This is a genomic window from Myxococcus xanthus (genome assembly GCF_013116825.1).
Taxonomy (GTDB): domain Bacteria; phylum Myxococcota; class Myxococcia; order Myxococcales; family Myxococcaceae; genus Myxococcus; species Myxococcus xanthus_B.
In genome coordinates this window covers 1-53,362 of record NZ_JABFNS010000054.1, presented here as the reverse complement: position 1 = coordinate 53,362, position 53,362 = coordinate 1, and the positions used below count along the sequence as shown (strand labels likewise).

General features: G+C 68.1%; 44 protein-coding genes, 3 tRNA genes and 1 pseudogene. 20 read left to right on the top strand and 28 right to left on the bottom strand.

The window, feature by feature from the left end; all coding sequences use genetic code 11:
- Together HNV26_RS37920 and HNV26_RS17770 are read right to left on the bottom strand one after the other, a co-directional pair.
- The coding region (locus HNV26_RS37920; RefSeq protein ID WP_216612452.1) for a hypothetical protein at window positions 1-273 on the bottom strand (273 nt) is incomplete at its 3' end.
- A gap of 71 nt (window positions 274-344) precedes the next feature.
- Entirely contained in the window at window positions 345-791 is a 447-nt protein-coding gene (locus HNV26_RS17770; RefSeq protein WP_141259139.1) for a hypothetical protein, read from the bottom strand.
- Window positions 792-900: 109 nt separating this feature from the next.
- Here HNV26_RS17770 and HNV26_RS17765 point away from each other — a divergent pair, with 109 nt between their 5' ends.
- The gene (locus HNV26_RS17765) at window positions 901-1,743 is read left to right on the top strand and encodes a helix-turn-helix transcriptional regulator (RefSeq protein WP_171442596.1); all 843 of its coding nucleotides are present in this window, start codon (window positions 901-903) and stop codon (window positions 1,741-1,743) included.
- Window positions 1,744-1,846: 103 nt separating this feature from the next.
- Here the strand turns inward: HNV26_RS17765 and HNV26_RS17760 are convergent, their stop codons facing one another.
- From HNV26_RS17760 to HNV26_RS17745, 4 genes are all read right to left on the bottom strand, one after another.
- Entirely contained in the window at window positions 1,847-2,044 is a 198-nt protein-coding gene (locus tag HNV26_RS17760; RefSeq protein ID WP_171442597.1) for a hypothetical protein, read from the bottom strand.
- A 1,062-nt stretch (window positions 2,045-3,106) separates the two neighbouring features.
- Window positions 3,107-4,444 carry a cytochrome B6 gene (locus HNV26_RS17755; protein WP_253816717.1) on the bottom strand — a complete coding sequence of 446 codons (1,338 nt, stop codon included), beginning with the start codon at window positions 4,442-4,444 and terminating at the stop codon, window positions 3,107-3,109.
- A 116-nt stretch (window positions 4,445-4,560) separates the two neighbouring features.
- Complete coding sequence (locus HNV26_RS38460) at window positions 4,561-4,902, bottom strand: hypothetical protein (RefSeq protein ID WP_366816894.1); 342 nt, start codon at window positions 4,900-4,902, stop codon at window positions 4,561-4,563.
- A 496-nt stretch (window positions 4,903-5,398) separates the two neighbouring features.
- Window positions 5,399-7,072, bottom strand: coding sequence for a hypothetical protein (locus tag HNV26_RS17745; RefSeq protein WP_171442599.1), 1,674 nt, complete (start codon window positions 7,070-7,072; stop codon window positions 5,399-5,401).
- A gap of 560 nt (window positions 7,073-7,632) precedes the next feature.
- Here HNV26_RS17745 and HNV26_RS17740 point away from each other — a divergent pair.
- Window positions 7,633-8,658, top strand: a complete 1,026-nt coding sequence (locus HNV26_RS17740; RefSeq protein WP_171442600.1) for a serine protease — start codon at window positions 7,633-7,635, stop codon at window positions 8,656-8,658.
- A 333-nt stretch (window positions 8,659-8,991) separates the two neighbouring features.
- Here HNV26_RS17740 and HNV26_RS17735 read toward each other — a convergent pair whose 3' ends face one another.
- Window positions 8,992-9,546 (bottom strand): hypothetical protein, encoded by a 555-nt coding sequence (locus tag HNV26_RS17735; RefSeq protein WP_253816716.1) that lies wholly within the window; start codon window positions 9,544-9,546, stop codon window positions 8,992-8,994.
- A 629-nt stretch (window positions 9,547-10,175) separates the two neighbouring features.
- Here HNV26_RS17735 and HNV26_RS17730 point away from each other — a divergent pair.
- Complete coding sequence (locus tag HNV26_RS17730; RefSeq protein WP_366816893.1) at window positions 10,176-11,213, top strand: hypothetical protein; 1,038 nt, start codon at window positions 10,176-10,178, stop codon at window positions 11,211-11,213.
- A gap of 60 nt (window positions 11,214-11,273) precedes the next feature.
- Here HNV26_RS17730 and HNV26_RS38995 read toward each other — a convergent pair whose 3' ends face one another.
- The 3 genes from HNV26_RS38995 to HNV26_RS17720 all read right to left on the bottom strand — a co-directional run bounded on the left by HNV26_RS38995 (window position 11,274) and on the right by HNV26_RS17720 (window position 13,782).
- Window positions 11,274-11,399: a hypothetical protein gene (locus tag HNV26_RS38995; RefSeq protein ID WP_301338482.1), complete on the bottom strand. Its 126-nt coding sequence runs from the start codon at window positions 11,397-11,399 to the stop codon at window positions 11,274-11,276.
- Window positions 11,400-11,701: 302 nt separating this feature from the next.
- The gene (locus HNV26_RS17725; RefSeq protein ID WP_140865355.1) at window positions 11,702-11,968 is read right to left on the bottom strand and encodes a hypothetical protein; all 267 of its coding nucleotides are present in this window, start codon (window positions 11,966-11,968) and stop codon (window positions 11,702-11,704) included.
- 680 nt (window positions 11,969-12,648) lie between these two features.
- Window positions 12,649-13,782: an NAD-dependent epimerase/dehydratase family protein gene (locus HNV26_RS17720; RefSeq protein WP_171442601.1), complete on the bottom strand. Its 1,134-nt coding sequence runs from the start codon at window positions 13,780-13,782 to the stop codon at window positions 12,649-12,651.
- Window positions 13,783-14,013: 231 nt separating this feature from the next.
- Between HNV26_RS17720 and HNV26_RS17715 the strand changes: the two genes are divergently transcribed.
- The gene (locus HNV26_RS17715; RefSeq protein WP_253816715.1) at window positions 14,014-14,226 is read left to right on the top strand and encodes a hypothetical protein; all 213 of its coding nucleotides are present in this window, start codon (window positions 14,014-14,016) and stop codon (window positions 14,224-14,226) included.
- 255 nt (window positions 14,227-14,481) lie between these two features.
- On the opposite strand, the pseudogene HNV26_RS17710 reads toward HNV26_RS17715, so the two are convergent.
- From HNV26_RS17710 to HNV26_RS17675, 8 genes and pseudogenes are all read right to left on the bottom strand, one after another.
- A pseudogene (locus tag HNV26_RS17710) lies at window positions 14,482-14,772 on the bottom strand (integrase core domain-containing protein); the annotation flags it as partial.
- Window positions 14,773-14,948: 176 nt separating this feature from the next.
- Window positions 14,949-15,025, bottom strand: a tRNA-Asp gene (locus HNV26_RS17705).
- An 89-nt stretch (window positions 15,026-15,114) separates the two neighbouring features.
- Window positions 15,115-15,191, bottom strand: a tRNA-Asp gene (locus HNV26_RS17700).
- A 15-nt stretch (window positions 15,192-15,206) separates the two neighbouring features.
- Window positions 15,207-15,278, bottom strand: a tRNA-Val gene (locus HNV26_RS17695).
- Window positions 15,279-15,424: 146 nt separating this feature from the next.
- Entirely contained in the window at window positions 15,425-18,319 is a 2,895-nt protein-coding gene (locus tag HNV26_RS17690; protein WP_253816714.1) for an IPT/TIG domain-containing protein, read from the bottom strand.
- Window positions 18,320-18,324: 5 nt separating this feature from the next.
- A complete protein-coding gene (locus tag HNV26_RS17685) occupies window positions 18,325-19,173 on the bottom strand; it encodes a sugar ABC transporter permease (RefSeq protein WP_171442603.1) in 849 nt (282 codons plus the stop codon).
- A complete protein-coding gene (locus HNV26_RS17680; protein WP_171442604.1) occupies window positions 19,170-21,350 on the bottom strand; it encodes an extracellular solute-binding protein in 2,181 nt (726 codons plus the stop codon). The genes HNV26_RS17685 and HNV26_RS17680 overlap by 4 nt, the downstream gene beginning before the upstream one ends.
- Entirely contained in the window at window positions 21,347-22,435 is a 1,089-nt protein-coding gene (locus HNV26_RS17675) for an ABC transporter ATP-binding protein (protein ID WP_171442627.1), read from the bottom strand. Before HNV26_RS17675 ends, HNV26_RS17680 begins: the two co-directional genes overlap by 4 nt.
- A gap of 254 nt (window positions 22,436-22,689) precedes the next feature.
- On the opposite strand from HNV26_RS17675, the gene HNV26_RS17670 reads away from it, so the two are divergent.
- From HNV26_RS17670 to HNV26_RS17635, 8 genes are all read left to right on the top strand, one after another.
- Window positions 22,690-25,116: a glycogen debranching protein gene (locus HNV26_RS17670; protein WP_253816713.1), complete on the top strand. Its 2,427-nt coding sequence runs from the start codon at window positions 22,690-22,692 to the stop codon at window positions 25,114-25,116.
- A 37-nt stretch (window positions 25,117-25,153) separates the two neighbouring features.
- Window positions 25,154-26,650 carry a hypothetical protein gene (locus tag HNV26_RS17665; RefSeq protein WP_216612450.1) on the top strand — a complete coding sequence of 499 codons (1,497 nt, stop codon included), beginning with the start codon at window positions 25,154-25,156 and terminating at the stop codon, window positions 26,648-26,650.
- Window positions 26,641-29,007: an alpha-amylase family glycosyl hydrolase gene (locus tag HNV26_RS17660; protein ID WP_171442607.1), complete on the top strand. Its 2,367-nt coding sequence runs from the start codon at window positions 26,641-26,643 to the stop codon at window positions 29,005-29,007. Before HNV26_RS17665 ends, HNV26_RS17660 begins: the two co-directional genes overlap by 10 nt.
- Before the next feature lie 53 nt (window positions 29,008-29,060).
- Entirely contained in the window at window positions 29,061-30,107 is a 1,047-nt protein-coding gene (gene hemE, locus HNV26_RS17655; protein ID WP_171442608.1) for a uroporphyrinogen decarboxylase, read from the top strand.
- 137 nt (window positions 30,108-30,244) lie between these two features.
- Complete coding sequence (gene fadI, locus HNV26_RS17650; RefSeq protein WP_171442609.1) at window positions 30,245-31,546, top strand: acetyl-CoA C-acyltransferase FadI; 1,302 nt, start codon at window positions 30,245-30,247, stop codon at window positions 31,544-31,546.
- Entirely contained in the window at window positions 31,546-33,786 is a 2,241-nt protein-coding gene (gene fadJ / locus HNV26_RS17645; protein WP_171442610.1) for a fatty acid oxidation complex subunit alpha FadJ, read from the top strand. Before fadI ends, fadJ begins: the two co-directional genes overlap by 1 nt.
- 91 nt (window positions 33,787-33,877) lie before the next feature.
- Window positions 33,878-35,011, top strand: a complete 1,134-nt coding sequence (locus HNV26_RS17640) for a mannosyltransferase family protein (RefSeq protein ID WP_140865329.1) — start codon at window positions 33,878-33,880, stop codon at window positions 35,009-35,011.
- Window positions 35,008-35,676 (top strand): class I SAM-dependent methyltransferase, encoded by a 669-nt coding sequence (locus HNV26_RS17635; RefSeq protein ID WP_171442611.1) that lies wholly within the window; start codon window positions 35,008-35,010, stop codon window positions 35,674-35,676. The genes HNV26_RS17640 and HNV26_RS17635 overlap by 4 nt, the downstream gene beginning before the upstream one ends.
- On the opposite strand, the gene HNV26_RS17630 is transcribed toward HNV26_RS17635, so the two are convergent.
- Together HNV26_RS17630 and HNV26_RS17625 are read right to left on the bottom strand one after the other, a co-directional pair.
- Window positions 35,649-36,497 carry a ChbG/HpnK family deacetylase gene (locus HNV26_RS17630; protein WP_171442612.1) on the bottom strand — a complete coding sequence of 283 codons (849 nt, stop codon included), beginning with the start codon at window positions 36,495-36,497 and terminating at the stop codon, window positions 35,649-35,651. The genes HNV26_RS17635 and HNV26_RS17630 overlap by 28 nt on opposite strands.
- 7 nt (window positions 36,498-36,504) lie before the next feature.
- Complete coding sequence (locus HNV26_RS17625) at window positions 36,505-37,296, bottom strand: glycosyltransferase family 2 protein (RefSeq protein ID WP_171442613.1); 792 nt, start codon at window positions 37,294-37,296, stop codon at window positions 36,505-36,507.
- A 104-nt stretch (window positions 37,297-37,400) separates the two neighbouring features.
- On the opposite strand from HNV26_RS17625, the gene HNV26_RS17620 reads away from it, so the two are divergent.
- The 5 genes from HNV26_RS17620 to HNV26_RS17600 all read left to right on the top strand — a co-directional run bounded on the left by HNV26_RS17620 (window position 37,401) and on the right by HNV26_RS17600 (window position 43,283).
- Complete coding sequence (locus HNV26_RS17620; protein ID WP_171442614.1) at window positions 37,401-38,363, top strand: GGDEF domain-containing protein; 963 nt, start codon at window positions 37,401-37,403, stop codon at window positions 38,361-38,363.
- A gap of 169 nt (window positions 38,364-38,532) precedes the next feature.
- Window positions 38,533-40,116, top strand: a complete 1,584-nt coding sequence (locus HNV26_RS17615; RefSeq protein ID WP_171442615.1) for an ATP-binding protein — start codon at window positions 38,533-38,535, stop codon at window positions 40,114-40,116.
- Window positions 40,113-41,570, top strand: a complete 1,458-nt coding sequence (locus HNV26_RS17610) for a sigma-54-dependent transcriptional regulator (RefSeq protein ID WP_011555329.1) — start codon at window positions 40,113-40,115, stop codon at window positions 41,568-41,570. The genes HNV26_RS17615 and HNV26_RS17610 overlap by 4 nt, the downstream gene beginning before the upstream one ends.
- 75 nt (window positions 41,571-41,645) lie before the next feature.
- Window positions 41,646-42,491: an NAD(+)/NADH kinase gene (locus HNV26_RS17605; protein WP_171442616.1), complete on the top strand. Its 846-nt coding sequence runs from the start codon at window positions 41,646-41,648 to the stop codon at window positions 42,489-42,491.
- Between the two features lie 15 nt (window positions 42,492-42,506).
- A complete protein-coding gene (locus HNV26_RS17600) occupies window positions 42,507-43,283 on the top strand; it encodes a YdcF family protein (protein WP_171442617.1) in 777 nt (258 codons plus the stop codon).
- 15 nt (window positions 43,284-43,298) lie between these two features.
- Here HNV26_RS17600 and HNV26_RS17595 read toward each other — a convergent pair whose 3' ends face one another.
- Together HNV26_RS17595 and HNV26_RS17590 are read right to left on the bottom strand one after the other, a co-directional pair.
- Entirely contained in the window at window positions 43,299-43,715 is a 417-nt protein-coding gene (locus HNV26_RS17595) for a 5'-nucleotidase C-terminal domain-containing protein (RefSeq protein WP_366816891.1), read from the bottom strand.
- Between the two features lie 99 nt (window positions 43,716-43,814).
- On the bottom strand, window positions 43,815-45,425 hold the full coding sequence (locus HNV26_RS17590) for a bifunctional metallophosphatase/5'-nucleotidase (RefSeq protein ID WP_171442618.1): 1,611 nt from the start codon (window positions 45,423-45,425) through the stop codon (window positions 43,815-43,817).
- 243 nt (window positions 45,426-45,668) lie between these two features.
- Between HNV26_RS17590 and HNV26_RS17585 the strand changes: the two genes are divergently transcribed.
- On the top strand, window positions 45,669-47,579 hold the full coding sequence (locus HNV26_RS17585) for an alpha-amylase family glycosyl hydrolase (RefSeq protein ID WP_171442619.1): 1,911 nt from the start codon (window positions 45,669-45,671) through the stop codon (window positions 47,577-47,579).
- 54 nt (window positions 47,580-47,633) lie between these two features.
- Here HNV26_RS17585 and HNV26_RS17580 read toward each other — a convergent pair whose 3' ends face one another.
- Genes HNV26_RS17580 through HNV26_RS17565 form a run of 4 tightly spaced genes read right to left on the bottom strand, consistent with a single transcriptional unit; the run spans window position 47,634 to window position 50,690 of the window.
- A complete protein-coding gene (locus HNV26_RS17580) occupies window positions 47,634-48,380 on the bottom strand; it encodes an MBL fold metallo-hydrolase (RefSeq protein ID WP_171442620.1) in 747 nt (248 codons plus the stop codon).
- Window positions 48,377-48,874: a pantetheine-phosphate adenylyltransferase gene (coaD, locus tag HNV26_RS17575; protein WP_090490011.1), complete on the bottom strand. Its 498-nt coding sequence runs from the start codon at window positions 48,872-48,874 to the stop codon at window positions 48,377-48,379. The genes HNV26_RS17580 and coaD overlap by 4 nt, the downstream gene beginning before the upstream one ends.
- Window positions 48,874-50,085 (bottom strand): MFS transporter, encoded by a 1,212-nt coding sequence (locus HNV26_RS17570; protein ID WP_171442621.1) that lies wholly within the window; start codon window positions 50,083-50,085, stop codon window positions 48,874-48,876. Before HNV26_RS17570 ends, coaD begins: the two co-directional genes overlap by 1 nt.
- Window positions 50,082-50,690 (bottom strand): TetR family transcriptional regulator, encoded by a 609-nt coding sequence (locus HNV26_RS17565; RefSeq protein ID WP_171442622.1) that lies wholly within the window; start codon window positions 50,688-50,690, stop codon window positions 50,082-50,084. Before HNV26_RS17565 ends, HNV26_RS17570 begins: the two co-directional genes overlap by 4 nt.
- Window positions 50,691-50,886: 196 nt before the next feature.
- Here HNV26_RS17565 and HNV26_RS17560 point away from each other — a divergent pair, with 196 nt between their 5' ends.
- Both HNV26_RS17560 and HNV26_RS38455 read left to right on the top strand, forming a co-directional pair.
- Complete coding sequence (locus HNV26_RS17560; protein ID WP_171442595.1) at window positions 50,887-51,081, top strand: hypothetical protein; 195 nt, start codon at window positions 50,887-50,889, stop codon at window positions 51,079-51,081.
- Window positions 51,082-51,090: 9 nt separating this feature from the next.
- Window positions 51,091-51,795 (top strand): hypothetical protein, encoded by a 705-nt coding sequence (locus tag HNV26_RS38455; protein ID WP_253816711.1) that lies wholly within the window; start codon window positions 51,091-51,093, stop codon window positions 51,793-51,795.
- Window positions 51,796-51,808: 13 nt separating this feature from the next.
- On the opposite strand, the gene HNV26_RS17550 is transcribed toward HNV26_RS38455, so the two are convergent.
- Together HNV26_RS17550 and HNV26_RS17545 are read right to left on the bottom strand one after the other, a co-directional pair.
- Window positions 51,809-52,639 (bottom strand): alpha/beta fold hydrolase, encoded by an 831-nt coding sequence (locus HNV26_RS17550; protein ID WP_171442623.1) that lies wholly within the window; start codon window positions 52,637-52,639, stop codon window positions 51,809-51,811.
- A 119-nt stretch (window positions 52,640-52,758) separates the two neighbouring features.
- Window positions 52,759-53,313 (bottom strand): adenine phosphoribosyltransferase, encoded by a 555-nt coding sequence (locus HNV26_RS17545; RefSeq protein ID WP_171442624.1) that lies wholly within the window; start codon window positions 53,311-53,313, stop codon window positions 52,759-52,761.
- Between the last annotated feature and the right edge of the window lie 49 nt (window positions 53,314-53,362).

The following is a 53,362-nucleotide window of genomic DNA, read 5'->3' as shown; positions in this document are numbered from 1 at the left end:
GGCGGAGGGAGCCGCTGGAGCGGCGGGGGCGTCCGGGCGTAGATTCGCGACCCGTGCCGCCTGCGCCGTCAGGTGTGCTTCGTGTGCCACTCGCGCGGAGGACTCGACGGAGGCTTCGAGCTCGCGCACCTGGGACCTCAATGCCCGCAACTCCGCCGCGTGCGCATCGGACTCACGTGCCGGAGTCGCGTTGTCGAGCGTGAGGCGAGACACCCCGTAGGACAGTGCTCCCGAAAGGATGACCGCGCAAAGCCACAGTCCATTTCGTGTCATGTCTTTGAATCAGGGCCCCCACGCGTACGCGGGGACCCTGCTCCATCCATCATGGATTCGTGCGGCGAGCGTTAGCCGTTGTACTCGACGGTGTTGATGGTCGCGCCCGGATCCACCAGACAGCCGACGTAGAGGAATCCCGCGACGGGAACATAGGCGTCGGTCAGGGTGATGATTTGTGCCGAGCCAAAGGCTGGGAGCCACTTGCGCGTCCCTCCCCAGATCAGGGTGGCCTCGCGATTCACCCCCACCGCCGCGCAGCCCACGTTGTTCGATGACGTGGCGCCAGAGGCGGTGACGTGCACCGTCTTGCTGCCTGCGGTGCTCAACGGCAGCGGGAGCTCATAGGACCGACGCGTCGAGCAGCTGTTGTACATGGTGCTGTTGGTCATCAAGAAGCAGGGACCATCGCCCCAGATGGCGGGCCTGCCGCTGCTCGCGGGGACGGAGCTGGCGAGCGCCGCCAGGGGAAGGGTGAACGCCGTCGCGAGGAGCGCCTGCTTGAGCTGCCTTTTCATGTGCCTCTCTCCTTCAGTGGGATGCTGCGGGCCCATCTGGGCAGAGTCGATGGAAACTTGAAATTCACTAAAACTAGGCAATTATCATTAGGTGGCGATAGGGGATTCGATGGCCGAAGGCAGACTCCGAAGCTCGCAGGTTCACGCCCTGGTTCGCCTGGTCCGTGCGTCGCGCGAGCAGCGGGAAGGACGAGGGGAGCGCGCCCGGCATCTGCTCACGGGCGTGTTCCGCATCCTGGGGGCCGAGGCGGGGGCCTGCGTCCTGGAGCACGACGTCAGACAGGGCGGACGTCGCGTCTTCACGGCCATGGTCCTGGAAGGATGGGAGGGCCGCGCGCGGCCCGCGCTCGATGCGCTCCGGACGATGGGGAGCGACGTCAACCCCGCCATCCGCTCGATGATGTCTCGTCCCGCGATGCCGGGCGACGTCGTCACCGCGCTGCGACAGGAGCTCGTGGGGGACCGGGCCTGGGAGGGCGCGCCGTACGTCGAGCGCTATCTGCGCCCGGCTGCGCTCGACGACTCGGTGTATTCGACTCTCTGGTCCACGCCGCCGGGCGTGGTGCAGTGCATTGGCGTCTACCGTGGACGAAGCGGGCGGCCCTTCGATGAGGCGGATCGCGAGCTGCTCCACCTGTTCCACACCGAGTGGGGAGCCCTGCTCGGCACGTCAAGGCCACCCGCGCCGGTGGGCCACGAGGCTCGACTGTCCCGGCGTGAGCGCCAGACGCTCGAGCTGGTCCTTGCGGGCCTGGGTGACAAACAAATCGCGGCCCGGCTCGGAATCAGCCGCTTCACGGTGAATCAGTACACGAAGTCCCTTTACCGGCGCTTCGCGGTCCATTCCCGAGCGGCGCTCATCGTGAGGTTGCTCGGTGAGGATGCGCGAGGCCTATGGGGTGAAGCGCGCGGCCTGGACCCGGGCCTCATGCGCGAGGCGCATGGCGGGTAGGGCGCGCCATGGCCGCTGTCCGCAGGCGGAATGCGAGGCGTGCGCCGAGCCCTCGCATCCCGCCGTCTGCGGCCGTGGTGGATGCTTCCACCCCAGGCGGGGCTCAGGACTGGTTCGCCATGCCCCGCGTCGTCTCCTCCGACGTCTTGCCGCTCACCAGCGCGCTGCTCGCGTTGAGGGCCAGCCCCATCAGCCCCAGCGCGGCGGCCTCTGTCTGGGCCGCGAGGGCCACACCCAGCCAGGTCATCACCCCCGTGCCCAACGCGAACGCCGCCACCACCGCCCCCGCTGCCTTCCTCATCCGCAGGCTCCCTGTCTGCTGGGCCCGTTGTGTGAACTCAATTGTCTTGCCTCCAACATGACTTCAATCCGCGTGCCGCGCACACACGGTGTGGAATGGGAAGCCACGTGCCCCGCCTCGGGAAAATGTCTTCCATCAACGCGTGACAGCGGAGTGAAAGCAGTCGTCAGGGCCTCGCCGGGTGTCGGTAATTCTTCCCGACCCACGTGACACCACAACCTGGGGCGTTTCGTAACCCACGGCGATCCATGGGTTTTCCCTTCCAGGGGGGCGTGGCACATCCGCTGCCATGGCAACCAGACCGATAGCCTGGCCCCGGCACGAGGGCCAGCCCAGGCCGCGTGGTGTTGAGGCTCAAGAGGCGCTAAGAGGTCCAGGCCCCTGCTACGCAGCTGATGGGAGCGCGGTCTGGGCAGGCGTGTACCCCAAGGGGGCTCAAGCGGCCTGTCCGCCGGACGGGAGCATCACTCGGGCCGCCCCGTCAGCGGCCCTCCTCGGCACCTCTGCACCCTCCCTCCCCCTTATGCGTTCAGAACCTCGCCGTGGTACGCCGTGCAGCCCTTGCCGTCCTGAAGGCTGACACCTCGTTCAAGGCCATCCTGCCCAGGCGCGTGCGGCAGGCTGGTCACGACGACACCTACCGCACCCACCTTCTGACCCTCGTCATTTCATAGCCCTATCGTGCGGGCTCCCTGCCTGCTTGGGGGAGCCCACGTGAATCAGTGACGCCGTGTCCTGTCCGTCGAGCTGGGCGGTGAGCGCGCTGACGCCCAGCTAGTAGAGGGCGTCGCTGTCAGCGAGGCTGATGGACATCTGGGCGTCATCGTGGGGGGGGCGCGGTCCGCGCCAAAGCCAGACACGGGGTGGGCGTGGTGTTCGTGAGCCACGACCTCTCCTCGGGAGCGTGCGGTGGGCTTCAAGGATGTGCCGCGCCCCTGACGAATGGGAGAGCGGGGATTCGTGCTGGATCGGCGGAGTCTCGCGGCGCCCTCCCGCCCAGCCGCGTGTGGCTCGGCGGAAGGGGGCCGCTCATGCGCCGGAGGCAGGCTTGCCGCGCGCGCGTCAGAGCGTGCGCATGAACGCGACCAGGTCCTTCTTCTCCTGCGTGGTGAGCCGGGTCTCCAGCACGAGGTTGAAGAACTCCACCGTGTCGTCCAGCGTCATGAGCCGCCCATCATGGAGGTAGGGCGGAGAGTCCTTGATGCCTCGCAGAGGGAACGTCTTGATGGGGCCATCGGCGCCCATCACCGCGCCGTTCACCAGCCGGGGCTTGTAGAAGCGCTCCGCCTGCAGGTTGTGCATCAGGTTGTCTGTGTAATACGGCGGGAGGTGGCACACGGAGCACTGCGCCTTGCCGAAGAAGAGCGTCTGTCCGCGCATCTCCTGCTGGGTGGCCTTCTTCGGGTCCAGCTTCCCGTCGAAGCGGAGCTTGGGGGCCGGCGGGAAATCGAGGAGGGCCTGGACCTCCGCCATGAAGTGTACCTGGCTGCCCCGCTCGAGGATGTTGACCCCTTTCTTCGTCGCGATGACCGGGTCGCCATCGAAGTACGCCCCGCGCTGCTCGAACTCGGTGAAGTCCTCCACGGTCTTCAGGGCCCGCTGTGAGCCGAACAGGCGCTGGATGTTCACCCCGCGGAGCGTCGGCGTATCGATGCGGTGGCGGAACTCCTGGGGCCGGATGTCGCCCACCAGGTGCGTGGCGCCATTGGAGTGGCCGTTGACGTGACAGTCGAAGCAGCTCACGCCCCGGCTGGGCAGCTCGGAGCGGCGGTCGGCGGTCTGATTGAACTGCTGCTGGGGAAAGGGCGTGACGAGCAGCCGGAGGCCTTCCAGTTGCTTCGGATTCAGGAGGCCGTTGAACAGCTCCTGGACGTTCATGATGGTCACCAGCTTCCCTTGCGAGACATCCCCCAGGTCCGGGCGCGTGGTGAGGAAGATGGGCGGCGGGAACTCCGGCAGCAGGTGGTCCGGCAGGTCGAAGTCGAGGTCGAACCGTGTGAGGTCCCTCCCTTCCTGCCGCTTGATTTCATCGATGTGGAACTTGGGGAAGACCATGCCGCCTTCCGGATGATTCGGGTGGGGCAATGGCATGAAGCCCGCGGGGAAGAGCCCCCTGTCTCGGATCGCCTCCGGGCTCATGGCGGCGAGGGACTCCCAGGTCACGCCCTGCGGGAGCTTCACCCGCACGCCTTCCTGGACGGCTTTCCCCCGGGACATGGTGACGCCCCGGGCCGGACGGTTTCCCAGGTCATAGCGGTGTTCGAGGAGCTGCTGGTGGCGCGCGGTGATTTTGGGCTTCTCCGCCTTCATCCGCGCCATGACGTCAGCGAAGGGCTCCGTCTGGTCCACGGGCATGTAGCTGGTGCTTCCCCGCCGCTGCACTTCCTGGGCGTGGGACATGCCTGTGTCCATCATGAAAAGGCCCATGACCGCGACAGCGATGTGTGGGATTCCCCCCTGCGGCTTCATGCAAGTCCTCCTTGGGGCTGACTTCACCCGGAATGGTGCTCTGCTGTTCAGGCAAGGTATTCAATTGCGGCGGGCGTTTGTCCGAACTGGGGGCGAACCGTTGGCCAGTTCATACGTTGGCGCTGGTCCACGCCTGCGCAGCCGGGGGCCGCACGCGCGCGAAGCGGCGGCGGTCTCCGTCTCCGTTCATGGCATCGGGGGCGTTCGGGGGGCCTTGTACTGCCTACCGGACAGGGGCCTCGTATCCCTGGGCCGGCGGTGTGCACGGCGCGCACACGGGAGGCACGTTGTGCCAGGCAGAAGCGAGAGGCGCTCAGTGCCTGGACCATCACGTGTCCGGCGCTCGTCAGGTGCGGGGTGTCGCCCTGTCGCAGCACGTGGTCCTTCACGTCCCCTTCGCAGGTGAGCCACAGCAGGCCCTCCTGACATGTGAACGTCAGGGGCCCTCCGCCCTGCGTGCGCACGCTCCCTCAAGCAGGTGCGCTGGAGGCGGGCGCGGGGCTTGAGGCAGCGGCCAGGAAGGAGCGGATGAAGAAGAGGACACCGCGAGTGGACTTTCGCAGAGTTGCTCAGGAGGACGTTCGACTTCGACATGTTCGCCTGCGCGAGGTGTGGAGGCAGGCTCAAGGGGCTTGGCGTACGTGAGGGGCCCGCGGGGTGTGGGCAATTCTGGGGCACCAGGGCTTGCCCACGGGAAGTGCGAGGTGGGCCCCGGCACGAGGGCCACCCCAGAACGCGTGGTGTTGAGGCTCAAGAGGCGCGAAGAGGACCAGGCCCCTGGTACGCACCTGAAGGGAGCGCGGTCTGGGCAGGCGTGTACCCCAAGGGGGCTCAAGCGGCCTGTCCACGGAATCGGGGCACGCCCACTCCCATCCAACAGGGAAACTACGGATTCGCCAGGACGGGCCAATCCGAGCCATAGGTGGGGCTATACGTCGTGACACCGCAGCGGGAAGCGTTATCCGCGCTCGAGGTGCTGAAGTCGTTCAGGAAGACGACCCGCAGCGAGTAGCCTGGGGCGGCGCCGAAGATGCCGCGAAGGCGCTGCGCATCCGTGGCCGTGTCATTCACACCGAAGCGCACGGACGCTCGGCCGGACTTGTTGTTCGCCTTGAACGTACAGCCCGGCGTGTACTGGTACGTCGACGTGGAGACGACCGTCGGCGACATGCGCGCCAGCAGGCGGGCGATGGGCAGGCCATTCCAAACGGGGTTGGTCGCACGGCTCAACGTCTGTGCATTCGGCCACGTGGTGGAGCCGTAGCGCGGAACGCCATTGGGGCCCGAGTAGAGCGTCGTCTGGGGCGTCACACCGGCGACGTAGTCATTCACGCCCAAGCCGCTCGCGAGCAGCGTCAGGTTTTCGCCCGAGGGGAAGAGCGTCGCGCTCCGGTTCATGTCGAACGCGTCGTACGGGACGTTGATCTTGATGGAGGGCGCCGGCAGCTTGAGATTGACGAGCAGTTCGTTGTTGCGCGTCGTCGAGCCATCGAGGAACAGCTGCACGTCTGTCGTCTCCGGCAGCGAATCGATGATGGAACTTTCGATGGTGGAAGTAATGCTGTTCGCCGCCTCGCTCTCGATGATGTCGTAGATGAGGGTGGGAATGAGGCCGAGAATGGGAACGACCTGAACCGCCTGACACAGGAGCGGCCAATCGAGGCTCGCCTGGGGCGCATTCACCCAGTGCACCGAAATGCCGGAGAAGTTCGCATTCAGCTTGAAGGTGCCATAGGCGCGAATCGTCGGGTCGCACCAATTGTTGATATCCGTTTTGAATTTGAACGAGAAGCCCACGCCATTCGAGGTGACGGAGATCTGGAGGCTATTCGGGTCGTAGCCGTAAATGCGGCGCGTGGAGCCGTCCGACGACGTGAGGACGGTCGAATTCGTAGCGCCATTGAACTTCGTGTAGAGCGCCTTGCCGAACATGTTCCACAGCTCGGCACGAGAGAAACCGATGGGGGCGGGGACGTAGCTCGCCTCGACGCTATCGACTTGCACCATCGGGAAGCTGTACGTCGCGGTGCCGCTGCCGGAGGTGCGCCCCACGGTGATGGTGACCTGGTTCGTGGAGCCATCTCCCAGATAGGGGAAGAATATCCACAAGTTGTAGCCGTAACGGCTGGGGTCCGCGGGTGGGTAAGAGGAGTCCTGGGCGGAATACCAATAGCCATCGGTATACGTCGGCGTCACGACGCGCGAGCCGACTTTGACCTCTTTGATGTAAGTGCACTTGTCAGTAACGAGCTCGAAGCGGAGGCCATTGGCGGAGACGTATTCGATGCCACCGCGGCTCATGCGGCCACTCTCGGGATTCCAATTCGCGGGTGCGCCGCCGCCGACATTGAGGGCCGCGGGGCTCATCAGCGTATTGCTGAAGATCTGCGGAGTGGTGCCCGCGTTGCCGCACGCATTCTGGACCGTCTCCCGGATGATGGTGAACGGGTCAGCTCGCGAGGAGAGCGACTCGGTTTCGTTTTCGGGGAGACCTTCCTGACCACAGCCAAAGGCGAGCGGCAGGAGCAGCAGGGCAGTGAAACGGCGCAATAAACGCATGGAGAACCTCGAGTGGAACGGAGTATCCCTGGCGCCGTGAGCAGACACGGGTCAGCGGTCCAGGACAGTCGCAGCGTGTCTACACTTCCGCCCGGCATGGGGCTTCCTCGCGGGCGCCAGATGCTTCCGCGTCCGCGCCAATCCAGACGTGTGCGTGTTCCGGGTAAGTCTTGGCCGTGCCCCGTCGCGATAGGAATCAGCTTCTCGTGAGACCTCCATGGCCACATACGTTCGTCTGCGTGAGGAGTGGAGGCAGGCTCAAGGGTCTTGGCGTACGTGAAGGGGGCCCCGGGGTGCGGGCAATTCAGGAGCACCTGGGCATGCCCACGGGAAGTGCGAGGTGGGCCCCGGCACGAGGGCCACCCCAGGCCGCGAGGACTCTCTCACGCTTCAACTGGTCCGAAAATCGGGGGGCAGACCAGCTCTTGCTGACCTGCTGGCCGGCTCTTCGGCCCGCGCAGCACGACGAATGGACGGCTGACGCGTCATCCCGTCTCTGCGAGAGCTCGCTGACGTGTCAACGGCGCGCCGTGAGTCGAATGCGCTCGGGATTCTTTTGGTTGAGTCATGGCATGTGGCTTGCTGTTGGCATGTGTCGTATGAGCAATGAGGGCGCATTGCGCTTCGTGAGTGGAGTGATTGTCGCGGTCAGCCTGTTGGGATGTGGTGGTCCGGAGCTGGAGAGGCAGGACGCCGAAGCGACGGGTCGCATGGACCAGGCGATTGTGGGAGGGGTCGAGGCACGTCCTGGGAGTCATCCGTGGATTGTCAGCCTGCAGCAATACAACAATCACTTCTGCGGTGGCTCTCTCATCAGGGTTGGCAACAAGGAGGAGAGCGATATCGTGGTCACGGCTGCCCATTGCGTCTACGACGGAACATCCGGATTGACTGTCGTCGCTGGGGCTCATGATTTCAATCGCCCGTCGTCCTCGCAGCAGGTTGTCGCCGCGAGAAAGACTGCCTACCATCCAGCGTACGACCCGGATACGATGGCGAACGATGTCGCGGTTGTCGTGCTCGACAAGCCCATCAAGTTCACCTCCATGGTGCAGCCTGTGTGTCTCCCGGAGGATTCGTTCTCGGTGAGCGGTGCTCCGTGCGGCAAGAGCAGTGTTGTCATGCGTCCCAACCTGATCGCGCAGTCCCCGTTGGCTGAAACGTCGCTCAACCCTGTGGGGCTCTCGTCGGTGGGTGCGGATGTCCCGGATGGCACGATGATGGTGACCGCAGGCTGGGGGCATACCAGAGAGGGGGAATACGATACATCCTCCATCTTGATGCAGGTGTGGGTTCCCGCCGTGAACGCTGAGACCCTGAAGACTGCGTACAAGAAAGCAGGCATGACCATCGATCCCTCTGTGATGCTCGGGGCTGGGTACATGTCAGGGGGGAAGGATAGTTGCCAGGGGGACAGCGGAGGGCCGTTGGTCGCTCAGGCCGGTGGCGGATACGTGCTCTACGGAATCACGAGCTTCGGCGTGGGCTGCGCGAGGGCGGGCTTGCCTGGTGTCTATGCCCGGGTCTCTGAGTTCCGTTCCTGGATCAATACGCAGGTCATCATCAACAGCCGCTCGCGGTACTGATGATGCGCTGTGGTTGGGCGGTTTCAGGGGGAGGCTGGTGTCCCGCGACCGCTCCCATTGTCAGGGGGCGCGCTCGGCGGGACGTGGGCCTCCACCCAGGCCACGATGTCTCCAATGACCTTCTCCGCGTCAGGGTCGTGCGTGAGGTCGTGGCGCTGGCCCTCGTAGATGAGGTAGTGCGATGGCCGCGCCGCTCAGGAGGGGCTGCGCGGCCTGTCCATCGGAGGGGAGCATTACTCGGCTGGCGCCACACCTGAGGCGCGAGGAGGGCGCGGAGCGCCCTCGCCGCTCCACCGGAGGGGGCATGGACCTCGGCCCCGCCGTTCGTTCAGCTCACGGAGGGCCCAGGCGCCCCATCCGGACCCGCCCATCACAAGGAGACAGGCTGCGCCCGCCGCCACATGAGTCCCACATGTTTCCACTGGTGTATGGATTTCCAATGTTGATGGTCATGCGGAGCGTCTGCGTGCCATTGCCGAAGACCACCGTGAACACGCTGTTCGCGAACGTCGCAACGCCCGGGAAGTTGGCGCGGTGCCAAGTGTACGAGGAGTTGACGCCACACTGAACCCCCGTGTCGACGACGCTCGTCGCTGACGCGAGCACAGCGCCTGCCATGCCATCACCGTAGCGGATGTGAGCGGCGGTCGAGCCGTTGCCCACCAGGAAGCACCCCTCCGCGAAGTTCGTGGTCACCGCGAAGGGAATGAGGAACGACTGTCCCCTCTGAAGCGCAGCAGTATCGTCATTGGTGTGCGCCGCCGGGTAGCGGCAGTCCCCATTGTTTGCATGGGGATGCCAGCCATAAAGGGTGGCGGCCCCCGTGGCACCCAGGTACGTGAGGTTGAGCGTGGACGTTGAAACGCCGTTGCACCAGGGATGGTGCATCGTCGAAGCGACGTCGTAGGTGGTGAGCTCCCTTCAGTTCGAGTCTTCATAACAGGGGGGGGGCAATGGCGGTTTCTGTGTGGGTGTAATTGTTTTTGATGTTGTCAGTTCGTTGTTGCTGTTCTTTGGTGCGAAGGCTGTGTCGGATGATCCATGGCGACATGGGCGAGCCATGGCCATGGCTCGCGGCTGCCCATGCGGCGTGAGTCCCTCTCATTCGTTCAAGGTGTAACGCAAGAACGTTGACGTCTGTCGCAGATGTCCACTCGCGTTCGTCATGGCCCACATGGTGTTGCCCGTCAGTCCCGAGCCATGGAACCTGTCGCCGCATTGCGATTGAGGGGGAGCGAAGCATGCAATGGAAGACAATGAGCCTGCGGACATGGAGAGGAGTGCTGCTCGGAGCGTTCCTGGCCGTCTCGTGTGGCGGTGAACCGGAATCCGCTTTAGAAGACCGGAGCGCGCAGGGGGAGGTCGAGCTCGGGCTTCACGGTAATGGGGGGCAAGGGCCTCTCCCGAACTGGTCGATACCGACCTTCGCGAACAACGCCCAGGTGGCCGAGGACGGGAATCAGTTCTTCGTCGCTTGGTCGGACTGGAGTCGTGCAGGCAAGCTTGTTGCCGCGCGCGTGTCGGTGAACGGCCGGCTGCTGGACCCCGACGCCATCGACCTCAACCCCAACCTCCGCCCGGACGCCTACTATCACGCCACCGCATTCGATGGACGGCAGTTCCTGGTCATCTGGACCGGGGAGAGATCCGTCTTCCTTACCCGAGTCAACCGGGATGGCACGCTCGCCGGAGACCCTATCACCCTCTTCACACCCACCGACTACATTGCCGTGGGCTCCCCCGGCATTGCCTGCCACAAACGCAAGTGCCTGGTGGCTTGGATTGCTTCTGGACTCACGGTGTCCCGTGAGGTTCGTGGAGTCACCTTCGACACGGGAAAACCAGGCCTGGATGTCCAGGAAGTGGTCATCTCCCGCTCCCAGAGCACTGAGTTCTCCTCTGGCATCTCCGTGGCATGGTCAGAAGATCAGTACCTCGTCGGATGGACGGATACGCGATATGGCAGCTATGACATTTTTGCCGCCAGGGTCCGCGCCAATGGTTCGGTGCTCGACCCAAATGGCTTCATCATCTCCGCCGCGCCGGGCAATCAGAACTACCAGTCCGTGACAGCGACGAAGTATGGCTTCTTCGTTGCGTGGAGCGACTCACGCTCAGGCTCGGCAGACATCTACGGCACCCGCTTGCAGCGCGGGTCTGCGAACGTCCTGGACCCTTCGGGCATCCGCATCTCCACCGCGAGCACGACGGAGCGCTCGCCCAAGGTTGCCTCCGAGGGTGACGAGGTGCTCGTCTCCTGGAGCGCCCTGACGGCGGACACCGCCCGTGTTCGCGCTGCACGGGTGAAACGGAATGGGGACGTCCGTGATCGCAACGGCTTCGCCATCTCCAAGGGCCCTGCGAACCGGCAACTCCTCTTCGGGAACGTCGCGTATGCGAACGGACGCTACTTCATCGTCTACGGCCGCGCTCCCGTCATGGACGAACCGCCGTATCAGGTCATCGTGGGCACCCGCGTGAAGAACGACGATGTCGTGGACAACCCCGCCATCCGCATTTCACACGCGCCCTCCGTCGAGCAACTCGCGCCGTGACGGAGCCTCCGCGACGCGAATCGCCAGCGGGCTTCTCGCTGGTCCGGACCGACGTGTGGCTCAGGCGCGGTAGGAGCGCACCACCTCGGCCATGCGCTCGGAGAGCATCTTCAGCGACATGGCGGCGTCGGTAGTGGTGGAGATGCGCTCCCTCAAGCAGGTGCGCAGGAGGCGAGCGCGGGGCATGAGGCAGCGGCCAGGAATGAGCGGCTGAAGGAGAGGACACCGCCAGTGGACTTACGCAGAGTTGCTCAGGAGGATGTTCGACTTCGACGTGTACGCCTGTGTGAGGTCTGGAGACAGGCTCAAGGGGCTTGGCGTACGTGAAGGGGGCCCCCGGTGGGGGCGGGCAATTCTGGAACACCTGGGCTTGCCGACGGCATGTGCGAGGTGGGCCCCGGCACGAGGGCCAGCCCAGGCCGCGGGTGTTGTCCTGCACCTGGCCGCGCAACGTGTGCGCGGCCAGTGTGCCCTTACAGGGCTCCGTCCTACTTGCAGGCGGACTCGTCGGGGTGGTGGCCCCGGAGCTGCGTCAGGCCGTCGGTGCACGCGGCAGTGCAGACCCTGGCCGTCTCGTCGGAGTTCCAGCAGGAACCGTCGGCGCCGTAGGTCACTTCGGCGGTGGCCTGAATCTCGGGGGTCGTGGCCTTGATGCAGGCCAGGTACTTCTTGCACTCGGCGCTCTGCTCCGAGTCATCGCTGCCACATGCCGTCAGTCCCAACACCGCAACCGCCAGGATCATCGACTTGAACAAGGTTCCTCCGAATCAAAGGGGATCTGCCGTCTACCTGACCGTGTGGGGTGAGCTCAACCCTCCTTGGAGTCAGAATGACTCGTCGCAGAGGAGCCTCCGCCGACACATCATCCACTTCGAAGGTAGGCGCATTGCGCGGGGCCAGGCCCGCGCGGTGAGCAGAGCGTCCGAGCGTCCGTGACGGGGCCTTGCTGACCGGAGGACACGAGGCTGCATCAGCCCACCGTAGTCGAGGTGGAAGAGACACCTGAGCCGGCGCTGGAGGTCTTCGCTCCAGGCCGGGGTTCCAGGCACGTTCGTCTCCACGGCCAGTTCCCGTCAGGCAACCTTTCTGGAAGCGCAGCTCGTGGACCTCGTGCCAGCAGATGGCGGTGTGCGCGGTGTGCCTTCTCACCTCCCGTATGGGCTCGGGAAGCTCGAAGCCGTGGATGTATCCATCACCCAGCCGCATTCCCCCGGTGAATGGAGTGCGAGCGTGCAGGTCCTGGAGTAGGACGGGCAGGCGCTCCTTTTCATCGAGGTTGACCGAGGCCTTCCTTCCGAACAGCCGGGGGGCACGTCCGGCACGGATGCGCAGCCGCTCGACATAGGTGCATGGGGAGCGTTCGACATCGGGGATGGAGACAACCTGGGGACGCAGTCCATGTGGCTCGGGCTGGAATGCGCCACCACCCCGTGCTTCAGCGCTTGGCGTGCCACTCCTTCAGCAGCGCCGCTTCCTGCTCCCGCGTGATGCCGGCACGCAGCGTTGCCTGGCGCTCGGCCGGCTGGCTGCGGAACCATGCAAGCAGATCGGTCACCGTGGTGTCGAAGGGGCGGTAGGTGAGCCCGGCCGCCATCGCCCGGGCATTGCTGACCGCTCCGTAGCCCGCATAGGGCCCGCTCTTTGATGACACCCAGATCGGCAGCTCGACCTTCTTCTCCTCAAGGAATTCCGGCGACACATTCGTGTACGTCGGCTTCTTGCCGGTGACCCGCTCGCAGCCTTTCAGCATGGCCGTGGTGCTCAGCGGTTTCGCCGGGCCGACAGCGTTGAACGTGCCAAGCGTGCCCGCTTCAGCAAGGCGGATCATCCACTCGCCCAGGTCGCGGCCGTCGATGATCTGCATCGGGTCGGAGCCATCGCCGGGCACGAGCATCTCGCCGCCCTGCGCCACGCGGTGCGGCCAGTAAGTGAAGCGATCGGTTTCGTCGCGTGGGCCGACGATGTAGCCAGGCCGGACGATGGTGACGCGCTTGCCGAACTGCTTGCGCGCTTCGGCCTCACTCAACGCCTTGAGCGGGCCGTACAGGTGCTCGATGTCCGCTCTCAGTGAGTCCTGCGTTTCGGCCATCGCGTCCTTGCCCGCATACACCGCCAGCGGCGCGTCCTCGGTGATGCCCTGCTTGCTGCCGTCGGCATAGACGGAAATCGTCGAGACGAAGAGGTAATGCCCGACGTTGCCCTTGAGCACCTTGCCGGCATCGCGCACCCAGAACGGCAGGCTGGTGGGGTTGTCGATGCACACATCCCACTTGCGACCTTGCAGCGACTTGAGGTCGCCGGTATTGCGGTCTCCGAACAGCTGCTCGACCGCGCTCGGCCATTCCGGTGATGGGCGCTTGCCGCGGTTGAACAGCGTCACCTTGTGCCCGCGCGCCAGTGCGTAGTTGACCTGGAACGGTCCGGTGAAACCGGTGCCGCCGAGGATCAGGATGTTCAGCGGTTTCGCCGCGCGTTTGATGGGCTTGGACGGCTTTGCCCAACCCGGCAGGGCGGCGGAGGCAGCGGCGAGCGCACCGAACTTGAACAGGTCACGACGGGTGGTGGTCATCCAATGATTCCTGGTGAGTCGGCCAGAGTTCCTAGCGTATCCAAAACGGGATGCATGTGAGATGCGACATGGGGCCCGGAGTGGCCGGGAACCCGAACGGCTGCCGCCGGGGGTGGTAACCGACATCAGGACTGCGGCGCCGCCGGCTGCATTGTCGTGCGGCAGTCCACGCGCAGCGTGTCCGACGACCCGCGCTACGAGTAGGCACGGCACTCGCGCGCGCCTTCACGGGTGACTGGGTGCCAGTCGCTGGGCGTCACGTTGGCGGACATGGTGGGGAAGATGGTCGCGTTCATCAAGGCGGCGGCGCGCGCAGCGGAGCGGCAACTGCGCGTCGTGTCCTCGCGGGCGTACCGGTTGCCGTTGTCCGGCGCCGAGCGCCAGGTAGCGGTGTTTGCGAAGGAGAGGGGAGGGGAGCGTCTCCTCCGCGGGAGCGGTCCGTGAGTCCTTCCGGGGCGCCGCGCGATGCGCGAAATCGCATCCATTTCCGTTTCGCTCTGATGTGGCCATCCGATGTCACCGTGCCTTGCCGCGCTCTTGAGGCATTCGCGCTCGCCTGGGACCTCGCGCGGTGGCGTGAACACCGGGCACGCAGGATGGGTTGAAGGGGGGGCCTGTCTGGAATCTGCGTTGATGGCGCCTGCTCGGACTGAAGTTGTCCCGGTTCCGCAGCGCGTTCCGCGCTTTCGCCCTCGAAACGGCAGCGCGGTGCTTCTTCTCGTGACCAGCGGGTGACTCGTAGTCGAGCGCGGCGTGGCGCCGGAGCGGATTGTGCCAGCCCTCGATGAAGCGGAAGACGGCCATCCGCGCCTCTGCGTGCGACGTGAAGCGGCGGCGTGCGAGCAGTTCGCAATCGAGCTTGGCGAAGAATCTCTCGCGCATCGCGTTGTCGTACGCGCCGCCGACGTCCTCTTGCGCCCATCGCGACATCTCCTTCTTGGAGTGTTGCGACGACCGATTGAACCCGCCGTCGTCCAGTTCGGACCCCACAGCTGGCGCACCAAGGGGAGCCACGGGCCAGTGTCGCGGCGCTCACCGGGTTCCGGCCCATCATCCGCCTCCACGCCGCTTTGGCCACCGACGCTGGTGGGGCACGCAGAGGGCGCATGCGAGGGCAGCCAGAAAAGCGAAAGGCCCGGAACCTCTCGGTTCCGGGCCCTTCTTTGTGGCGAGGAGTACGGGACTTGAACCCGTGGCCTCCGGCGTGACAGGCCGGCGTTCTAACCAACTGAACTAACTCCCCAGATGGGACTGCGAGGGGCAGGGCCAAAAACCGAGCCTCTCACTAAAAGGCGAAGGGCCCGGAACCTCTCGGTTCCGGGCCCTTCTTTGTGGCGAGGAGTACGGGACTTGAACCCGTGGCCTCCGGCGTGACAGGCCGGCGTTCTAACCAACTGAACTAACTCCCCACATCGGTACAACAGTGGGCGGAACAGGGATTGAACCTGTGACCATCGCCTTGTAAGGGCGCCGCTCTACCGCTGAGCTATCCGCCCGTCAGGCGTCCGCCGCGCTTCGGTGAGGCGGGCTTTTATCGGCCTCATCCGACACTGTCAAGCATACGCTTCAGCAGGTCCGATCATTCCGCAAGGCCGCCCGGGGCCTGGTGGGCATCCGGGCGGCCAGTGGGCTGGCCATGTGGCTACGGGATGACCGTGCCGAGAGTGTTCGGCGACACGCCGTTGGCTGAGCCGCCTGGTTCGCCGCCGCCGGGTTGCCAATCGCCGAAGCAGTGCGGACCGCCGTTATGGGAGTAGCGGTACGTGTAGGACATCCCGACAGGCACGCCCTCTGGCAGGTTCGCGGCGTATTCGTCATCGTCGCCCGAGTCGCCGTTGTAGCTGGCAGCCACCCATGTCCAGCCCGAGATACCCGGGTCGCTGCTAGCGGGGCCGTAGCCGAGCTCCGCGACGACGCCAACGCCTTGGCCACCTCCGGGGGTGACGCCTCCGTGGTACAGCCGACCGTAGACGGTCCGAGCACCGCCAATGGCGTCCACCGCGATTTCGAATGGGTGCTGGAGCTTGCAGTAGTCAATCCCCCTGTGGTTGCCCACCGTGAGGGCGTGTTGCTGGCCCAGCGCGTACCCACCCACGTTGCTGCCGTCCTTGTCGCAGTACGTCCACGTGGTGCCGTCCGTGGTGTAGCGCAGGCTGACGGCGCGGTCGCCGGTGTAGGCCGGCGTCACGGTGGTGGAGAACTCATCCGTGTCCGCCTCGCCGTCGGCCTCGCCGGTGTACTCCGCGGCCTTCCATGTGAACGCGTCCGCCTGGGTGGACGCGTTGGCGTCCGCGGCGCCCACGCCCACCTGCACCTGGACGTTGGCGCCCGGGCCCTCGCCCGCGGTGACGCCCGGGATGTGCACCCGGCCCACCACGGTGACGATGTCGCCGCTGCCCACCGTCGCTCCGCTCACGTTCTGCAGGCGGCAGTAGCTGTCCGTCGGCTCGGGGCCCGGGGCCTCGCTCACCGCCAGGCTGCCCGTCAAGTCCGCGTTGAATCCGTCCGGGCCGCTGCTGTTGCCATCCGCGTCGCAGTACATGAACGCGCCGCCGTTCACCTGGAAGCGGTAGGCGAACCGGTAGCTGCCGACCACGCCCGGGTTGGGCAGCGTGGCCTCGTACTCGTCGTTGGCCCAGAAGTCGCCCTTGAACTGGGCCGTCGTGGTCCAGTCCCACTCGTCGGACGTGGCCGCATCCTCACCGGCGGGTCCCCAGCCGAGTTGGCCCACGATGTCCGCGACTTCGCCCGTGGTGGTGTTGGTGAGGCCCGCCACGTTGACGTACGCGATGATGACGTGGCTGGCCGCGTCCCCGGTGGTGTACGCCAGCGACTGCGGCGAGTTGTTCCCATCCGGCCCCAGTTTGCAGTAACCGATGACGCGCGGGATGACGGGCTGGCCCGTCACGTTGAGCGTGCCGAGCTGGTCCAGCTCGAAGTTCTGATCGCTGTCGTTTACGCCGTTGCCGTCGCACACACGGATGGGGCCACCGTCGTGGTTGAAGCGCATCGCGTAGCGGTACTCGCCGTTGAGGGCCGGGTTGGGCAGCGTGCCCTTCCACTGGTCATTCACCTCGAAGTTGTCCTGGTCGAAGGTCAGCTGGGCCGACCAGTTCCATAGCGGCGAGGTGCGTGGGTCCTCACCCACGGGACCCCAGCCGAGCTGGCCCGCCAGGCCTGGCCCTGCGCCTTCGCGGTCCGTCACGCCCGGCAGGTTGACCTGGGCGTACACCGTCTTCAGGCCCGACGTCTGCGTCGTCGTGTAGTTGATGACCTCTGGCGCTGTCTGGTCGAGGCCAATCTTGCACCACTCCACCGCCGGCTTTGGCGCCTCGTCACCCACGGTGAGCGTGCCCAGCTTGGACAGGCTGAAGGTCAGGTTGCCCTCGTCGCTGTCGTTGACGCCGTCCGCGTCGCAGAAGCGCCACACGTTCTCGCTAATGCTGAAGCGGTAGGCGATGCGCCAGGTGCCCACGGTGCCCGGGTTGGGCAGGTCTGCCTCCCACTCGTCGTTGTTGCCGTGGTCCGTCTTGTACGTGGCGTTCACCCACGTCCAGCCGCTGTCGCTGCGCGGGTCCGAGTCCGCCGGACCGTAGCCAAGCTGCGCAACCAGACCCGAGCCCGCGCCACCGCCCTGGGTGATGCCTGCCGCGTACACCTGACCGGCCACCTTCACGCGCGTGATGTCGCCCGGCCGGTAGAAGACGTTGACCGGCCCGGGGTTGTTGTCGGGGCCCAGCTTGCAGTAGTCCACGCGCGGCCGGGAGATGAACACCCGCCGCAGCATGTCCTCCGACACGCCGTTGGCGCTGCCATCGCCGTCCGCCATCACCCACGTGGCGCCGTTGTCGATGGAGAAGCGCATGGTGACGACCCACTCACGGCGCTCACCGCCGATGGTCGGCTGGAGCAGCACGGTGCCCTGGTAGATGTCCGCCTCGCGGCTGCCCGAGTCACCCTCATAGATGGCCTCTTCCCAGGTGTAGCTGTCCGGGTTGAGCAGCTCCGCGTCCGCCAGGGCGAAGCCCACCTGCGCGCGGGTGCCGCCGCCCTGGCCGGTGCCACGGGTGATGCCGGTCACGGTGACGGCGCCGCGCACGGTGGTGCCCACTGGCTGGCCGTTGCTGACCGCGTCCACGTTGCCGTTGAGCACTTCGGCCTGTTCGATGTTCGCCACCGGCGCGCCTTCGAACGTGAAGCCGCCCACCAGGGTGCCGTGAGCGCTGTCCGGGTTCACCACGCGCACGTCCACCACGCCGGAGATGGCGGTGGGGGTGTAGCCGTAGATGCGGTAGGTGTTGACCACCACCACCCGCAGGGCCTCCTGCTGGCCGAAGTAGAGCTTCGCGCCTTCCTTGAAGCCGGTGCCGTAGACGTTGATGAGGGTGTGGCCCGCGACCGGGCCGCCCGAAGGCTGGACCTCCCGCACGACGGGCGCGTTGTCGCTGGGGACAGGTCCTCCGTCTGAATCGCCATCACAAGCGACGACCAGCAGAGGCAGGACGAGGACGAGGGCACGGAGACAGCGAGACGACATCGACATCACCCCTTGACGCCGCCAGCGGTCAAACCGCCGACGAGGTGTTTCTGAAGCGCGAAGAACAACGCCATGACCGGCGCGGAGACGATGAGCGCGCCCGCGGCGAACTTGCCCCACTCCACCTTGTGCTCGCCGACGAAACGCTGGAGCGCGACGGGCAGGGTGAAGCGGGCCGGGTCATTGAGCAGCGTGGCGGCGAGGATGAACTCGTTCCACGCCGTCATGAAGGAGAAGAGCGCCGTCACGGCCAGCGCGGGCCGGGCCAGCGGGAGCACCACGCGCACGAACACCTGGAAGGTGGAGGCGCCGTCCATCACCGCCGCTTCTTCCAGCTCGCGCGGCAGCGTGTCGAAGTAGCCCTTGAGGTTCCAGATGCAGAAGGGCAGGGCGGTAGTGGCGTAGACCAGGACGAGCCCCGTGAGGCTGTCCAGCAGGTGCAGCTTCTGGAGGATGCTGTAGATGGGCACCATCATCAGCGTCGCCGGGAACATCTGCGTCACGAGCAGCGCCTGCATCCCGCCTTCTTTGCCGGGGATGCGGAAGCGCGACAGCGCGTAGGCCGCGGACACCGCCAGCGTCAGGCCCACCAGCGTGGTGGCGCCCGCCACGACGATGCTCGCAAGGAGCTGCCGGCCGAACACCCACCGCCCCGCCGCGTCCGTGCCGGAGAGCACCTGCCGGAAGTGCTCCAGCGTGACGGTTTCGGGGAAGGGGTTGGCGGTGAGCGCCAGCCCGTCCGTGGGCGACAGCGCCATCTTCACCACCCAGAGCACCGGGTAGAGCGTGGCCATGCACAGCAGCGTCAGCCCGGCGTGGATGGCGGCCATCTTCAAGCGCGAGGGGCGGTTCATCCCATCACCTCCGAGGACGACCGCATCAATCGCCTGGTGAAGGCGGACCAGACCAGCAGCACCACGAAGATGAGGACCGAGTACGCCGCCGCGAAGCCGTACTGCTCGTTGCGCTGGAAGGCCCAACGGTAGGCCTCCGACACCAGGATGTCGGTGCCGCCGCCCGGCTCACCGCCGGACACCAGGTAGATGATGTTGAACATGTTGAAGGTCCACACACTGCCCAGGATGATGGCCGGCAGCATGGCGGGCCTCAGCAGCGGCAGGGTGATGTGGCGGAACTGCGTCCACTTGCTCGCGCCGTCCACCTCCGCGGCTTCGTAGAGCTCCTGGGGGATGGACTGGAGCGCGCCCAGCGCCACCACCATCATGAAGGGAAAGCCCAGCCAGGTGTTGGTGGCCACGTTGGCCGCGAAGGCCGTGGAGAAGCGGGTGAACCAGCTCACTGGCTCCAGGTCCAGGGCGACCAGCAGGCCGTTGATGGCGCCGAACTGCCGGTGGAACATGCCCTTCCACATGAGCGCGGTGATGTAGTTGGGCACGGCCCAGGGGATGATGAGCAGCACCCGGTAGACCCCCCGCAGCTTCAGCAGTGGATCCTTCAACAGCAGCGCCAGGAACAGGCCGATGCTGACGTGGAGCACCACGTTGACCACCGCCCACAGCAGCGTCACGGCCAGCGTGAAGTAGAAGGAGAGGGGCTCGGTGATGCTGTAGCCGCGGCTGGCCAGGATATCCACGAAGTTGGCCAGGCCCACGAAGGCGTATTCCCCCGCCTCGTGGTGGAACAGCGACAGGCTGAGGCCCACCGCGAAGGGGACGAACACCAGCACCGCCACGCCGGCCGCCGCGGGGGTGATGTACGCCACCGCCTGCGCCACATCGGGGTAACGGCGCTTGAAGGGCAGCGTCGACGCCGGGCGCCGCAGCACCCAGACGGAGCCGCCCAGCGCCATGGCGCCCACCAGTCCCAGCCAGGGCAGGGGGCTGGCGTCGGGCGGGCGCTCGCGGTGCAGGGCTCGATAGCGCCGGTCCGCCAGCGCGCCCGCGTCCTGGGGCTCGCTGCCGCCCTGGAGCACCGCGCGCAGCGCCAGCTTCATGGGCTCCCAGACACGCGCCATCTCCAGCGTGTTGGGCATGGGCGTCGCGTGGCGGGCGGCTTCGCGGAAGGAGGAGATGAGCGTGTCTTCCCGCACCTCGGGAAGCGTGTACGCGGCCACGTCCGCCGGAATCTGCCGGCCCACCGTGGCTCGCACGCGCGAGGCCTCGCCCAGGGAGATGAAGCGCGCCAGCGCATGGGCCTGCTCCGCTCGCTCGGAGCGCGCGGATACGTAGGCCGTCTCCACGCCCAGGAAGGGGCGGATGGGGATTCCCGTGGCGCTCACCACCGGTAGCCCCACCACGCGGTAGTCCACGTTGGGGGCAATCTCCCCGGCGAACCACGGTCCGCTGATGAGCATGGCGGCCCGGCCGTCGTTGAAGAGGCTCTTCACCAGCGCGGCCGAGGCCTCCTGGGGGATGAAGCGCCGGTCCTGCAGGTCCTTCACGAAGGCCAGCGAGCGGGCCATGCCCTCCGTGTCGAAGCTCGCGCGGCCGTTTGCATCGAACAGCTCGCCGCCGAAGCCGAAGAGGAACCCCGCGTGGAAGTAGAAGTCGCCGCTCTCGTAGGCCAGACCGAAGCGGCCCGCGCCCGTGTCCGACAGCGCGGGCAGCATCGCCAGCAGCGCGTCCGTCGTCTCTGGCGGTTGGGGCACGAGCTTTGTGTTGACGTAGAGCGCCAGCGACTTGAGCGACAAGGGATAGCCGTACACCTGGCCATCCACCTCCAGCGCCTCCACGGCGTTGGGGAAGTAGTCCTCGCGCGCCAGGCCGCTGGCGGGGGCCACCAGATGCATCGCGTGGAAGTTGCGCAGCCGCTCGTGGTTGAAGATGAAGACGTCCGGGCCCACGCCATGGGGAATGGCGTTGGTCAGCTTGGCCGCGTAGGCGTCATAGGGCAGGGCGAGCAGCTCCACCTGGACGCCCGTCTTCGAGGTGAAGAGCTCCGTGGCCTGGATGAGCGCCATCTCCTCGCCGCCGCGGTACGCGTGCCACAGCTTCAGCGGCTTCTCCGTCGCAGGCGCCGCGTGCGCGCTCAGCGCCGTGGCGAGCAGCGCCAGGCCGAGCCACCGGCTCACGACGCGATCTCCATCGTGGCGCGCTGCTCCGGATGGCGCAGCGCCTTCGCGCCGTCCTTGGAGAAGACGTGCAGCGCGTCCGCCACGGGGGCCAGGTGCACCTTGTCACCCACCGCGACGTTCACGCCCTTGTCGAAGCGAGCCGCCACCAGTCCGGCCTCCGTTTTGACGAAGGCGTACCCGTCAAAGCCCAGTCGCTCCACCGCGTCCACGGTGCCGGTGAGAGGCCCCTGGGACTCCACGCGCAAATCCTGGGGACGCAGGCCCAGCAGCACCGTGGCTTCCTCCGTGGTCACGTCCGCCGGACAGGGCAGGGTGAAGCCCTTGCCGGTCAACTGGGCCCCTTCGCGCCGCGCCTCCAGGAAGTTCATCGAGGGGGAGCCGAGGAACCCCGCGACGAATTGGTTGGCGGGGCGGTTGTAGAGCTCCAGCGGCGGGCCCACCTGCTGGAGAATCCCGCCATTGAAGACAGCCACGCGGGTGGCCAGCGTCATGGCCTCCACCTGGTCGTGGGTGACGTAGATCATCGTCGCGCCCAGCCGGCGGTGGAGCCGCGCCAGTTCGCCGCGCATCTGGACCCGGAGCGCGGTGTCCAGGTTGGAGAGGGGCTCGTCGAAGAGGAAGACCTTGGGGCGGCGGACGATGGCTCGCCCCATGGCCACGCGCTGGCGTTGGCCGCCGGACAGGGCCTTGGGCTTGCGCTCCAAGAGATGGCTCAGCTCCAACATTCCGGCCACCTCCTGCACGCGCGACGCAATCTCCGCGGCGGGGAACTTCCGGAGTGTCAGGCCGAAGGCCAGATTCTCCCGCACCGTCATGTGCGGGTAGAGCGCATAGGACTGGAACACCATTGCAACATCGCGGTCACGAGGCGGAACGTCGTTCACCCGGGCGCCGCCAATGCGCACCTCGCCCGCGTCCACCTGTTCCAGGCCGGCGATGAGTCGCAGCAAGGTCGTCTTCCCGCAACCAGACGGGCCGACCATCACCAGGAATTCACCTTCACCCACCTGAAGGTCCACGCCCTTCACGATGAGGTTCTGGCCAAACGACTTCTTGATCCCGCTCAGGGTGACTTCGGACAAGTCGTGCTCGGAGAAATTGATGGGAAGACGGTCGCGCACCTTACCCGGACGCTTCTTGTTTCCTCAAACCTCCTTGGTTGCTTGTGCTGCATCCTCCCGTCGCGTGCGCCAGTGAACGAAGGTCTGTTCCCGATTGGAAACCCAGGCCCTGCCTTGTCAGGCATGGAAGGCGCTTGTTATGGAAACGGAGTTTGATTGCCGGGCCGAGTCATGTCCGGACCTCGAGGTCAGCCTACCTGATGCTCACTCACAGAATGTCCCGCCTCGTGGGCGCGGCGCTGTCCACCGCCCTGTTCATCACGGGCTGTAGCGAGAGCGACTACGTCCGGCTGTACCACAGTGATGCTCGGGCCCCGAGCTACTCGGTGGACGACATCGAGTCCCTTCGCCAGATTGGCCCCACCTACGTGGACAAGGGCGTGAACTTCGCCCTGTACTCGGAGAACGCCACCCGGCTGGAGCTGCTGCTCTTCGAGGACCCGGAGAGCAACCGTCCGGCGCGCGCCTATGAGATGACACGCTATGGCGACGTGTGGAGCGTCTACGTGGAAGGCGTGGGCGTGGGACAGCACTATGGCTTCCGCGCCTGGGGACCCAACTGGGAGTTCGACCCGCGGTGGTTCCCCGGGTCCATCCACGGCTTCAAGGCGGACGCGGACGTCTACGGCAACCGCTTCAATCCAAACAAGCTGCTCACGGATCCGTACTCCAAGGCCCTGCACCGCGACCACGACTGGAGCAAGGGCAGCACGGCCAGCGGTCCGGCCCGCACGGAGGTGACGTACGCGGCCTCCGCCAAGAGCGTGCTCGTCAAGAGCGGCGACTACCAGTGGGGTGAGGCGGAGCAGCAGTGGCGCGCCAACCGCCAGGACGAGAACTGGCAGGGACACGGCTGGCAGGACCTCATCGTCTACGAGGTTCACGCCAAGGGCTTCACGGCGGACCCCGCCAGTGGCGTGCGCTTCCCGGGCACCTACCGCGGCTTCGGTGAGAAGGCGGCCTACCTGGCCGAGCTGGGCATCACCGCGGTGGAGCTGCTGCCCATCCACGAGAAGCCGCTGGACGGTGGCTACTGGGGCTACCAGACCATCAACTTCTTCGCGCCCGAGCTGTCCTACGCGGCCTTCAAGGAGCCGCACCAGGTCATCAACGAGTTCAAGTGGATGGTGGAGCAGCTCCACAAGCACGGCATCGAGGTGATCATCGACGTCGTCTACAACCACACCGGCGAGGGGGGCCTCTGGCGCGAGAAGCTGGAGACGGATGACGTCATGCCCGGCGAGCCGCTGGAGTCCCTGGACCCCGCGGAGACGGCTGGTCTCTATTCGTTCCGCGGCATCGACAACCAGGCGTACTACGCGCTCAACCCGGACCGCCGCACGTATTGGAACAACACCGGCGTCGGTAACCAGACGCGCCCCAACCACCGGCCCACGCGCAAGCTCATCATCGACAGCCTTCGCTTCTACGTGGAAGAGCTCCACGTGGATGGCTTCCGCTTCGACCTGGCGCCCATCCTGGGGGAGCGGGACGGCGACTACAACCGCTGGGACGACCCGCGCAACACCGTGCTCCAGGACGTCATCGACGACCCGGTGCTCCAGAAGTACAACACCCGCATCATGGCCGAGCCGTGGAGCGCGGGCGGCTGGTACTGCATGCCGTTGGGCGAGTTCCCCAACGCCAGGACGCAGCCGGGCAATGGCTGGTACGAGTGGAACGGCCGCTTCCGCGACTGGTGGCGCGCGTTCATGAACCAGGACGGTTGGAAGCTCAACTCCAACGAGGGTTCGCTGTGCGGCCGGCCTGGCACGGTGGACGGCGGCTTCCTGATGTACGGCAGCCAGGAGTGGTTCGAGCGCAATGGCCGCCGCCCGTATCACTCCATGAACTTCATCACCGTGCACGACGGCTTCACGATGTACGACCTGTTCGCGTACGACGAGAAGCAGAACCGCTGCGGTCCGCTGAACCCGGTGTGCTGTGACACGCCGAACAGCCCCTTCTGCGACAAGGTCAGCGGTGAGGATCACAACCGCTCTCGCAACTGGGGGCCGATTGGCGACGAGCGCGCGGAGAGCATGCGACGGCAGATGATTCGCAATGCCTTCATGTCGATGATGATCAGCCACGGCACGCCGATGATCCTGGGCGGCGACGAGTGGATGCGCACGCAGTTGGGGAACAACAACGCCTACTCCACGCTGTCCGACAACCCCTTCAACTGGTACCAGTGGGGAACGTACCTGGCGCGCGACGAACGTCACCGCATGTTCGAGTTCGTGAAGGCCGCCATCCGCCTGCGCAAGGAGCACGCCTACGCCTTCGCGCCGAAGGACTACGGCAAGGGCGCGCCGCTGGCCTGGAAGAGCGCCCAGAACACCGAGGCGGCGTGGGACAGCAAGCAGTTGATGATTCACTATTACGACGCGTCCTACGGGCCGGAGTTGCTGGTGCTCATCAACATGGAGCCCCGCGCGGTGACATTCACACTGCCCGAAGGCCGCAAGTGGACGCGGCTCATCGACACGCAGGCGTACTTCGACAGCCCCGCCTATCTCACGACGGCGGGCCTGGACAGCCGGTCCACGGGCAACTCGTGGCTTGATGCACCGTCACCAGTGAACGGTCCGACGTACGGGATGCCGGAAAGAACCATCGTCGTCCTGCGTGCGGAGTAGGCAGGCAAGCAGGTTGCGCTATAAGCGGGGCCCGCCCATGCGAGTCCTGCCTGCGCGCCTCTGCGCCATCCTGTTGACGTTCCTGCCGCTCGTTGCCCTGGCCGAAGCGCCTCGCGATCGCTTCGGGGCCGCGGGTTACTTCCGCATCATGACCCGCCCGGACTTCGCGGGCGGCTCGGGCCAGTTGGGCTATTACTGGCTCTACGGTCGGCTCCTCAACGAAAGCCCTTACGGTGAGCTCAACCTGCGGCTGGATGCGTTGCAGGCGACGCCGGGGACCGACGACGTATGGGCTGAGGTCCACTCCCGTATCTCTGGCAGGTCGTTTCGTTCGGCGGATCCCGGTAATGGCTCGCTGGTGAACTTCAGCGCTGACTACCTCTTCGTCCGCGCCGGCAACATCCTGCTGGACCGGGTGACGTGGCAGCTCGGCACGCTCGAGGACCGCTGGAACGACTTGCACATCTACGACCAGCGTCCCGGCACGCTGCTCTGGGACACGGTGGGCCTGTCCGGCACTTACCAGGGTGACCGCTACGACGTCCTGCTGGCGGTGGGGGACAGCGGCTACACGCTGCGCCCGAACAACTACAACACAGTGCTGACGGGCGCCGCGTCGTTCCGTTACCGGTTGATTCCTGGTCATCTGGAGGTGGGGATCCGCGGGCAGGTGGGCTACGAGCCCGCGGTGCGCGGCAACCGGAACGCGCTCTACGCGTCGCCCGGGACCAGCTACGAGAACTTCGCGCGGCGCGAGGTGGTGCGGCGCTACTTCGAGGCCAACCCGGGCGCGGAGGACCTGGTCCCGGACCTGAAGGCGCGCAGCGCGCTGTCGTACCGGGCCATGGGATACGTGGGCTTCGGCGGGGTGGGGCCGCTGGTGTGGAGCAACCTGTACCTGACCTTCGAGAAGCGCCACCCGCAGCCCTTCTACACGGAGAACTTCCGGGGCCGGGACTGGACCGTGTACGTCACGGACCAGACCGACGAGCGCTACGACGCCAACCTCGGCAACGAGGCCTACCTGCGCATCATCCCCGACAAGCTGGAGGCGCTCTGGGGCGTATGGGCTGGCTACTCGTTCAATAGAGACAACAAGATCGCCGCGGGCGAGGACAACCGCGTCATCGCCTCCACGGTGCTCCGCCTTCAGTACTTCCTCACTGACAAGGTTCACCTCCTGGTGGAGAGCAGCGTCGCGCGCGAGAAGAGCCTGAACGGCAATCTCTACCGCAACCATGTGGACTCGGTGTTCACCAGCACCGGCGGCATGGCGGACTCGCGTGGCCTGGAGTTCGGTGACAGCGACACGCGCGACACCTGGCAGTTCAAGGCCGGTGTGGTGCTCAACCCCACGGGTCGCAGCATCTACGCGCGCCCCAGCCTGCGGCTGTTGTACGGGCTCCAGCGCTCCACCCAACATGCGGCGTTCGGCAACTCCTTCGTGGACAGCCTGGACCAGTACAACGTTTACGTCGGCCCCGAGCGTCACTGGCACTCGGTGGTCGCGATCGAGGCCGAAGGATGGTTCTGACAAGGCGATGGAGCGCGGTGCTCTCCCTCACGGCGGCGCTGGCCGCGGTGACGCTCGCGGCGTGCCTGCCTCGCGCGGCGCCTCCGCCCCTGGCGCCCAGCGGCACGGTGGTCGCCGTGGCCTACGTGCGGGATGACGCGCGGCGGGCAGGCGTGGTGGCGGACGTCCCGGAAGGACTGAAGCAACGCATCGCGGAGACCCTGGCCAGGCGCAACCTGCGCGTGGAGGTGGTGCCCTACGCGGACTACGCCGCCTACTTCGCGAAGGTGCGCGACTCGCAGCGCCGCTTCGAGATGCTGAAGGCGCTGACGCCGGAGGCGCCGCTGCACCTGCTGGTGGAGACGCGGGTGTCGTTCTTCAGCCAGGTGGGGGGCCGCTTCTCGTGGGACGTCTCGGTGCGGACCACGGGCGCGCGCGCGGACTCCGCCATGGCGCCCACCGTCGTCACCCAGGACTACGGCGCGGCGCTTCAATTCGACCAGCAGCGCGAGGACGATGCGCAGTTGGAGGTGGCCACGCAGATCGCCGGGCAGGCGGGCGCGCTGTTCGACTCCTTCCTGGCCTCGCCCTTCCTGGTGCCGGACACGGACGGTGGACCGGGCACGGTGCCGGGCCTCGACGCGCCGGCCGGACCGGGCATCGAGCCGGGCACGGGCACGCCGGCCGTGCAGCCCTACCGGGGTTCGTGGGAGCCGCCGGCGGGAGACGCGGTCTACTTCGTGATGGTGGACCGGTTCTCCAATGGCGACCCGAAGAACGACGGTGCCGTGGACCTGGAGGACGCGCAGGCCTTTCACGGCGGAGACCTGCAAGGCGTCATTGACCGACTGGACGGGCTGCAGCAGCTCGGTGTCCGCACGGTGTGGCTTTCACCCGTCTTCCAGATGCGCACCGACAAGTTCCATGGGTACGGCGCCTTCCACGGCTACTGGGTGGAGGACTTCGGCCGGGTGGAGCCTCGCTTCGGAGACGAGGCCCTGCTGAAGACGCTGGCGGCGGAGTTGCGCCGCCGGGACATGCGGCTGGTGCTGGACGTGGTGCTCAACCACGTGGGGCCGGAGACGCGCCTGTCGCGTGAGCGGCCCGACTGGTTCCACGGCCTGGGGCCCATCAAGGACTGGGGCGATTCACGCGAGCTGGTGATGGGAGACGTGCACGGCCTGCCGGACCTCGCCGTGGAGAAGGAAGAGGTGTACGCGCACCTGCTGGCACATTCGCGCCGATGGGTGGACGTGCTCCAGCCCGCGGGCTTCCGGCTGGACGCGGTGAAGCACATGCCCACCTCCTTCTGGGCTCGCTACAACGACGACTTGCGCCAGCACGCGGGGCCGGACTTCCTGCTGTTGGGGGAGATGCTGGACGGCGACCCGGTGCTGCTGTCGAACACGATGAAGGAGGGCCGCTTCGGGACGATGTTCGACTTCCCGCTGGCCTTCGCGCTGGTGGACGTCTTCTGCAGGGACCGCTCCCCGTCGCACCTGGGCGCCATCCTCTTCAACGACCGGCTCTACCCGGCGCCGGGCTCGCTCGTGACGATGGTGGACAACCACGACCTGCCCCGGGTGATGAGCGAGTGCGGTGGTGACGTGGAGCGGGTGAAGCGGGCGCTGGCGGTGCAGCTCACCGCGCGCGGCGTGCCGGCGCTCACCTACGGCACCGAGGAGGGCCTGACGGGCGCGAAGGAGCCGGAGAACCGGGGCGACATGCGCTTCACGAACCACCCGCTGCGGTCGTGGATTGGCGGGTTGCTGGCGTTGCGGCGAGGCAGTGAGGCCCTCCAGCGTGGCGAGACGTGGATGCTCGCCGCCCGGGAGGACCTCTTCGCCTACGCCCGCGTCACCGCCGACGAGGCCGTCGTCATCGCCGTGAATACCCGTGACAGCGCCGTGGACGTGCCGCTGCCTGACGGGCTGGCCGGCGCGAAGCTGGAGCCGCTGGCCCTGGCGCCGCCGCTGGCCGCCGGGGGCGCGGGCTTCATGCGCGTGCCCGCCGGCGAGGTGGCCCTGGCGCGGCTGAAGCCCCCTGCGGCGGGCGGCTTCGCCACGGCGGCGAGGCTCGCGGGCCTGCGGTGGCGGGGGCTGGGGACGCGGCGCCGGGTGGAGCTGGCGGTGGGGGACCCGTCGGTGCGGCTGGTGGGCAGCGGGCCGGAGCTGGGCGGGTGGAAGCCCGAGCGCTCACTTCGTCCGGGGCCCGACGGCTTCGCGCTGTCGCTGCCCGTGGGCGCCGTCTTCGAGTACAAGCTCTTGCGCGGCGGCTCCCAGGGCACTTTTGACTGGGAGGCCGGCGCCAATCGTCTGCTGTTCGTGGACGAAGGCACCGGGCCGCTGCGCCAGACGCTGGCGTGGAGCCAGCGCTGACCGCACGTGTTTCATTCGCCCCGCCTGGCGCGGGGCCCACTCCGAGGTTCGAAGTGAACGACCGACTCCTCCGCGCGGCGCGCCGCCAGCCCACTGACACGACGCCGGTCTGGCTGATGCGCCAGGCGGGCCGCTACCTGCCCGAGTACCGTGCCATCCGCGGCAACATCGCCTTCCTGGACCTGTGCAAGCACCCGGACCTGGCGGCGGAAGTCACCGTCCAGCCGGTGACGCGCCTGGGTGTGGACGCGGCCATCATCTTCTCGGACATCCTCATCCCCGTGGAGGCCATGGGCATCACCCTGGAGTTGGGCGACAAGGGACCGCACTTCCCCGACCCCGTGCGCTCCGCGGCGGACATCGACAAGCTGGGCGTGCCGGACCCGGTGGAGGGCACCGGCTTCGTGGCCGAGGCCATCCGCCGCACGCGCAAGGCGCTCAATGACTCCGTGCCCGTCATCGGCTTCGCGGGCGCGCCCTTCACCCTGGCCGCGTACATGGTGGAGGGGGGCGGCTCCAAGAGCTACATCCTCATCAAGCGGCTGATGTTCGAGCAGCCCGAGCTGGCGCACCGCCTCTTCGGCAAGCTCACCGACACGCTCATCCCCTACCTGAAGATGCAGGTGGAGGCGGGCGCGAGCATCGTCCAGATTTTCGACTCGTGGGGCGGCGCGCTGTCGCCCTGGGACTACGAGCGCTTCTGCATTCCCTACCTCAAGCGCATGGTGTCCGAGCTGAAGGCCACCGGCGTGCCCGTCATCGTGTTCGGCGTGGGCATGTCCAACCACCTGCCGCTGCTCAAGAGCACCGGCGCGGACGTGGTGGGCTTGGACTGGACGCTGCCCATGGACGAGGGCCGGAAGGTGCTGGGGCCGGACGTGGCGGTGCAGGGCAACCTGGACCCGCTGCACCTGTTCCTCCCCCGTGAGGAGCTGGACGGCCGCGTGAAGGACATCCTCCGCCGCGCGGGCCCCGAAGGGCACATCTTCAACCTGGGCCACGGCATCCTCCCGCCCACGGACCCCGACTCCGCGAAGTTCCTGGTGGAGGCCGTCCACCGCCACGGCGTGGCCCTGCGCCAGGGCACGCTGGGGGCGTAGGGGTCGCTTTCACCCCCGGCCGGCAACCTCCCGCGGGGAGTGTCCACCGATTGATTTTTGAATCAACGGACGATTGACGCGACGCATTGCCGCTCGTTAGATGCCCACCTCCCGACTTCGCTGGAGGTGTGGCACACATGGCAAGCGAGAAGCGCAACGGCCCCCGAAGGGTGGCCATCGTCCGCGGCCTGCGGACCCCGTTCGTCAAGGCGGGGTCCGTCTTCTCGGGGCTGACGGCGCTGGATTTGGGCCGCCTGGTGGTCCAGGAGCTGGTCCAGAAGACGGACCTGGACCCGAACGTCATCGACCAGGTGGTGTTCGGCCAGGTCATCCCCACGTTGACGGCTCCGTCCATTGCCCGCGAGGTCGTCATCGCGGCGGGGCTGCCGAAGAAGATTGATGCCTTCACGGTGTCCCGCGCGTGCGCCACGTCCATCCAGGCGATGACGGCGGCGGCCAACGCGATTGCCACGGGTGAGGCGGACGTCATCATCGCCGGTGGCACGGAGTCCATGTCGGACGCGCCCATCTTCACCAGCCGGCCGCTGGCCCACGCGCTGGTGGCGGCGTCCAAGGGGCGCTCGCTGCCGGACAAGCTCAAGCCCTTCCAGCGCCTCAAGGCCAGGGACTTGCTGCCGGTGCCCCCGGCCATCGCCGAGTACTCCACCGGCATGACGATGGGGGAGAGCGCGGAGAAGATGGCCAAGGAGAACGGCATCTCCCGCGAGGAGCAGGACCGCATCGCCTTCAACTCGCACCGCAACGCGGCCAAGGCGTGGAAGGACGGCCTGTTCGACAACGAGGTCATGCACGTCGTCGTGCCGCCGAAGTTCGACAAGACGGCGGAGCGCGACAACATCGTCCGTGAGGACTCCAGCATGGAGGCCCTGGGGCAGCTCAAGCCGGCGTTCGACCGCAAGTACGGCACGATTACGGCGGGCAACGCGTCGCCGCTGACGGACGGCGCCGCGGCGCTGCTGCTGATGAGCGAGGAGAAGGCGCGCGTGCTGGGCTACGAGCCGCTGGGCTTCCTGCGCAGCCACGCCTACGCGGCCACGGACCCGGGCGACCAGCTGCTCCAGGGCCCGGCCTACGCGGCGCCCACGGCGCTCAAGCGCGCGGGCATGACGCTGGCGGACATCGACCTGGTGGAGATGCACGAGGCCTTCGCCGCGCAGGTGGCCAGCAACATCCAGGCGCTGGCGTCCCCGGCCTTCGCGAAGAAGGCGGGCTGGAGCGCGCCGGTGGGCGAAATCGACCGGGAGCGGCTGAACGTGACGGGTGGCTCCATCGCCATCGGTCATCCCTTCGGGGCCACGGGGGCGCGCATCGTCACCCAGGCCCTCAATGAGCTGAAGCGTCGGAACAAGAACACGGCGATGTGCACCGTCTGCGCGGCGGGCGGCCTGGGCGCAGTCGTCATCCTGGAGCGTGCGTGATGGCCACCAAGGCGGAAGAGCTCGAGGTGAAGCAGGGCTTCTCGTACCGGGTGGAGGACGGCGTCGCCGTCATCACCTTCGACCTGCCGGACTCGCCGGTGAACACGCTGTCGCCGGAGACGGGCGAGGCCTTCCTGCGCGTCATGGCGCGCGCGGAGCGCGAGCCCGAGGTGAAGGCCGTCGTCTTCACGTCCGGCAAGAAGGACTCGTTCGTCGCCGGGGCGAAAATCGATTTCCTGCAGACCATCAAGACGGCGGAGGAGGCCACCGCCATCAGCCGCAACGGGCAGGAGGGCTTCGACAAGCTGGCCGACTTCCCCAAGCCCGTCGTCGCGGCCATCCACGGCGCATGTCTGGGCGGCGGCCTGGAGTGGGCGCTGGCGTGTGACTACCGCATCGCCACCGACAGCCCGAAGACGTCGCTGGGGCTGCCGGAAGTACAGCTGGGCCTGATTCCGGGCGCGGGCGGTACCCAGCGCCTGCCAGCGCTGATTGGCGTGCAGGCGGCGCTGGACCTCATCCTCACCGGCAAGAGCCTCAAGCCCGCGAAGGCGAAGAAGCTGGGCGTGGTGGATGAGGTGGTGCCGGCGCCCATCCTCCGCGCCATCGCGGTGCGGCGCGCGAAGGAGCTGGCCGAAGGAACGCTGAAGGTGGACCGCCGTCACGGCCAGGGCTTCAAGGGCGTGGCCGCGAACGGCAAGGCGAAGGGGCTGGCGGGCTTCATCCAGGGACTGGCCAACAAGGAGCTGTGGGCGGAGGTGGCGCTGGAGGACAACCCGCTGGGCCGCAAGGTCCTCTTCGACCAGGCGCGCAAGCAGCTGCTGAAGAAGACGCGCGGCAAGTTCCCCGCGCCGGAGAAGGCGCTCCAGGTCGTGCGCGTGGGCCTGGAGTCCGGGCACAAGGCGGGCCAGGAGGCGGAAGCGAAGGCCTTTGGCGAGCTGGTGGTGTCGGACGTCTCCAAGCGGCTGGTCGAAATCTTCTTCGCCACCACGGCGCTGAAGAAGGAGAACGGCACCTCCAACCCCGACGCGAAGCCGCGCGAGGTGAAGAAGGTGGCGGTGCTGGGCGGCGGGCTGATGGGCGGCGGCATCGCCTATGTCACCAGCGTGCTCCAGGGCGTGCCCGTGCGCGTGAAGGACAAGGACGACGCGGGCGTGGGCCGGGCCATGAAGCAGGTGCAGTCCATCCTGGACGAGCGCGTGAAGCGGCGCTCGCTCACGCGCCGCGAGGCCACGGCGAAGTCAGCCCTGGTGACGGCGGGCACGGACTACAGCGGCTTCAAGTCCGCGGACCTGGTCATCGAGGCGGTGTTCGAGGACCTCAAGCTCAAGCACCGCATCATCGCGGAGGTGGAGGCCGTCACCGGCGACCAGACCATCTTCGCGTCCAACACCTCCAGCATCCCGATTACGGAGCTGGCCAAGGGCAGCCGCCGGCCGGCGCAAGTCATTGGCATGCATTACTTCAGCCCGGTCCACAAGATGCCGCTGCTGGAGATCATCACCCACGCGGGCACCGCGGACTGGGTGACGGCCACCTGCGTGGAGGTGGGGCGCAAGCAGGGCAAGACGGTCATCGTCGTCAACGACGGGCCGGGCTTCTACACCTCGCGCATCCTCGCGCCGTACATGAACGAGGCGGCGTACCTGCTGGCGGAAGGCGCGGACATCGCGGAGCTGGACAGGGCGCTGGTCGAGTTCGGCTTCCCCGTGGGCCCGATTACCCTCCTGGACGAGGTGGGCATCGACGTGGCGCAGAAGGTGGGCCCCATCATGGAGGCCGCCTTCGGCAAGCGCATGGCGGCGCCCAAGGCCCTGGAGAAGGTGGTGGCCGACGGCCGCCTGGGCCGCAAGACGCAGAAGGGCTTCTACCTGTACGAGGACGGGAAGAAGCAGGAGGTGGACAGCTCCATCTACGCCCTGCTGCCGCACGGCACGGAGCGCCGCTCCTTCGACCGCGCGGAGATGGCGGAGCGCGTGGTGCTGCAGATGGTCAACGAGGCCATCCGCTGCCTGGGCGAGGGCGTCCTCCGCAGCGCGCGTGACGGCGACGTGGGCGCCATCTTCGGCCTGGGCTTCCCGCCCTTCCTGGGCGGTCCCTTCCACTACGTGGACAGCCGCGGTCCCGCCGAGGTGCTGCGCAAGCTGGAGCACTACCACGACAAGCTCGGGGAGCGTTTCGCCCCCGCGCCGCACCTGGTGGAGATGGTGAAGGCGGGCAAGACGTTCTACCCGCGCTGAGTCATTCCAGTGACTGCGCCCGGGAGTCCCGCGTATCAGCGGCTCCCGGGCTTGACCGGAGGCCGTCTCTGGCCCGAGCCTCCCGGGCCCCATGGCCCGCTCCGCGTCCCGCACCATCGTCCTCGTCGTCCTGTCGGCCGTCGTGGCCTGTGGCGCCGCCGCCACCGCGGGGGCCTGGCGCTTCTTCCACAAGGACCCCAGCAACCCCGTCGTCCGGCTCGACGAGTACTTCACCATGGGGTGGGTGGCCTGGGATTCCAGCTGGTACATGCGGATTGCCCAGGAGGGCTACCAGTTCGCTCCGGGCCAGCAGAGCTCGGTGGCGTTCTTCCCGCTGTACCCGCTGCTCATCCGCGCGGTGGAGTCGCTGGGGCCCAATGTGTACCAGTCCGGCGTGCTCATCACGCTGCTGTGCGGCCCGCTGGCGTTGATGCTCTTTACCGTCTGGGCGCGCAAGCTGACGGACGAGGACACGGCGCTGAAGGCCGGGCTGCTGATGGCCTGCTACCCCTTCACGCTCTACTTCTACGGCGCCATGTATTCGGACGCGCTGTTCGTCCTGCTGGTGGTGGCGGCCTTCCTGCTGCTGGAGCGTGGGCACCTGGGGGCCGCCGTCCTCGTCGCGGCGGTGGCCACCGCGGCTCGGCCCGTGGCGCCCGCGGTGGTGCTGGGCCTGCTGGTGCGTCGCCTGGAGTGGAAGCACGCGCGCGGCGAGAAGTGGAGCGCGGTGGACTTCCTGCCGGTGCTGTCGGGCCTGGGCTTCGGCGCGTACATGCTCTTCCTGTGGCACCAGTTCGGTGACCCGGTGGCCTTCGTGAAGGTGCAGGGCTCGCCCGGCTGGGAGCAGATTCCGGGCTGGCACACGTGGCTGAAGGTGAGCTGGTTCGAGCGCGTCGTGCTGGCGCCGCAGGACAAGCGCGAGGCCTTCCGGCTGGCCGCGCACGCCTTCTTCACGTTGCTGGCGCTGGCGCTGGTGTGGCCCACGCGCAAATTGCTGGGGTGGGGCTACGCCGTCTACCTCCTGGCCATCGTCGGGTTGCCCGCGTGGTCCACCAAGGACTTCATGGGCATGGGGCGCTACCTGCTGTCCGCCTTCCCCGTCTTCCTCACCGCCGCGATGCTGCTGCGCGAGCGGCCCTTGCTGCTGCGCGGGGCGCTGGCGGTGGGCGCCGCGTCGCTGCTCGTCCTCTCGTGGGCCTTCGGCGCGGACTACTACGTCTCATGAGCGACCTCCTCGAACAGGCCCTCCTTCGCTACGACGGGCTGCCCGTCGCCGAGCGCTTCCACGTCCACGCGCGGGCCTTCTCCGCGCCGCTGCTGGCCATGGCCGCGCGCACGCCCGTGGGCGCCGTGGCGGACATCGGCTGTGGGCATGGATTGCTGTCCGCGCTGCTGGCCCTGGAGGACCCGGGCCGCACCGTGCACGGCGTGGACCCGGACTCGCGCAAGGTGGCCTGGGCGCGGCGAGCGCTCGCGGGCCAGCCCAACGTGCGCATCGAGGAAGGCACGGTTGAGGAGACGCTGGCCCGGGGCGCGTCCGGGCGCTTCGACGCGGCGGTGGTGTGCGACGTGCTGTACCTGCTGCCGGAGTCGAAGTGGTCCGGCTTCCTCTCCACCTTGCGGGGCCTGCTGAAGCCCGGCGGGCGGCTGCTGCTCAAGGAGGTGGAGGGTGACGGCTCCTGGAAGCACCGCAAGGCGCTGGCGCAGGAGTGGGTGATGGTGTCGCTGCTGGGCCGCACGAAGGCCAGCGGCGGCATGGCGCTGAAGCCTCGAGCCGAGATGACGCGCTACCTGAAGGACGCGGGCTTCGCGGTGCGCGAGGTGGTGGACCTGGGGCAGGGCTACACCACGCCGCACGTCCTCTATGTGGCGGAGACCAGCGTTCCGTAGCTGTGAAGCTCGATGCCGCGCTCATGTAGCCGCGCCTTCACGCGCGTGCTGGTCAGTGCAGCCAGCTCCGTCTGCCAGCCGTAGCGCCACGTCGGGTCCTCGGGGACGTGCGGCGTGCCTTCACCCGGGTGACAGCCCAGCTCGAAGTCGCCCGCGGGCAGCGCGTCCACCACCGCGAGCAGGGCGGCCTCGTCCAGCATCCCCGCTTCGAAGACGCCGCCCGCGCTCACCCGGCGCACGCCCTTGGGGGCCCGAGGCGCGGCGCGCGCGAGCACGGCCAGCACCGTGGCCTTCAGCGCGGGGCCCGGCGCCTTCAGCCAGCGAGCGCGGGGGAGGGCGTCCGGCCAGCGCAGGGGGAGCCCTTCGCGCGCGGCCAGGGACTCCACCAGGGGGCGTACACCGGGCAGCAGGTGCAGGTGCTGGTGCCCGTCCAGGTGGTCCACCGTCACGCCCAAGGCGCGGGCCCGCTGAAGCTGCGCGGAGAGCTCGCGCGCCAGCTCGTCCCGGCGAACCTGGCCAGTGAGCCAAGCGCGGGCGAAGTCGGCCCAGCTGCCACGCAGCCGTCCCTCCGGTGCCACGGTGGGCACCTCGTGCGCGGGCGCCGCGGGAGGCAACCGAGTGGAGAGCGCCAGGTGGAGGCCCACCGCGAGCCGTGCCTCCTTCGCGCGAGCGGCGGCCTCAGGCGCGGTGGGGCCCGTGGCCAGCAGCGTGGCGCTGGTGACGATGCCGTCACGGTGTGCGCGGAGGATGCCCGCGTCCAGCGAGGCGTGGAGCCCCAGGTCGTCCGCGTTCACCACCAGGCGCGTGAGGGGGCGCGTCATGCGGGGCTCAGCCTCGCGCCGTGCGGCCCGGCGGCACCGCGTGGAGCTGCTGGACGGAAGGCGGCAAGCGCACCGGGTGCACTGGCGGCTGCGGCGCGCGCATCTTCGGATAGAGCTTCACCAGCTCCCGCACCATCTTCGTGATGACGGAGGGCGAGGCCAGCGTGGACACGCCGCGCGTGCGTGGGAAGTAGTCCACGCCCATCTGGAACACGCGGAAGCCCTGGCGGATGGCCTTCACCACGAGCTCCGCGTCGATGAACGAGCCCTGGCTGTGCAGCTCCATGGACTCCAGCACGCGGCGGTGCATCACCTTGAAGCTGAAGTTGACGTCCTTGATCTGGATGTCGAACAGCGACCGGATGAGCATGTTGTAGACGAACGAGTAGATGATGCGCTTGGGGCCCTCGCTCGTGCGGTCGAACCGGAAGGCGCAAATCATGTCCGCCTCCAGGTACGACATCAGGTGCAGCGCCCGCTCCAGCTCGCGCATGTCCCAGGGCAGGTCCACATCGGAGTACACGACGATGTCCTTCGTCGAGGCCGCCAGCCCGGTGCGCATGGCGCCACCCAGCTTCAGATTCACGGGGTGGTGGATGACACGCAGTTGGGGAACCTTCAGGGCCAGCGCCTCACAGACCTCACGGGTGCGGTCCGTGGATGCGTCGTTGACGACGATGATTTCGAAGTCGTCCGTCAGGGCAGGGAGGACCTCCAGCGCCCGGCTGACGGCGCGCTCGACGTAGTCCTCTTCATTCCATGCGGGGAAGAACAGGCTGATGCTTGGGTATTGGGCCACGAGCGACCTCGGCGGGCGGACCTGCGAAGTTGGCGGCTCGCTAGCAGAGAATCCGGTTTTTATCCAATTGCAGGGGTCGCATATCGTCGCACGCCTATGGTACCGTGAAATCACCATTTTGCGGGGACACTGTGAACTCCAGGCCCTTCACCCTGCTGGTAGTGGACGACTCGCAGTCGACGTTGCCTCGGTTGGCCCGTGCGCTGGGCCCGGAGGATTTCGCCCTCCGAATCACCGCCCACGGCCCGGAGGTGCCGAGGTTGGCGCGGGAGGTATCGCTGGTGGTGCTCTGCCCGGGCGAGGACGCCCAGGCCAGCGTGGGGTCGCTCGAACGCCTGATGCCCGAGGAAGGCCCAGTGGGGCCCCCCGTGGTGCTCGTGGCGCCACCCGAACCCAGGGGCCTCTGGCTGGAGGCCCTGCGCCGAGGTGCCGAGGTCGTTTTGGACCCATGGTCGCCGGATGAGCTGGTGGCCCGGGTGCATCGCGCCCTGGCCGTACAGGCTCGGATGGAGTCGCTCGCCGCCCAGGTGAGCGAGCTCCAGCGGCTGTCGTCGACGGACGGCCTCACGGGCCTCCACAACCACCGGCATTTCCAGGAGCGGCTGAGGGAGGAGTTCCGCCGTGCCCAGCGTTATGACGACTCCCTGTCGCTCATCCTGCTGGACTTGGATTACTTCAAGGAAATCAACGACAAGTACGGCCACTCCGCGGGCGACGGCGTGCTGCGCGAGGTGGCCGCCGCGCTCACCCGGGGCGTGCGCGAGACGGACCTGGTGGCCCGCTATGGCGGCGAGGAGTTCGCGGTGCTGCTGCCCCGCACCCACCTCACCGGGGCGCTCACCGTCGCCGAGCGCGTCCGCCGCGAGCTGCGCGCCCTGCGGCTGGAGGTGTCGGACAGCCTGCAAGTCACCGCGTCATTGGGGGTTTCCAGCTTCCCCCACCGCACCGTCCTCACCCCGGAGCAGCTGCTCCTGACGGCCGACGAGGCCCTCTATCAGGCCAAACGGGACGGCAGGGATCGCATCTGCCTACATCCCCAGCTCCCGGTCGGTCCGCTCGGAACCTAGCCCGGGTCAAAGACCCGGGGTCCGTATTGACCCATTTGATGGGGATGGGTCTAATTGGACCCTGTGTTTTTTCGCGCCATGGAAATGTCAAGGCCCGTGATTCCAGACTGTTGGGCAGGGAGTTTCTGCTGGCAGGGCCATTGCATTTGTCTAGGGGCGGAAACAATTCATGGGTTCTCAAGCCGCATATGTCCACGGTCAGCAGGCCGAATCGCCACGCGGGCGGCTGCTCCTGGTGGATGACGAGGAGAACATCCTCAAGTCCATCCGCCGGGTGCTGCGCCGCGGCGACTGGGACATCGAGACGGCGACGGATGCCGAGCAGGGCCTGCGGGCGGTGGAGGCCTTCCACCCCGAGGTGGTCATCTCCGATTTCCGCATGCCGGGGATGAATGGCGTCGATTTCCTTACCCGGGTGAAGCAGCAGGCGCCGCGGGCCCAGCGCATCATGCTGACGGGTCAGGCGGACCAGCAGGCCATCGAAGAGGCCATCAACCGGTCGGAGATCTTCCGCTTCATCTCCAAGCCCTGGAACGACAGCCACCTGGTGTTGACGGTGAAGAGCGCCTTCGAGCAGTACGCGCTCCAGGCGGAGAACGAGCGGCTCTACACGGTGACGCAGGCGCAGAACGCGGAGCTGAAGTTGCTCAACGCGGACCTGGAGGAGCGCGTCGCCCAACGCACGCGCATGCTGAGCCAGGCCAAGCGCGAGTGGGAGCTGTCCTTCGACTGCATGGAGACGCCGCTGTGCGTGGTGCGCGCGCGGGACTTCGCGGTGCGGCGGGCGAACCTGGCGTACGCGGACGTGGCGGGGCGCTCCATCGAGGAGATTCCCTCCGACACCACGTGCTACCGCTACCTCTTCGGCCGCAACGAGCCGTGCACGGGCTGCCCGCTGCCGGCGGCGGTGGAGAGCGGCAAGGGCGCGCGCGGTGAGGTCCGCCAGGGCGGTCGCACCTTCGTGGTGGCCGCCTACCCCATGGCGGGGGATGAGCGCGTCGTCTGCACCTACCGGGACGTCACCGAGGAGCAGTCGATGACGCGGCGGCTCATCGAGACGGAGAAGATGGCCGCGGTGGGCCAGCTCGCCGGCGGGGTGGCGCACGAAATCAACAACCCGCTGGGCGGCATCCTCGCCTTCGCGCAGTTGATGTCGCGCGACGCGGGCCGCAGCGAGGCGGACCTGGAGTCGCTGGGCCTCATCGAGGAGAGCGCGCTGCGCTGCAAGCGCATCGTGGAGAGCCTCCTCAAGTTCAGCCGCCACAGCCGCGTGGAGGACCGGCGGCCCTTCGACTTGTCCAAGTGCGTGGAGGACGCGGCGGTGCTGTTCCGCGCGCAGCTCAAGTCCATGCCCACGGTGGAGCTGACGCTGGGGCTCGCGGATGACCTGCCCAAGGTGTACGGCGACCCCGGCCAGCTCGCGCAGGTGGTGCTCAACCTGCTGCAGAACGGTCTCCAGTCGCTGCCCACGCGTGAGGGCAAGCTGAAGCTGGTGACGGGTCGCGAAGGCGACCGCTGCTTCTTCGCGGTGACGGACACCGGCACGGGTATCGAGGAGAAGTACCTGCCTCGCATCTTCGAGCCGTCGTTCACCACCAAGGCCCCGGGTGAAGGCACCGGCCTGGGGCTCTCCATTGCCTACCGCATCGTCCAGGACCACGGGGGCAGCTTCCACGTGGACACCCAGGTCGGCGAAGGCTCCTGCTTCACCGTTTTTCTGCCCATCCCCCTGCAGCTCGAGAGGTTGCCGTGAACCAAGTCAAGCGCGCCAAAGTCCTCGTCGTGGATGACGACTCCGTCGTCCTCAAGGCCGTGACGCAGATTCTCCAGCGCGAGGGCCACCCGGTGGTGGCCATTGACGACGCGGTGGAGGGCCTGGCGGCCGCGAAGGATCCGACCATCGACGTGGTCGTCCTCGACATCAAGATGCCCAACCTGTCCGGCATGGACCTGCTGCGCGGCATCAAGGCCGACCGCCCGGACGTGGAGGTCATCATGATGACGGCCTTCGCCACCGTGGAGACGGCGGTGGAGGCGGTGAAGGCGGGGGCGTACGACTACCTCACCAAGCCCTTCGAGAACATCGACGAGGTCAGCCTTACGGTGGCCAAGGCGGCCGAGCGCAAGGCGCTCAAGGACCGCACCCGCGCGCTGGAGGAGGCACTCACGGTCCGCAGCCAGTTCGAGGACCTCATCGGCCAGTCCACGCAGATGCGCTCCGTCTTCAAGCTGGTGGAGACGGTGAGCCACTCCACCGCCACGGTGCTCATCCAGGGGGAGAGCGGCACCGGCAAGGAGCTGGTGGCCCGCGCCATCCACTACCGCAGCGCGCGCAAGGACAAGCCCTTCGTGGCGGTCAACTGTTCGGCGCTGACGGAGACGCTGCTGGAGAGCGAGCTCTTCGGTCACGTCAAGGGCAGCTTCACCGGAGCCACCGGCAACAAGAAGGGCCTCTTCGAGGCGGCCGACGGCGGCACCATCTTCCTGGACGAAATTGGCGACGTGCCCCCGGCCACCCAGGTCCGCCTGCTGCGCGTGCTCCAGGAGGGTGAAGTCAAGCGCGTGGGCGCCAACGAGCCGGTGAAGGTGGACGTGCGCGTCATCGCCGCCACCCACGTGGACCTGTCCCGCGCCAAGGAGCAGGGCAAGTTCCGCGAGGACCTCTTCTACCGCCTCAATGTCATCACCATCGACCTGCCGCCCCTGCGTGACCGGCCGGAGGACGTGCCCCTGCTGGCGCACCACTTCCTCAAGCTCTACGCCTCCAAGGCGGACAAGAAGGTGACGGGTATCTCCCCGCGCGCCATGGAGGCCCTCACCTGCAACCGGTGGACGGGCAACGTGCGTGAGCTGGAGAACGTCATCGAGCGCGCGGTGGTGCTGACGGGCAACGAGGTCATCGACGTGGAGGACCTGCCGCCGGGCTTCCAGTCCGCGCCGCAGCCGGACTCCACGGTGGAGGTGTTCAGCCTGGCACACCTGCCGTACGCCCAGGCCAAGCGCCTGGCGATGCGTGCCTTCGAGCGCCGCTACCTCTCCGCACTGCTGGAGAAGAACAACCAGAACGTCTCCAGCGCCGCGCGCGCGGCGGGCGTGGACCGCTCCAACTTCCGTCGCCTGCTCAAGCAGTACGAGGTGGCCGGCCGGTCCATGAAGCCCCGCGTGGTCTCCCAGGACGACGGCGAGGCGCTGGAAGCCGCGTCCTGATGTATGTCAGCCGGCGGGCACCCGGGCGTTTCCCATGCGCGCCCGGGGCCCTCCTGGACTACAAGGCGGGGTTGCGTGCAGACCCTGGCAATCGTCGCGAAGAGGGACAAGCCCGAGGCGGTAGCGCTCGCGGCTCAAATCCGTGAGCGGTACCCCCACCTGTCGGTGCTGGCGGACCGCACGCTGGCCCATGAGCTGGGCTGGCCGCGGGTGGATGACCGGGAGCTGGTGACCCGTGCGGACCTGATGGTGGTGCTGGGCGGTGACGGCACGCTCATCTACGCGGCGCGCCTGCTCGGTGGCCGCGGGGTCCCGATTCTGGGCGTCAACCTGGGCAGCCTGGGCTTCATGACGGAAGTCCCGGTGGAAGAGCTGTACCCCATGCTGGAGCAGGTGCTCGCGGGGCGCTTCCAGGTGGACTCCCGGATGAAGCTGACCTGCCGCCTGCTGCGCGGGGGCAGGGTGCTCATCGAGGACGAGGTCCTCAACGACGTGGTCATCAACAAGGGCGCGCTGGCGCGCATCGCCGACCACGAGACGTCCATCGACGGGGTGCCCATCACCACCTACAAGTCGGACGGCGTCATCCTGGCCACGCCCACCGGCTCCACGGCGTACTCGCTGTCGGCGGGTGGGCCCATCGTCCACCCGTCGGTGGACTGCACGGTGCTGTCGCCCATCTGTTCGCACGCCCTCACGCAGCGCTCCATCGTCGTGCCGGCGGACCGGACCATCCGGGTGACGCTGCGCAGTGAGACGGCGGACACGTACCTGACCATCGACGGGCAGACGGGCCACGGGCTCCAGGGGGGGGACTGCATCGAGGTGGAGCGCTCGCCCAACCGGGTGAACCTGGTGCGCAACCCGAAGGTGGCCTACTTCTCCATCCTCCGGCAGAAGCTCCACTGGGGCGAGCGCTGAAGGGCGCCGCGCGCCGTGTTCCTCTTCCTGTCGAAGGTGCTGGACCTGCTGCTGGCGCCGCTCTCCTGGGCGCTGCTGCTGTGGCTGTCGGCCTGGGGGCTGCGGCGGCGACGTGAGCGGCTGTCGCGGGTGCTGAGTGTGCTGGGCGGGGTGGTGCTGTACGCCTTCTCCATCGAGCCGGTGGCCATGGGGCTGATGCGGGCGACGGAGGCGGGGGCGGTGCGGTCCTTCCAGCCGGGGGCCACGTATGACGCCGTCATCGTCCTGGGGGGCGGGTTGGATCCTGCCGCCACGGAGCGCACCGGCGTACCGGAGTACAACGCGGCGGCGGAGCGGGTCCTGCGGGGCTTCGAACTGCTGCGCGAGGGCCGGGCTCGGCAGGTGCTCATCTCTGGCGGTTCGCTGGACCCGAGGCCCGAGGCGGTGGTGGAGGCGGACGTGCTGCTCCGGCAGCTCCAGCAGTGGGGGATTCCGCGGGAGCGCATCGTCACGGAAGGGCGCAGCCGCAATACACGGGAGAACGCGGTGGAGTCCGCGCGCATCATCCAGGAGCGAGGGTGGAAGTCCCTGCTGCTGGTGACGAGCGCCGCGCACATGCCGCGCGCCGCGGGTTGCTTCGCGGCGGTGGGGCTGCGTCCGGACCTGTTGCCGGTGGACTCGCGGGCGTCGAACACGCCGCTGCGGCGCATGAGCTGGCTGCCGAGGTCTGGGGCCCTCAACCTGAGCACCGACGCCCTGCGCGAGCTGGCGGGGCGTGTGGTGTATCGCGTGCGAGGCTGGACGGCGCCTTGAGCGCCGCGCCCCGTCCTACTTCAGCGGCGCGGGCGGCTGACGCGCGTCGGGCGCCAGGGCGCCCGTACCGAGCCGGGAGATACGGCCATCCGCCTGGGCGTGCGGCGACGGCCTGCCAGTGCGGAACGCCTCCGCCAGCACGTCCAGGGGCGAGTTACCCGTCACCCGGGCCGGCGTGGACGGCTGGTTCCGCAGCATGTCGTAGCCGTCCTTGCCGCTGGCGAGGAAGCTCAGCGTCGCCAGCCGGTACGTGGCCGCCTTGTCCAACGGCCTGCCGCCCACCGTCACGCCCAGCACCCGCTGTCCGGCGGGCCGGTCCGAATCGAAGGTGAACTCCAACCCGGACACCTGCGGAAAGCGGCCCGGCCGTGAGTCCTCGCGGCTGAGGCTGACGCCGTTCTCCAGCGCCGCGCGCAGCGTGTCCCCCTTCACCTCCAGCTCAACCTGAGCACCGACGCCCTGCGCGAGCTGGCGGGGCGTGTGGTGTATCGCGTGCGAGGCTGGACGGCGCCTTGAGCGCCGCGCCCCGTCCTACTTCAGCGGCGCGGGCGGCTGACGCGCGTCGGGCGCCAGGGCGCCCGTACCGAGCCGGGAGATACGGCCATCCGCCTGGGCGTGCGGCGACGGCCTGCCAGTGCGGAACGCCTCCGCCAGCACGTCCAGGGGCGAGTTACCCGTCACCCGGGCCGGCGTGGACGGCTGGTTCCGCAGCATGTCGTAGCCGTCCTTGCCGCTGGCGAGGAAGCTCAGCGTCGCCAGCCGGTACGTGGCCGCCTTGTCCAACGGCCTGCCGCCCACCGTCACGCCCAGCACCCGCTGTCCGGCGGGCCGGTCCGAATCGAAGGTGAACTCCAACCCGGACACCTGCGGAAAGCGGCCCGGCCGTGAGTCCTCGCGGCTGAGGCTGACGCCGTTCTCCAGCGCCGCGCGCAGCGTGTCCCCCTTCACCTCCAGCACCACCAGCTCATCCGCGTATGGAAGGATGGCGTGCAAGTCCCGCCGGGTGACACCACCCGCGGGCAGCACCGCGTCCGCGCGCAGCGCCCCGGCGTTGACCAGCGCCACATCAGCCCTGGCCGCCGCGCGGAACGCATCCGCGACGAACGAGCCCAGGTTCGTCTCCTGGGTGCGCACCAGCGCGGCCCGCGCCTCCAGGGGCACGGGGGAGCGGCCCACGTGCTCGGACAGCTGGTTGAACAGCGCGGCATAGGGCTGCATGGCCGCGTTGAAGGCCGCGTCCTCCGGCACCTGCCGCGTCACCGGCATCGTCTGCCACGTCACCTGGCGCACCGTGGCCGTCGCCGCGTCCACGTCCAGCGTGAGCCGGCCCAGGTCCACCGCGTCCGCCGCCACCTTGAAGATGGGCGTGCCCGTGCTGCGGTCCTCCAGCGCCTCGTGGTCATGCCCCCCGAGCACCGCGTCCACCTTGACGCAGCGGGTGAGCGCCCGGTCCTGGTCCGCCGTCAGGTGGGTGAGGGCCACCACCACCTGGGCGCCGGACTCGCGCAGCTTCGCCACCGCGCCCCGGGCCGCCTCGCAGACGTCCCCGAAGTGTGTGTCCTTGCCGGCCTTCGTGGTGGCCTTCGTCTCCTGGAGCACCACGCCGAAGAGGCCCAGCTTGATGCCGCCCAACTCCCGAATCGCGGAGGCCTGGACCCCCGCGAAGAGGCCCCCGGACTTCGCGTCCTGCACGTTGGCCCCGAGCCACGTGAAGCGGGACTCGCGGATGCGCTCACGCAGGACCTCGTCGCCGAAGTCGAACTCGTGGTTGCCCAGCACCGCGTAGTCCAGGCCGAACGCATTCCACGCGTCCACCATGTGCCGGCCCTTGAGCGCCTTGCCGTCCACCTCCACCAGCGACTCCACGGACGGAGACAGCGTGTCGCCCCCCATCAGCGTCAGGACGTGGGGGCTCTCGCGAAGCACCTGCTTGCGCAGCGTGGCGGCGCGGGCCATGCCCCCCCTTCCTTCCTCGACGGCCTGGACCTGGTAGACGTCCGCCAGGTGAAGGAGCGTCAGGCGCACCGTGCCGGAAGGCGGTGCTGGCGTGGGGGAGGGGGCGCTCGTGGCGCATCCGCTGGCAAGGACCGCGGCCAACGCGAGCAGAGCCTCACGCCGGGCCAGCGCTGTCTTCTTCGTCATCGTACGTCGCTCTCCCCATCGCGCTCCCTGGGTGGGGCGCAACGTGTGGGGCGTATCGCACTCATGCGTCGATGGCGAGCACAGGGAACTTCTCGCGCGTGTCGCACAGGGGGGACAGGTGTGCCGGTGGATACGTTTGACGCGCTGTGTTGTGATGGAAAATTACAGATTCCTAGCATAGCTGTTTGCGCGGGATTTACGTCGGTTGCTAGGACGCCCCCTGACCAAGGGAGGTTGTCATCCATGATGCACAGCAACAGGTGGAGTGCGCTCCTGCTGGCGGGTGTGATTGCCGGCTGTGGGGAGTCCGCGCTCGAGGCGCCGCGAGGTTCCGCGGAAGAGACGGCGGTCATCAGCCAGCAGCTCAGCGCGTCCACGCGGCCCGGCATGGGCGCCACCGTCTATGCGGGTGGCACCACGTTCCGCGTCTGGGCCCCGATGGCGAGCCGGGTGTTCGTCTCGGGCGATTTCAACGGCTGGGGCACCTGGATTGAGCTGGGCCGCGAGGGCAACGGCAACTTCTCCGGCGATGTGTCTGGCGCGGTGGCGGGCCAGAAGTACAAGTTCATCACCCGCAACCAGTGGGGCAGCGACGCGTGGCGGGCGGACCCCCGCTCGGCGTGGCAGGAGAACTCCACCGGCTCCAGCATCATCTACGACCACGGCGAGTACTGGTGGAACGCGCAGCAGTACAGCAGCCCTGGCTTCAACGAGATGGTCATCTACGAGATGCACGTCGGCACGTTCCACGACTCGCCCGGCTTCGGCCCCGGCAACTGGAACAGCGCGATTGCCAGGCTCGACCACGTCCGGGACCTGGGCGCGAACATGATCAAGGTCATGCCCGCGTACGAGTTCGCCGGTGACTTCTCCTGGGGCTACAACGCCGCCTTCCCGTTCGCGCCGGAGAGCGCCTACGGGCACCCCAATGACATGAAGCGCTTCGTGGACGAGGCGCACATGCGTGGCATCGGCGTCATCTTCGACGTGGTGCACAACCACTACGGCCCCAGCGACCTGCCCATGTGGTGCTTCAGCGGCGACTGCCTGGGCTCGGGCGGCGAGTACTTCTACAACGACTGGCGCAAGAGCACGCCGTGGGGCGACACCCGCCCGGACTACGGCCGCCCCGAGGTCCGCGCGTACATTCGCGACTCGATGATGAACCTCACCCATTCCTTCCGGGGTGACGGGCTGCGCTGGGACGCCACCAAGTACATGCGCACGCAGAATGGCAGCGACACCACCGCCATCCCCGACGCGTGGCGCGTGTTCCGCTCCATCAACCGCGAAATCAACGCCACGCAGCCGTGGAAGATCAGCATCGCCGAGGACTTCGGCGGTGGTGACTCCATCACCAACGACGCCACGTCCGACACCTCGGGCGGCGCGGGCTTCGACGCGCAGTGGGGCGGCGACTTCGTGCACGCCATCCGCGCGGCGGTCATCGCGTCGAACGACAGCGGCCGTGACATGAGCTCGGTGCGCAACGCCATCACTCAGCGCTACAGCGGGCGGCACACCGCGCGCGTCATCTATTCGGAGAGCCACGACGAGGTGGCCAACGGCAAGGCGCGCGTCCCGGAGGAGATCTGGCCGGGCAACGCGGGCAGCTGGGCCGCCAAGAAGCGCTCCACCCTGGCGGCGGGCGTCGTCTTCACCTCGCCTGGCATCCCGATGATCTTCCAGGGCCAGGAGTTCCTCGAGGACGGCTACTTCCAGGACACGGACCCGGTGGACTGGGGCAAGAACAGCACCTACGGCGGCATCCGGACGCTGTACCGCGACCTCATCCGGCTGCGCCGCAACTGGTTCAACAACACGCGCGGCCTGCGCGGCGGCAACGTCAACGTCCACCACGTCAACAACAGCGGCAAGGTGATTGCGTACCACCGCTGGGAGAACGGCGGGCCCGGGGATGACGTCGTCATCGTCGCCAACTTCAGCGGCACGTACTTCCCCAGCTACAACATCGGCTTCCCGCGCGGGGGCATGTGGTACGCGCGCTTCAACAGCGACTGGAACGGGTACTCGGGCGACTTCGGCAACACGGCGTCGATTGACACCGTGGCCTACAGTGGCGCGAAGGACGGCCTGTCGCACAACGCGTCGTTCGCCATCGGTCCCTACTCGCTGGTCATCTTCTCGCAGTAGCGCCTGACGGCACCGGGCGCCCGGGGTGGAGTCTCCCGGGCGCTCGTTCGCGCCTCAGACGTTGTAGCGCCGGCCCTGCGCGAGCGGTTCGATGACGCTCGCGCTGGTGTCGAAGTCATCCGGGTAGTGGATGAGCCGCATCCGGGCGCGCAGCTCGGCGGGCAGCGCCGCCAGCTTCTCGTAGGGCGTGTGCACGCCGTAGTTCGTCTCGTGGATGATGAGGTCCGCCGTGGAGAGCCAGTCGATGAGGCCCTCGTCGAAGGCGGTGTCCGCGCTGTACCCCAGGCAGCGGCCCCCCGCGTGGATGCGCAGCGCGGTGGTGGGCACGTGGTGGTACGTCATCCGGCTCTCGATGAGAAAGGGGCCGTGCCGCACGGCGGCCTCCGTGGAGAGCGGCGTGTGGCGGAAGTAGTCCTCGAAGTGCTTGTCGTTGGGGGGCTCTCCGCGCCGCTCGATGAGGCACTCCATGCCCGCGGCCAGGTTGCCTTCCCACAGCCGGTCCGCGACGGCGGGGTGGGCCAGCACCTCCAGCTTCCGCTGCAGCACGAAGAAGGAGAAGTAGCCCAGGCTCTCCAGGCCCGACGCGTGGTCCGCGTGCAGGTGGGTGAGGGCCACGGCGCTGACGCGGTCCGCGTCCAGGGGTACGCCGGAGGACTCGGACGCCTCGCGCATCATCTTCCGGATGGGGTGCGGGCAGTCCACGAGCAGGACCTGGTCCTCCGCCTCCACGGCGAAGCAGGACGAATAGCGCAGGGCGGAGAAGGCGTCGCCGATGCCAAGGGTGATGAAGGACAGGCTCAAGGCAGGCTCCGGAGGGAAGGGTCGAGTCGCTCCCGAAGCTTCGCCGCGACGGCCGGTGGACAGAAGGCGGAAACGTCCTCGCCGCGCGCCACGCGCGCCTTGAGTCCGCTGCTGCTCACCTCGGCCAGGTGGGCTTCGGCTGGAAGGAAGAGGGTGGACAGCTCGGGCGCCAGCGCGCGGTTGTTCTGCGCCAGCGTCGTCTCGAACTGGGCATCCGTGGCGCCGCGCACGCCGCGCAGCAGGACGCTGGCGCCAATGTCCCGCGCGAAGTCGACGATGAGCCCCTGCGTGCGGGCCACGGTGACGTTGGGGTGATGCGCCACGGCTTCACGCAGGAGGGCCACGCGCTCATCGGCGGACAGCAGGCTCTGCTTGTCCGGGTTGACGGCCACCACCACGACGACGTGGCCGAAGAGGCGGGCCGCCTGCCGGACGACGGACATGTGGCCGGCGGTGACGGGGTCGAAGCTGCCGGCGTAGACGGCGATGGTCATCACGACACCTCGGGAGCGGCCTCGGAGGCCAGGCTCCGGGGCGGGTGGAAGGTGAGGGCGGCGTACAGCGTGCCCGCCGCGCACAGGAGCGCGGCCAGCGTGAAGTGGCCGGCATAGCCAAGGGCCTGGGCGCTGAAGCCGCTCAGCGCGGCGGCGGCGCCCGTGGCCAGCACCACCAGGGACGCCTGCACGGTGTAGTCCGTGGCGGCGTGGTCCGGCCGGCAGGCGTCCATCATCGCGGTGAAGACGGCCGCGGTGGCCATGCCGCTGGCCACGTACTCGGCGCCGCAGACGAGGGTGAGCAGGGGCAGGGACGTGGGGCCTTGAGCCACCAGGGCGTAGAGCAGCACCGCGCCGGCCTGGATGCCTCCGAAGACGAGCAACGCCCGTCGCCTTCCGAGCCGCACCACCAACCCGCCTCCCAGCAGCGCCCCCACGAGCCCCGCGGTGAAGCCCACGCCGCCCAGCAGCCAGCCGATGGCCGTCAGCGACAGGCCCTCGTCGACCAGGAAGGTGCGCAGCATCCCGGTGGCCAGGGCTTCGCCCGCCTTGTAGACGACGAGCAGCGTGAGCCACGCGCCGGCCCCCGGACGCTTCAGCCACCAGCGCAGGCCCAGGCTCTGCGCGGGTGGGGGCGCGGTGGGGGGCTCGCGGAAGAGGGCCATGGGCACGGTGGCCAGGAGCAGCAGTGTGCCCAACGCGAGGAACGTGGGGCGCCAGCCCACCGCGTCGAAGACCGCGAGCATCACGCCTCCGCCCAGAATCATCCCGACGCGGTAGGCGGCCACCTGGACGCCGTTGCCCCAGCCGCGCTCGGCCGGCGCGAGCAGGTCCACCGCCAGCCCGTCGGTGGCCACGTCCTGCGTGGCGGCCAGGAGGTTGATGCCCAGCACCGCGGCCATCAGCAGCCGCATGTCCAGGCCCCCTTCGGGGAGCGCGAGCGCGAGCAGGAGCCCCGATGACAGGCACTGCAGCGGCAGGATGTAGCCGCGCCGCCGGCCCCACCTCGTGGAACCGTGCCGGTCCATGGGCGGGGCCCAGAGGAACTTGAGCGCCCAGGGCAGCGCCAGCAGGTGCGCCAGTCCGATGGAAGGCAACGACAGGCCCTGATGGCGCAGCAGCACGGGCAAGGCCTGGGTGAAGAAGCCGAAGGGAAGCCCCTGTGACAGGTAGAGGCTGGAGAGGAGCCCCAGCTTCGTGGCCGTCCTCATGCGTCCTCCTTCACGCCGGCCGAGTCCATCAGCCCCGCGGCCATGCGCTTCACCGTACTGGCGGCGGAGCCCGCGGGGACCAGTCCCGGGACGCTGGCGGCGAGCACGAAATAGCCCTGCACGGCGGCGAACAGCCCGGCCGCCAGCGCGGGCGCCTTGCGTCGTCCCACCACGGCGGCGACGAGCGACGTCAGGTGCTCCAGGTCGGCGCGCACCACCTGCTCGTAGATGGCTCGGACCTCGGGCTGCCGGATGGCCTCCGCGCTGATGGTGACCCAGCTCGCGACGGCCGCCGGGGCCGCGTCGTCGCCCGTGGCGAGGAAGGCCTCCACGAAGGCATCCACGCGGGCTCGGGCGTCCGGGCCCTTCACCCGTTCCAGCCGCGTCGCCACCCGCTGGCGCGCCTGCGCCGCGAGCTGCTCCACCAGCGCGAGGAGAATCTCCTGCTTGCCGCTGAAGTGGTAGTGCACCAGCCCCGGGCTCAACCCCGCCGCCTTCGCGATTTCGCTCACGGAAGCGCGCTCGTAACCGCGCTCCGACATGACCTTCAGCAGGCCCGCGACAATCTGCTGACGGCGCTCCTCGGTGTTGGATGGACGGGGCATGGTGTGTTTATTGGTTGTTTGACCAACTTATAAACAGGGTGGGCGAGGGCGTCAATCCCACCTGCCCCTGGGGACGAGGGCCCGAATGTGGAAGGGCCCCAAGGCGCTGCTAGCGTGGAGCGCATGACGCGAACACGCCCTCCGAGTCGAGTCCGGAGGCGAGGTCCAGGTGCGCGGGCCCGGCTGGAAGGGGGCATTGCGCCTGCATGCGACTCGCAGTGACTCCGGAGCCTATGAGGTCTCCGTGGGGCTGCCGGGGAAGAACACGCCCCTGAAGCGAGGGGGCCTCAAGAAGAAGGGAGCGGCGCTCACGCTCGTTCCCGGCAAGGATGTGCCCGCGGGCTGTTTCGGCGCGGCGGGGCACCCGGTGAAGTTCATCCTCGATGAATGAGGTGGCGCCATGAAACCGCTTCGCTTCGCGCTGTCGGGGCTCATCGTGGCCCTGGCATTCTCCGCCGGGGTCTGGTTCAGCGGGGACTCCGTCACTTCACAGGTGCTGGCAGGGGATGCCGCCGCCCAGGCGCCCACCGTCGCCGCATCCACTCCGTCCGATGCGCGCGCCGCACCACGTCCGTCGGAGGCGCCGAGGCGGGAGGCTGCCGTGACAACGCCCTCGGCGGCGCGTGAAGCCACCGTGCTCCGCAGGCTCCCGAAACCCACTGCGGCTGTCCCGGCTGCGCCCGTGCAGGACACGGCGCCCGAGCAGGACACGGCGCCCGAAGACCGGCCCCTCGCCTTCGCGCCCGAGCTGCCGGAGCCCTTCACGCCGAAGGGGTTCGAGCGTGTGGCCTTTCGCGCCGCCAACGAGTGCGGCATGGGGCTCGACGTGGTGGCGGTGGACTGCTCCGAATTCCCCTGCATCGCTTGGACGCAGGCGAAGGACGACACCGTGCAGAAGTTCTCCATGTCGGGGTGCGGCCCCTGGGAAGAGGCATTCCAGCACCGGACGATGGTCGTCGCGAGCGGGCAGTTCAAGGAAGGCGGGGCCGGTGCCCGGTATCTGGCGTGGATGCCGCTGCCCGTGGACCCCGAGCACACCCGCATCGCCATGCGGCGCGCCCGGGAGCGCACCGATGGCATGAAGGAGGCCCTGGGGCTGCGGTAGTCCCCGCGCCGCCTCAGGCTGGGACGGCGCTGGCGTGGATGGGGACCTCTCGAGCGGAGACGAGCGCCTCGATGCCCGCGGCCACCATCGCCGGCACCTCCAGCGCCGGGAAGTGGCTGGAGGCGGGGAGCTTCAGCACGTGAAAGCCCGGATGCTCCGCGCCGAAGTCCACCTGCGTCGTCAGGTAGTCGTGTGACTCCGGTCGCGTGTACAGGTGCATCGTGAGCGGCATGGGCTCCAGCGCCGCGAGCGCTCGCAGCGGAGAGCCCTCGCGGGCGTAGGCCGCTTCAATCTCCCTTCCGGCCCGGGCCCACATGGCTTCGTCGAACGCGCCCATGTCGTCGCGCACGAAGCGGCGGATGGCGTCGTCGTCGAGCCCCTTCAGCCAGCCCTGGAGCAGGCCGTCTCGCACCTGGCTCCAGCGCTCCGTCTGGAGCCCGCGCACGGCGCGGAGGAAGGCCGGGGTGGGCTCGGTGGCAATCCAGTCCAGCAGCACCATCCGCGGCACACGCGCGGGGCCCAACGCCCGCCGCAGGTCGAGCGCCCACCAGCCCGCGTGGGACATGGCCACGGGGACGATGTGCCGCGCGCCGCTGGCCTCCACGACCGCGAGCAGGTCCTCCAGCACCGTGGTGCTGTCGAAGTCGGCGCCTCCACTTTCGGACTCACCGTGCCCCCGGATGTCCACGGACAGGACACGGCGGAAGGCGGAGCAGCGGGGAATCAGCTTCTGGAAGCTCGCTCGGGTGGTGCACCACCCTGGAATGAAGAGAAGCGCGGGCTCGCCCTGGCCCGCGTCGTCGTAGCGGATGCGGGCGCCGCCGCGAGTGTGTACTTCCGGCATGTCGTCCCCTCCGTGGAATCGTTGGTTGGTTCTCGTCGGAGGGTGCGCAGGCCCGGCCCGCATGTCAGCAGGCAACACGGCAGGGGCTGTTACGGCCGGGCGGAGGGCCGCTGTTTCATCTAGAAGGTCAGCAGCGTCGTCACGCGCTCGCGCCCGAGGCGGTTGGGGCCTTCGAGGAAGTCCAGGCTGAGGAGGAAGCTGAAGCCCACCAACTCGCCGCCGAGCCGGGACACGAGCCTCGCGGTGGCCTCCGCCGTGCCGCCCGTGGCCAGCACGTCATCCACGATGAGCACCCGCTCCCCTTGAAGGATGGCGTCCTCGTGCATCTCCACGCCGTCGGAGCCGTACTCCAGCGAGTAGCGCTCTACCACCGAGCGGTGAGGCAGCTTGCCGGGCTTGCGCGCCGGCACGAAGCCCGCATTGAGGGCCAGCGCGATGGGCGCGCCCAGCAGGAAGCCTCGGGCCTCCACGCCCACCACCTTCGTGACGTGCTGGCCCCGGAAGGGCGCCGACATGGCGTTGATGACGCGGCCGAACAGGCGCGGGTCCGCCAGCACGGGGGTGATGTCCTTGAAGACGATGCCGGGCTTGGGGAAGTCCGGCACGTCCCGGAGCCGGGCGTTCACGTCGGCGACGAGGGTGGTGTCGGTCAGGCTCGGGACGGGCGGGGTCATGACGTGCGCTCCAGCAGGGGGATGAAAAACGGTGGGGCGGGGAAGGGGA

Bases quoted from the DNA above. Each gene is read 5' to 3' on its own strand.
- HNV26_RS17770 (WP_141259139.1), bottom strand. From the start codon at position 791: ATGAAAAGGCAGCTCAAGCAGGCGCTCCTCGCGACGGCGTTCACCCTT.
- HNV26_RS17765 (WP_171442596.1), top strand. From the start codon at position 901: ATGGCCGAAGGCAGACTCCGAAGCTCGCAGGTTCACGCCCTGGTTCGC.
- HNV26_RS17760 (WP_171442597.1), bottom strand. From the start codon at position 2,044: ATGAGGAAGGCAGCGGGGGCGGTGGTGGCGGCGTTCGCGTTGGGCACG.
- HNV26_RS17755 (WP_253816717.1), bottom strand. From the start codon at position 4,444: ATGTCCCACGCCCAGGAAGTGCAGCGGCGGGGAAGCACCAGCTACATG.
- HNV26_RS17745 (WP_171442599.1), bottom strand. From the start codon at position 7,072: ATGCGTTTATTGCGCCGTTTCACTGCCCTGCTGCTCCTGCCGCTCGCC.
- HNV26_RS17735 (WP_253816716.1), bottom strand. From the start codon at position 9,546: ATGCACCATCCCTGGTGCAACGGCGTTTCAACGTCCACGCTCAACCTC.
- HNV26_RS38995 (WP_301338482.1), bottom strand. From the start codon at position 11,399: ATGCCCCGCGCTCGCCTCCTGCGCACCTGCTTGAGGGAGCGCATCTCC.
- HNV26_RS17720 (WP_171442601.1), bottom strand. From the start codon at position 13,782: ATGACCACCACCCGTCGTGACCTGTTCAAGTTCGGTGCGCTCGCCGCT.
- HNV26_RS17690 (WP_253816714.1), bottom strand. From the start codon at position 18,319: ATGTCGTCTCGCTGTCTCCGTGCCCTCGTCCTCGTCCTGCCTCTGCTG.
- HNV26_RS17685 (WP_171442603.1), bottom strand. From the start codon at position 19,173: ATGAACCGCCCCTCGCGCTTGAAGATGGCCGCCATCCACGCCGGGCTG.
- HNV26_RS17670 (WP_253816713.1), top strand. From the start codon at position 22,690: ATGTCCCGCCTCGTGGGCGCGGCGCTGTCCACCGCCCTGTTCATCACG.
- HNV26_RS17665 (WP_216612450.1), top strand. From the start codon at position 25,154: ATGCGAGTCCTGCCTGCGCGCCTCTGCGCCATCCTGTTGACGTTCCTG.
- HNV26_RS17660 (WP_171442607.1), top strand. From the start codon at position 26,641: ATGGTTCTGACAAGGCGATGGAGCGCGGTGCTCTCCCTCACGGCGGCG.
- fadI (WP_171442609.1), top strand. From the start codon at position 30,245: ATGGCAAGCGAGAAGCGCAACGGCCCCCGAAGGGTGGCCATCGTCCGC.
- fadJ (WP_171442610.1), top strand. From the start codon at position 31,546: ATGGCCACCAAGGCGGAAGAGCTCGAGGTGAAGCAGGGCTTCTCGTAC.
- HNV26_RS17640 (WP_140865329.1), top strand. From the start codon at position 33,878: ATGGCCCGCTCCGCGTCCCGCACCATCGTCCTCGTCGTCCTGTCGGCC.
- HNV26_RS17635 (WP_171442611.1), top strand. From the start codon at position 35,008: ATGAGCGACCTCCTCGAACAGGCCCTCCTTCGCTACGACGGGCTGCCC.
- HNV26_RS17630 (WP_171442612.1), bottom strand. From the start codon at position 36,497: ATGACGCGCCCCCTCACGCGCCTGGTGGTGAACGCGGACGACCTGGGG.
- HNV26_RS17615 (WP_171442615.1), top strand. From the start codon at position 38,533: ATGGGTTCTCAAGCCGCATATGTCCACGGTCAGCAGGCCGAATCGCCA.
- HNV26_RS17590 (WP_171442618.1), bottom strand. From the start codon at position 45,425: ATGACGAAGAAGACAGCGCTGGCCCGGCGTGAGGCTCTGCTCGCGTTG.
- HNV26_RS17585 (WP_171442619.1), top strand. From the start codon at position 45,669: ATGATGCACAGCAACAGGTGGAGTGCGCTCCTGCTGGCGGGTGTGATT.
- coaD (WP_090490011.1), bottom strand. From the start codon at position 48,874: ATGACCATCGCCGTCTACGCCGGCAGCTTCGACCCCGTCACCGCCGGC.
- HNV26_RS17570 (WP_171442621.1), bottom strand. From the start codon at position 50,085: ATGAGGACGGCCACGAAGCTGGGGCTCCTCTCCAGCCTCTACCTGTCA.
- HNV26_RS17565 (WP_171442622.1), bottom strand. From the start codon at position 50,690: ATGCCCCGTCCATCCAACACCGAGGAGCGCCGTCAGCAGATTGTCGCG.
- HNV26_RS38455 (WP_253816711.1), top strand. From the start codon at position 51,091: ATGAAACCGCTTCGCTTCGCGCTGTCGGGGCTCATCGTGGCCCTGGCA.
- HNV26_RS17550 (WP_171442623.1), bottom strand. From the start codon at position 52,639: ATGCCGGAAGTACACACTCGCGGCGGCGCCCGCATCCGCTACGACGAC.
- HNV26_RS17545 (WP_171442624.1), bottom strand. From the start codon at position 53,313: ATGACCCCGCCCGTCCCGAGCCTGACCGACACCACCCTCGTCGCCGAC.